The sequence below is a fragment of the Pseudomonas sp. GX19020 genome (assembly GCF_023371075.1).
Lineage (GTDB): Bacteria > Pseudomonadota > Alphaproteobacteria > Rhodobacterales > Rhodobacteraceae > Pseudogemmobacter.
This window is the reverse complement of record NZ_JAMCCR010000002.1, coordinates 1-57,339: the sequence shown is the minus strand read 5'-3', so window position 1 is coordinate 57,339 and position 57,339 is coordinate 1. Positions and strand designations below refer to the sequence as shown.

Annotated in this window: 52 protein-coding genes and 3 tRNA genes (1 of these 55 only partly in view); 16 read left to right on the top strand and 39 right to left on the bottom strand. The window is 63.1% G+C overall.

Annotated features, from left to right (window positions below):
- The 8 genes in view from M3484_RS04910 to M3484_RS04875 are tightly spaced (at most 54 nt apart) and all read right to left on the bottom strand, a layout consistent with a single transcriptional unit that may run on beyond the window.
- Window positions 1-61: the beginning of a hypothetical protein gene (locus M3484_RS04910; protein WP_249495983.1), read on the bottom strand. 383 nt of this gene lie to the left of the window's left edge; the window shows 61 of its 444 coding nt (coding positions 1-61); it begins with the start codon at window positions 59-61; its stop codon lies off the left edge, out of view.
- On the bottom strand, window positions 58-432 hold the full coding sequence (locus M3484_RS04905) for a hypothetical protein (protein WP_249495982.1): 375 nt from the start codon (window positions 430-432) through the stop codon (window positions 58-60). The genes M3484_RS04910 and M3484_RS04905 overlap by 4 nt, the downstream gene beginning before the upstream one ends.
- The gene (locus M3484_RS04900; protein WP_249495981.1) at window positions 429-1,010 is read right to left on the bottom strand and encodes a helix-turn-helix domain-containing protein; all 582 of its coding nucleotides are present in this window, start codon (window positions 1,008-1,010) and stop codon (window positions 429-431) included. The genes M3484_RS04905 and M3484_RS04900 overlap by 4 nt, the downstream gene beginning before the upstream one ends.
- 8 nt (window positions 1,011-1,018) lie before the next feature.
- The gene (locus tag M3484_RS04895) at window positions 1,019-1,777 is read right to left on the bottom strand and encodes an AAA family ATPase (protein WP_249495980.1); all 759 of its coding nucleotides are present in this window, start codon (window positions 1,775-1,777) and stop codon (window positions 1,019-1,021) included.
- 54 nt (window positions 1,778-1,831) lie between these two features.
- Window positions 1,832-3,964: a transposase domain-containing protein gene (locus tag M3484_RS04890; RefSeq protein ID WP_249495979.1), complete on the bottom strand. Its 2,133-nt coding sequence runs from the start codon at window positions 3,962-3,964 to the stop codon at window positions 1,832-1,834.
- A complete protein-coding gene (locus M3484_RS04885; RefSeq protein WP_249495978.1) occupies window positions 3,961-4,797 on the bottom strand; it encodes a ParB/RepB/Spo0J family partition protein in 837 nt (278 codons plus the stop codon). Before M3484_RS04885 ends, M3484_RS04890 begins: the two co-directional genes overlap by 4 nt.
- A 20-nt stretch (window positions 4,798-4,817) precedes the next feature.
- On the bottom strand, window positions 4,818-5,150 hold the full coding sequence (locus M3484_RS04880) for a hypothetical protein (RefSeq protein WP_249495977.1): 333 nt from the start codon (window positions 5,148-5,150) through the stop codon (window positions 4,818-4,820).
- Between the two features lies 1 nt (window position 5,151).
- A complete protein-coding gene (locus M3484_RS04875; protein WP_249495976.1) occupies window positions 5,152-5,424 on the bottom strand; it encodes a hypothetical protein in 273 nt (90 codons plus the stop codon).
- Window positions 5,425-6,004: 580 nt separating this feature from the next.
- Between M3484_RS04875 and M3484_RS04870 the strand changes: the two genes are divergently transcribed.
- The 3 genes from M3484_RS04870 to M3484_RS04860 all read left to right on the top strand — a co-directional run bounded on the left by M3484_RS04870 (window position 6,005) and on the right by M3484_RS04860 (window position 8,209).
- On the top strand, window positions 6,005-6,472 hold the full coding sequence (locus tag M3484_RS04870) for a S24 family peptidase (protein WP_249495975.1): 468 nt from the start codon (window positions 6,005-6,007) through the stop codon (window positions 6,470-6,472).
- A 181-nt stretch (window positions 6,473-6,653) separates the two neighbouring features.
- The gene (locus M3484_RS04865) at window positions 6,654-7,049 is read left to right on the top strand and encodes a YbjQ family protein (RefSeq protein WP_349306260.1); all 396 of its coding nucleotides are present in this window, start codon (window positions 6,654-6,656) and stop codon (window positions 7,047-7,049) included.
- Between the two features lie 1,070 nt (window positions 7,050-8,119).
- Window positions 8,120-8,209, top strand: a tRNA-Ser gene (locus M3484_RS04860).
- A gap of 211 nt (window positions 8,210-8,420) precedes the next feature.
- On the opposite strand, the gene M3484_RS04855 is transcribed toward M3484_RS04860, so the two are convergent.
- Window positions 8,421-8,576 (bottom strand): hypothetical protein, encoded by a 156-nt coding sequence (locus M3484_RS04855; RefSeq protein ID WP_249495974.1) that lies wholly within the window; start codon window positions 8,574-8,576, stop codon window positions 8,421-8,423.
- A gap of 122 nt (window positions 8,577-8,698) precedes the next feature.
- Here M3484_RS04855 and M3484_RS23940 point away from each other — a divergent pair, with 122 nt between their 5' ends.
- From M3484_RS23940 to M3484_RS04845, 3 genes are all read left to right on the top strand, one after another.
- A complete protein-coding gene (locus M3484_RS23940; RefSeq protein ID WP_502942433.1) occupies window positions 8,699-9,133 on the top strand; it encodes a DUF6538 domain-containing protein in 435 nt (144 codons plus the stop codon).
- Between the two features lie 772 nt (window positions 9,134-9,905).
- Window positions 9,906-10,379, top strand: coding sequence for an NUDIX hydrolase (locus M3484_RS04850; protein WP_249495973.1), 474 nt, complete (start codon window positions 9,906-9,908; stop codon window positions 10,377-10,379).
- 67 nt (window positions 10,380-10,446) lie between these two features.
- Entirely contained in the window at window positions 10,447-11,946 is a 1,500-nt protein-coding gene (locus M3484_RS04845; RefSeq protein ID WP_092900826.1) for an inorganic phosphate transporter, read from the top strand.
- Between the two features lie 15 nt (window positions 11,947-11,961).
- Here the strand turns inward: M3484_RS04845 and M3484_RS04840 are convergent, their stop codons facing one another.
- Entirely contained in the window at window positions 11,962-12,864 is a 903-nt protein-coding gene (locus tag M3484_RS04840) for a LysR family transcriptional regulator (RefSeq protein ID WP_249495972.1), read from the bottom strand.
- 95 nt (window positions 12,865-12,959) lie between these two features.
- Here M3484_RS04840 and M3484_RS04835 point away from each other — a divergent pair, with 95 nt between their 5' ends.
- Both M3484_RS04835 and M3484_RS04830 read left to right on the top strand, forming a co-directional pair.
- The gene (locus M3484_RS04835) at window positions 12,960-13,730 is read left to right on the top strand and encodes an SDR family oxidoreductase (protein WP_092900829.1); all 771 of its coding nucleotides are present in this window, start codon (window positions 12,960-12,962) and stop codon (window positions 13,728-13,730) included.
- Between the two features lie 62 nt (window positions 13,731-13,792).
- Window positions 13,793-14,344 (top strand): DUF924 family protein, encoded by a 552-nt coding sequence (locus M3484_RS04830; protein WP_249495971.1) that lies wholly within the window; start codon window positions 13,793-13,795, stop codon window positions 14,342-14,344.
- Between the two features lie 246 nt (window positions 14,345-14,590).
- Here M3484_RS04830 and M3484_RS04825 read toward each other — a convergent pair whose 3' ends face one another.
- The 18 genes from M3484_RS04825 to M3484_RS04740 form a co-directional block, all read right to left on the bottom strand.
- Window positions 14,591-15,685, bottom strand: coding sequence for a glycosyltransferase (locus tag M3484_RS04825; RefSeq protein WP_249495970.1), 1,095 nt, complete (start codon window positions 15,683-15,685; stop codon window positions 14,591-14,593).
- 61 nt (window positions 15,686-15,746) lie between these two features.
- Window positions 15,747-16,022, bottom strand: coding sequence for a hypothetical protein (locus M3484_RS04820; protein ID WP_171909586.1), 276 nt, complete (start codon window positions 16,020-16,022; stop codon window positions 15,747-15,749).
- Window positions 16,019-16,720: a hypothetical protein gene (locus M3484_RS04815; protein WP_249495969.1), complete on the bottom strand. Its 702-nt coding sequence runs from the start codon at window positions 16,718-16,720 to the stop codon at window positions 16,019-16,021. The genes M3484_RS04820 and M3484_RS04815 overlap by 4 nt, the downstream gene beginning before the upstream one ends.
- Window positions 16,710-18,104 carry an APC family permease gene (locus M3484_RS04810; RefSeq protein WP_092900843.1) on the bottom strand — a complete coding sequence of 465 codons (1,395 nt, stop codon included), beginning with the start codon at window positions 18,102-18,104 and terminating at the stop codon, window positions 16,710-16,712. The genes M3484_RS04815 and M3484_RS04810 overlap by 11 nt, the downstream gene beginning before the upstream one ends.
- A gap of 4 nt (window positions 18,105-18,108) precedes the next feature.
- Window positions 18,109-18,282, bottom strand: a complete 174-nt coding sequence (locus M3484_RS04805) for a hypothetical protein (protein WP_092900846.1) — start codon at window positions 18,280-18,282, stop codon at window positions 18,109-18,111.
- A gap of 9 nt (window positions 18,283-18,291) precedes the next feature.
- Window positions 18,292-18,669, bottom strand: coding sequence for a hypothetical protein (locus M3484_RS04800; RefSeq protein ID WP_092900849.1), 378 nt, complete (start codon window positions 18,667-18,669; stop codon window positions 18,292-18,294).
- Complete coding sequence (locus M3484_RS04795) at window positions 18,662-18,964, bottom strand: hypothetical protein (RefSeq protein WP_249495968.1); 303 nt, start codon at window positions 18,962-18,964, stop codon at window positions 18,662-18,664. Before M3484_RS04795 ends, M3484_RS04800 begins: the two co-directional genes overlap by 8 nt.
- A 646-nt stretch (window positions 18,965-19,610) precedes the next feature.
- Window positions 19,611-20,534 (bottom strand): diguanylate cyclase domain-containing protein, encoded by a 924-nt coding sequence (locus M3484_RS04790; RefSeq protein ID WP_249495967.1) that lies wholly within the window; start codon window positions 20,532-20,534, stop codon window positions 19,611-19,613.
- Window positions 20,531-24,676 carry a response regulator gene (locus tag M3484_RS04785; RefSeq protein ID WP_249495966.1) on the bottom strand — a complete coding sequence of 1,382 codons (4,146 nt, stop codon included), beginning with the start codon at window positions 24,674-24,676 and terminating at the stop codon, window positions 20,531-20,533. Before M3484_RS04785 ends, M3484_RS04790 begins: the two co-directional genes overlap by 4 nt.
- 195 nt (window positions 24,677-24,871) lie before the next feature.
- Window positions 24,872-25,831 carry an agmatinase gene (gene speB, locus M3484_RS04780; protein WP_249495965.1) on the bottom strand — a complete coding sequence of 320 codons (960 nt, stop codon included), beginning with the start codon at window positions 25,829-25,831 and terminating at the stop codon, window positions 24,872-24,874.
- A 12-nt stretch (window positions 25,832-25,843) separates the two neighbouring features.
- The gene (locus M3484_RS04775) at window positions 25,844-26,305 is read right to left on the bottom strand and encodes a GNAT family N-acetyltransferase (protein ID WP_092900860.1); all 462 of its coding nucleotides are present in this window, start codon (window positions 26,303-26,305) and stop codon (window positions 25,844-25,846) included.
- A gap of 149 nt (window positions 26,306-26,454) precedes the next feature.
- Window positions 26,455-30,993, bottom strand: a complete 4,539-nt coding sequence (gene gltB / locus M3484_RS04770) for a glutamate synthase large subunit (protein WP_249495964.1) — start codon at window positions 30,991-30,993, stop codon at window positions 26,455-26,457.
- An 11-nt stretch (window positions 30,994-31,004) separates the two neighbouring features.
- Entirely contained in the window at window positions 31,005-31,457 is a 453-nt protein-coding gene (locus M3484_RS04765; RefSeq protein ID WP_249495963.1) for a GFA family protein, read from the bottom strand.
- Window positions 31,447-32,190 (bottom strand): hypothetical protein, encoded by a 744-nt coding sequence (locus M3484_RS04760; protein ID WP_249495962.1) that lies wholly within the window; start codon window positions 32,188-32,190, stop codon window positions 31,447-31,449. Before M3484_RS04760 ends, M3484_RS04765 begins: the two co-directional genes overlap by 11 nt.
- Complete coding sequence (locus M3484_RS04755; RefSeq protein WP_249495961.1) at window positions 32,187-32,447, bottom strand: hypothetical protein; 261 nt, start codon at window positions 32,445-32,447, stop codon at window positions 32,187-32,189. The genes M3484_RS04760 and M3484_RS04755 overlap by 4 nt, the downstream gene beginning before the upstream one ends.
- 21 nt (window positions 32,448-32,468) lie before the next feature.
- Entirely contained in the window at window positions 32,469-33,902 is a 1,434-nt protein-coding gene (locus tag M3484_RS04750; protein WP_249495960.1) for an NAD(P)-dependent oxidoreductase, read from the bottom strand.
- A gap of 161 nt (window positions 33,903-34,063) precedes the next feature.
- Window positions 34,064-34,864 carry an undecaprenyl-diphosphate phosphatase gene (locus tag M3484_RS04745; protein ID WP_249495959.1) on the bottom strand — a complete coding sequence of 267 codons (801 nt, stop codon included), beginning with the start codon at window positions 34,862-34,864 and terminating at the stop codon, window positions 34,064-34,066.
- 4 nt (window positions 34,865-34,868) lie between these two features.
- Complete coding sequence (locus M3484_RS04740; protein ID WP_249495958.1) at window positions 34,869-35,855, bottom strand: complex I NDUFA9 subunit family protein; 987 nt, start codon at window positions 35,853-35,855, stop codon at window positions 34,869-34,871.
- A gap of 197 nt (window positions 35,856-36,052) precedes the next feature.
- Here M3484_RS04740 and M3484_RS04735 point away from each other — a divergent pair.
- Window positions 36,053-36,137, top strand: a tRNA-Leu gene (locus M3484_RS04735).
- Between the two features lie 520 nt (window positions 36,138-36,657).
- On the opposite strand, the gene wecB is transcribed toward M3484_RS04735, so the two are convergent.
- A complete protein-coding gene (gene wecB, locus M3484_RS04730; protein WP_249495957.1) occupies window positions 36,658-37,716 on the bottom strand; it encodes a non-hydrolyzing UDP-N-acetylglucosamine 2-epimerase in 1,059 nt (352 codons plus the stop codon).
- Window positions 37,713-39,701, bottom strand: a complete 1,989-nt coding sequence (locus M3484_RS04725) for a glycosyltransferase family protein (protein WP_249495956.1) — start codon at window positions 39,699-39,701, stop codon at window positions 37,713-37,715. Before M3484_RS04725 ends, wecB begins: the two co-directional genes overlap by 4 nt.
- 252 nt (window positions 39,702-39,953) lie before the next feature.
- On the opposite strand from M3484_RS04725, the gene M3484_RS04720 reads away from it, so the two are divergent.
- Together M3484_RS04720 and M3484_RS23935 are read left to right on the top strand one after the other, a co-directional pair.
- Entirely contained in the window at window positions 39,954-40,097 is a 144-nt protein-coding gene (locus M3484_RS04720; protein ID WP_249495955.1) for a hypothetical protein, read from the top strand.
- A 205-nt stretch (window positions 40,098-40,302) separates the two neighbouring features.
- Complete coding sequence (locus tag M3484_RS23935; protein ID WP_502942431.1) at window positions 40,303-40,395, top strand: hypothetical protein; 93 nt, start codon at window positions 40,303-40,305, stop codon at window positions 40,393-40,395.
- A gap of 171 nt (window positions 40,396-40,566) precedes the next feature.
- Here M3484_RS23935 and M3484_RS04715 read toward each other — a convergent pair.
- The 3 genes from M3484_RS04715 to M3484_RS04705 all read right to left on the bottom strand — a co-directional run bounded on the left by M3484_RS04715 (window position 40,567) and on the right by M3484_RS04705 (window position 44,113).
- Window positions 40,567-40,643: transfer RNA gene (locus M3484_RS04715), tRNA-Met, on the bottom strand.
- Window positions 40,644-40,704: 61 nt separating this feature from the next.
- Complete coding sequence (locus M3484_RS04710) at window positions 40,705-42,738, bottom strand: hydantoinase/oxoprolinase N-terminal domain-containing protein (protein ID WP_249495954.1); 2,034 nt, start codon at window positions 42,736-42,738, stop codon at window positions 40,705-40,707.
- A 37-nt stretch (window positions 42,739-42,775) separates the two neighbouring features.
- Window positions 42,776-44,113 (bottom strand): RNA polymerase factor sigma-54, encoded by a 1,338-nt coding sequence (locus tag M3484_RS04705; protein WP_249495953.1) that lies wholly within the window; start codon window positions 44,111-44,113, stop codon window positions 42,776-42,778.
- Window positions 44,114-44,250: 137 nt separating this feature from the next.
- On the opposite strand from M3484_RS04705, the gene M3484_RS04700 reads away from it, so the two are divergent.
- Together M3484_RS04700 and M3484_RS04695 are read left to right on the top strand one after the other, a co-directional pair.
- The gene (locus M3484_RS04700; protein WP_249495952.1) at window positions 44,251-44,958 is read left to right on the top strand and encodes a hypothetical protein; all 708 of its coding nucleotides are present in this window, start codon (window positions 44,251-44,253) and stop codon (window positions 44,956-44,958) included.
- A gap of 95 nt (window positions 44,959-45,053) precedes the next feature.
- Window positions 45,054-45,770 carry a hypothetical protein gene (locus tag M3484_RS04695; RefSeq protein ID WP_249495951.1) on the top strand — a complete coding sequence of 239 codons (717 nt, stop codon included), beginning with the start codon at window positions 45,054-45,056 and terminating at the stop codon, window positions 45,768-45,770.
- Between the two features lie 99 nt (window positions 45,771-45,869).
- On the opposite strand, the gene M3484_RS04690 is transcribed toward M3484_RS04695, so the two are convergent.
- The 5 genes from M3484_RS04690 to M3484_RS04670 all read right to left on the bottom strand — a co-directional run bounded on the left by M3484_RS04690 (window position 45,870) and on the right by M3484_RS04670 (window position 52,673).
- Window positions 45,870-46,964, bottom strand: coding sequence for a serine protease (locus M3484_RS04690; protein WP_249495950.1), 1,095 nt, complete (start codon window positions 46,962-46,964; stop codon window positions 45,870-45,872).
- A gap of 45 nt (window positions 46,965-47,009) precedes the next feature.
- Window positions 47,010-49,037, bottom strand: a complete 2,028-nt coding sequence (locus M3484_RS04685) for a caspase family protein (protein WP_249495949.1) — start codon at window positions 49,035-49,037, stop codon at window positions 47,010-47,012.
- Window positions 49,038-49,152: 115 nt separating this feature from the next.
- A complete protein-coding gene (locus tag M3484_RS23765; RefSeq protein WP_249495948.1) occupies window positions 49,153-50,547 on the bottom strand; it encodes a sensor histidine kinase in 1,395 nt (464 codons plus the stop codon).
- The gene (locus tag M3484_RS04675; protein ID WP_249495947.1) at window positions 50,537-51,247 is read right to left on the bottom strand and encodes a response regulator transcription factor; all 711 of its coding nucleotides are present in this window, start codon (window positions 51,245-51,247) and stop codon (window positions 50,537-50,539) included. The genes M3484_RS23765 and M3484_RS04675 overlap by 11 nt, the downstream gene beginning before the upstream one ends.
- A gap of 7 nt (window positions 51,248-51,254) precedes the next feature.
- Window positions 51,255-52,673 (bottom strand): trypsin-like peptidase domain-containing protein, encoded by a 1,419-nt coding sequence (locus M3484_RS04670; protein ID WP_249495946.1) that lies wholly within the window; start codon window positions 52,671-52,673, stop codon window positions 51,255-51,257.
- A 165-nt stretch (window positions 52,674-52,838) separates the two neighbouring features.
- Here M3484_RS04670 and M3484_RS04665 point away from each other — a divergent pair, with 165 nt between their 5' ends.
- Window positions 52,839-53,477: a hypothetical protein gene (locus M3484_RS04665; RefSeq protein WP_249495945.1), complete on the top strand. Its 639-nt coding sequence runs from the start codon at window positions 52,839-52,841 to the stop codon at window positions 53,475-53,477.
- A gap of 27 nt (window positions 53,478-53,504) precedes the next feature.
- Window positions 53,505-55,619, top strand: coding sequence for a caspase family protein (locus M3484_RS04660; RefSeq protein WP_249495944.1), 2,115 nt, complete (start codon window positions 53,505-53,507; stop codon window positions 55,617-55,619).
- Between the two features lie 15 nt (window positions 55,620-55,634).
- On the opposite strand, the gene M3484_RS04655 is transcribed toward M3484_RS04660, so the two are convergent.
- Entirely contained in the window at window positions 55,635-56,789 is a 1,155-nt protein-coding gene (locus M3484_RS04655) for an alkane 1-monooxygenase (RefSeq protein WP_249495943.1), read from the bottom strand.
- Between the two features lie 274 nt (window positions 56,790-57,063).
- Between M3484_RS04655 and M3484_RS04650 the strand changes: the two genes are divergently transcribed.
- Window positions 57,064-57,339: hypothetical protein (locus M3484_RS04650; protein WP_249495942.1), on the top strand; the 276-nt coding region annotated here is incomplete at its 3' end.

Here is a 57,339-nt window from a genome sequence, read left to right as displayed (position 1 = left end):
CCGGGATCGCAGCAATATCGGCATAGATCTGCATGAGGCGATGGAGGTTGGAGAGCATCATGCGGCTTCCTTCTTCGCGAGCGGGCAGTTGCGGCAGGCCTTGAACATCCTGACGCGCTCGCTGTTTTCGTTGGAAAAGCTCTTGCCCTTGGCGCGCCAGTCTCGGCAGGCGGCGGTGGAAATGCTGCCAAGTGCCGGGCAGGTCACAGAGCGCCCCATGAACACGCCGCGCACCACATCCTCGACCGCAGCCATGTCGCCAGTGTATTTGTTGCGCAGGACATTCGAGACGAGGGTGGCCGAGCGGTTCAGGCGCTTTGCCACCGCGCTCTGGGTGCTGCGGTCGCACTCCTGGGCCAGCACCTCGACATAGTCCGGCATGGTATCGCCCCAGCATGCACGGGCGGTTTCGACACGGCTGATATCAGTCACAGTGCGCCCTCCACCGGATATGCGGTGCGGGTGTTTGGGTCATAGACCTGACGGATACGCTGAACCTGAGGCGCAAGCGGGCCGGAGGGGCGGATCAGCCGATAACGTGCGATGCGCGCCAATGCCGGGTCGGCCTTCCGCAACACCCGCAGATAGCCCGCCGACAAGAGCCTCTTGCAGTAGTCCTTTGCGGTCGCCTCAGGGATTTCAATGGAGGCGTTCTGCATCAGATCGCGGAAATCGAAATCCTTAAGCCCGATCATCGCAGTCCAAAGCTGGCTGGTGATTTCGCCATTCGTCACCTTGCTGCCATCGGCGCGGACGCGGGGCGCATGATGCCCGGTGTCCTTTATCAGCTTCCAAGTGGCTGGCATGCCCGCTGGGGCCTCGTGATGCTCCAGGTGGCCCGCCTCGGTCAGCGCCTTGAGATAGCGGGTCACGGTCGAGCGATTGAGCCGAGTGGCTTTCACCAGCTCAGTGACAATGATCGTGTCCGGCGTCTTTTTCATGGCGAGCCACATGGCCTGCCGACCGTCAGAGGCCTGATCGGCGGGGCGGCGCCCGATAACGGGTTTCATGCGCGCGCTCATCCGAGCAGCCCTCGGGGCGAAGGCGCGGTACCGGCCATCCATCGGATGCTGGAGATGTCCTTCGCCTCGATGTCGGTCTTGCCTTCGTCACGGGCATAGTCCTTGACCTTTGCGAGGTTTGAAACGATGCGCCGCGCCACCGCCTGCGAAACCGTCAGGACGTGGTGCAATACTTCCTTCGAGAGGCTCAGTTCGGGACATTTCAGGCCCGCCAGTACCCCGACCTCACGAAGATCGGCAGGCTGAGCGGGAACCCAGTCCAGCATCCGGTTGTGAATCCGCTCCCATTTCGTGAGCATTTGCGGAAGTAGCTCCTCGCCGATCAGAATGATCGAGGCTCCGTGCGAGCTTTCGTAAATGTCATGGACCAGCTTCATCATGCTGTCGGTGCAGAGGATATGCGCCTCATCCAGCAGCAGTGGCTTGCCGGATTTCACCAGCTCTTCGCCGATGATCTCAACCGTTTCGGCAACATTGCGGCCCGAAGGAATACGCAGGCCGAGACAGATTTTCTCCACCAGCGTCTTGCGGGTCCAGCAGGACTTCACCTCGACCCAGCAGGCATTGGTGGCCTGGGTGTTGTAGAGCGCCGCCTGCGTCTTGCCGTAGCCGGAAAACCCGTGGAAGCAAGCCATTCCGGGCATGCCCTCATCGCGGCTGGCAACCGCGCGGATCAGTGCCCCCAGCAACATCACGTTGCGCAATGGCGCGACGTTTTTGACCAGGCTGATTTTCTCCGTTCCGTCCAACATCATAGTCTCCTCTGCTCGTTACGCCGCCGTGGGGCCCCACCGCCCCCGGCGGTATTTTCATCCGATGGCCTGAGCGCCGTAGCGGTCGTAAATTTCCCTCTGCGCCAGCCAGGTCGGGTGCATGTGCAAACGCCCCCAGAACTCGACATCTGCTGCCGGGATGTCCTCGCAAGCCTTCATGCGGGTCTCGATGTCCAGGAGCCGCCAGAAGCGGGTAACGTCTGGATTTTCGCGCTTCGGGTCTTGCCGGGCGGCGGCGAAGTCCACCTGCAAAACGGTCAGCTCATCGTCGCGCGAGGTGTCCGGTGCCGGCAAAGCGGGCTGGATCAGACCGCCACGCTTCTTCTGGCTTTCGAGCTGGCTGAGCCGGTCGAGCTGGACAACCACCGCTTCGGGCAGCGAGGCCTCCTGTTTCGGCAGGGCGTCGAGCTGAGCTGCGACCTGAGTACCCTTGACCGGCAGCAGCTCGGCCAGCCGCTTGCGGGCCTCTTTGAGGCGACGGCTGTTTTCGCGGGCCAGTGCCTTGGCCGAGGCGATATCGCGGAAGCCGGTCTTTTGGCGGCACTCGGCGAAACCGAGATACTGGCCGTCCATCGCGTAGATGTAGGCCCCTTCATGCAGATCCTCGGGATTGAAGCGCGCGGTGACGGTCTGGCCAGCCCGCTCGTTCATCCATTCCGACCAGTAGAAATTCTTGTAGAGCGTGATCTGGCCATTCTTTTTGTTGAGCGGACGCACATACATTGCCATCAGGCAAAGCCGGGTCTGCTCTTCGGTCGCCTTGCGGATCGGGGTGCGCTGATAGCTGTCGGCGAAGGTTTCATCGAAACTGCGACCGCGCGCGGTATGAGACCTGCGGCCCTCGCGGGCGTTATGCTCGTTGATCCGCTCCTCGGTCACCTCGATGAAGTATCCAAGGTCGATGGCCCGAGACATGTAGTTCTCTGGCTTCGCGTCAGGCCGGTTTCCGACATAGGCACCCGCGAAGCGGATATCTTTCGCCAGATCCTCGGCAAGGTCGCCGAAGCTGCGCTCAATAGGCTTTGCCTGACCGTGTCCTGGGGTGGCGAAGGTCATGCCGATCCCGAGCATGCCAAGAATCCCGACCGGCTCTTCCTCAGACAGCTTAAAGCGGAAACGGTGCTTCGCGCCGCCGGTCATATCCTTATTGGCGAACTCCATGCCGTTGTCGAAGAGGCAATGACCGGGAATGCCGTAGTCGCGCAGAACCTTCATAAAGGTCTGCATCGTCGCGACTTTGTTCGGGTTCAGGTCAATGGACCACGACAAGATCTTGCCGGAGTAGACGTCCTGAAACGCGATCAACTGGACGCGCACCGGCTTCTGGATGCCCGGCCACCAGACGAAAACATCGACCTTGTGGCAGTCGGCGGTGACCATTTCCATCGCGGTCATGGTGCTGCGGTCACGGATCTGCGGCGGAAACATGGAGCGCAGGCCAGCAACGCCCTGGCGCGCGAAAATATCATCCGTGCGCCGGACATTGGCCTGATACCACCGTAGGGCGGTGCGGTATTCCAGCCATTCCTCACCGATCTCGCGGCAAATCTTAACAGCGTCACGCCAGGCGGGCCGGAAATCCGGGCCTTCGACGCGCATGTAGAGAGCCTTGAGGGTGTCGCAAAACACACCAGTGGCGGCAGCTTTCGTGGTTTTTGCAGCCGTCGAACCGCGACGATCAGCGAGATAAGGAAGCCGATCATCGTGGCGAACGCCCTCAACGCGCTCAAACCAGCCAAAGATGGTGCGGTCGCTGATTTTGCGTTGGGTGCCGATCATGCCTACGGCCAGATACTTGCCGACCGCCGGGGCCAGCGCCTCGACCTCCTGCAGAATACGAAGGCAGGCCTTGGCTTTTTCCTTCACATGCTCGGGGCGGCTATCAAACCAAGACCACGCCTCGTCCCGATCCGGGCGCGACTTCGGTTCCTCAGGCGCATTGGCCTGCATGATGAGCTTGCGCTGCGCCGAGGACGGAAACAGGCGCCAGCTATACTCCCAGCCACCGCCGCGCCCCTCGCGCTTGCGGGCATGGGCGGGATGGCCTCGCCAGCCATCGCGCTTAACCTCGGCCTCGACACCTTGCTGCGTGTTCGGCAGGTCTGGAAGGCCTGCCTCCGCAATTTCACGAGCCGACCACCATTCCTTTACAGGTAGCTGAAGCGTCATTCCGCATCACCCTCCAAGCCGAGGACTTCCGTGCGGAAGCGGCGGCGGGCGACTGCGCCCGCGCGCTTCCATGCGCCAGCAAGAGCGCGGAATTCATCTTCGCTTTTCTTCTTCGGATCGACGGTCGGGGCGCGGCCCTCTTCCGCCTCGATCTGCTTGCGGGCGTCTGCGGCGTTCTTCGCTTTGCCGCCCGTCAGCTTCATCACAACCATCGACCGCTCATGATCCTCGGAAATCCGGGAGATTTCCGTCAGATCCTTCAGCGTTACCGGAGCCTTAGCCGCGCGCAGATCGCGAACTTCATCCCGGCTCAGTGAAGAGCCAGCCGCGACAATCTTACGGATCTGCCGGTCTGAAAGGCCGAACTTCTCTGCGGTGGCGGTCACGAATGCAACGGAACCGGGTTCCGTTGCATCCCACCGCGCAGCCGCACCAGCCACGCCCGCGCGAGTTTCCGGGTGCAGCTTCTCGTAAAGCCGCTTGCGCTCAGCCAGAAAAATTGCCGTGTCGAGCGCGTTCATCTCGGCACCGGCAAGGTTGTCATCAACCTCCATCAGCCGCGCCCAGTCGTCGGTCACGTCGGTCCAGATCTTCGCCTCGATCTCTTCCCATCCAAGGCGACTGGCTGCCTCCAGCCTGTGACCGCCCGCGATCAGGACCAGTTTGCCATCCTTCTTTTTGCGGATGTGGATGGCGTCCTTCATGACGCCGGTCTCTTTGATCGAGGCGATCAGGCTTTCAACGCCGGCTTCCGATACCGGGCGCAACCGATCCCCGACGATGATGTCAGCGATCTGAGCGCGGCTCTGTTGCATGAGGGTCGGTTGTGTCACTTCTTGTCCCTGCGCTTCCGTCATGCCCTTGCGGCGCGACGGACCTTTCCGGTGGAATTTGCTGCAATCGCCATGGAGCCTCCGTCACCGCGGTGACGGCAGATCCCGCAAAGGCGGTTGCCGATATGCTGGCTTTCAAATGTCGCCCCACAGCACATGCAGGGTCGATCAACAGGCTGCTGATCTTTTGGCAGGCGTGCGATTTCCGCCCGCATCCATTTCTCAGCCTCGGGCCGGTTGCGGAACAAGGGCGAGAGCTTGGAGAGGCCGAGAACCTCGTAGCTGCCGCCTTTCCTGCCATTGATCACCCGAGGGCCGTCATGCCGGTGGTAAGCGCCATATCCATTCTTCATGTCAGCGCCCTCCGATGCAGAGGATCAGGACAAGCAAGATGAACAGCACGGCCATGCCGAAGAAATCGCCCTCAGGGCTTTCCTCGAACCGCTTCAGCGATGCCGAGATCCGCTGCCACATCGACAGCCTTGGCGCCGGGTGAATAAGCAGTTGCTCCGGGGCGCGCATCTTGCGCGCCTCAGCCAGCGTTGCCTTGAGGCGCGACTCGGCGCTCAACTCCGGGCAGACGAACAGCGCCACACTGCGGCGCAGGCGGTACAGCAGCGGCATCATGCAGCCTCCGGTTTCTGGGGGGATGGGCGGGGAATGTCCTGAGGCCAGGCTAGGTCCGCAGGCCAGTTTTCGTCAAACCAACTGAAGACCTGCTTGTAGGCGCTGAGACGGCACTCCCCGTCTTCAGCCAGTCTTGTGAAAAATCGTCCGTGTACGCCGACCCTGCCAGCGACCGTGTGCAGGCCCCGCTCAATATGAGCGGCATAGGTTTGCGCGAGGGTGAGTAGGTGTTGCGTATCCATAACGCACTCTATGCAAAGTTACAGAGGCGTTGCAAGGTAAATATGCAGAGATTTGGAAACAGTCCGTTGTAAATTTACCCGGCTTGTGCGGGCTGACGCATTTTGTGTATTTTTGCATAATGATCGAAACGAGCGCACTATTTGCACTTCTGGATGCCCGACGGGCAGAACTAGGCCTCTCTCAGGCCGAGGTTGGTCGGCGTGCATTTGGGCAGGCAGACGGGTCGGCGTTGCAGAACATACGCAGAGGATCGTCGCCTACCTTCGAGAAGCTACAGCGGCTCTGTGAGGTGCTAGGGCTAGAGATCACCCTGGATGGACCAAGCGGCGCTCCAGCGATGCGAAAAACGGAAGCCTTGCACGATGACTTTGCTCATGTTCCGCTACACGCCGTAAGCCTGTCGGCGGGAGGAGGGTTTGCAAATTCGTCAGAGCAACTCGTCGACTACTTGGCATTCCGCAAAGATTGGCTGAGGAAAATAGGAGTTCCCCCTTCTTCGGCCATTCTGGCCAGGGCAGAAGGAGACAGCATGCAACCGTGCATATGGTCCGGCGATCTTGTTCTGATCGACCAAAGCAAAAGCTCGCTTCCAGTGCGAAAAATGGATGGAAAGAGCCAGCGCGGTTCGATCTTTGCGTTCATCGAAGATGGCCATGCGCGTGTAAAGCGTATCGATAGGGCGTCAGATACTGAGCTGCTGCTTATATCCGACAACCCAGATTACGGGCCACAGTTTGCGAAAATTGAAACCATCAGCATCATAGGCAAAGTGATGTGGTGGGGACATACCAATAGGGAATTTTGAGATGGGAACCGTTACATGCGCCCGTTGCGGGAGCTTCGTGCAGTCTGTAAAAATGCAGGGCGATACCTGCATTTCTTGTATCCGCGCTGCCGAGGATCAGGCCTCTAGGGACCAAGCCGCAGCGCAGGCCGCGCAACGAGAGCTTGAGCTGGCAGCCGCTGCCCAATCTCACGCAGACGCAATGGCACGCATTATCCTGACGACCGAGACCGCTCACAATCTCCCAGTTGATCAGCGCCTGGAGATTGTGACCGCCGAGGTAGTCATCGGTATGCACCTGTTCAAAGACATCGCATCCGCATTTCGGGACACCTTCGGGGGGCGAAGCGGGACGATGCAGAAAGGCCTTCGGGATGCACGAAAGACAGCGCTTGAGGAACTGAAGCTTGAAGCGCATGCGCTGGGAGCAGACGCTGTTGTCGGGATCGACTTGGACTACTCAGAGATCAGCGGCGGTGGAAAAAGCATGCTCTTCCTGGTTGCCAGTGGCACTGCAGTGACCCTCAGCAAGGCGGCTAGTGGGCAAGAATCCGTTGTAGGTTCGCCGTCAACGCATCCCGACAGCTACAAAATGTAAGTGACTGAATTCTAAGTACTTTGAGGAACATACAACAGGCGCGGCTAACTTACGGGGAAATTTGTAGGTTCCGCTCCTGTCGATCTCGGTCTATCGCGCGCCAGAAGCGTCGTATCTACCTGATTCTGCGCTATATTGAGCCGCAACTCAGTCGGACCCCACCTGCCGGCCTTCCGGCTTTCAAGGCCCCTTAAACGGCCATTTTGGGCGTTCCTGCATGACAGGTGCCCTCGGCGTCATTTCCGCCTGTCAGCCGATCCAAACCCCTGATTTCGTTGGCCTGTCCGGGTTCTTCCGGTTTCATCCGGTCTGTTCCGGGTTCCTGAAAGAATAGGTGTCACACGTCACTGACAACGAAGTTTGCGAGGCGCGACACGCAAACCCGCAGCGGACCAGTTCGGCGGAAAAAAGGCGCTGCCTTTGCTCTTTATGGCCGACGTATCGGTCTGCAGCGGCTTCGCACTGATCGGAGATGTCGGCGGGGCTCACGAAGAAGAATTTCCATTTCGCGACAAGTGGCTTCAGGTGACGCAGCACTTCGCAAGTGAAGCACTACTCCCAGCCGCGCGACCTGTCTGTTGCTATACGCTGGATGACAGGCGGATATCCGGCAAGAAACTCGAAGGGAACCATTTCCATCTCGTAACGGAGGCATTCACTCAGGTGTTCAGTCCCGGCCTCTGGTGGCTCGGGTTCCTGACCCGCTGTAGCCGGGTATGGCCCCCAGAGCGAACAACGGCCCGTTCACCAGTCCTGGGTTGAAAGGCTTCTCAATGCTATTGCCTTTCCAGGTCTGGCGCCCCTGATTTAGCATCCTCGGAGCTATCGTGCCCCAGATGACATTGTTCGCGGTGCCCCCAACCGGCTCACTGCGATCTTCCGTGGCCTTGCGTGAACAGGCGCAGGGTATCACCAGAAATTGTGCTTTTCGCAGGTGTGGCCGCGACATATTGGCGATCCCCTCGCTGAACAGCCGGAAAATTCTTGCCGTACAGAGGTGATGCCCGCATGACTTTGGCCCGGTGAAAAAGCCCTTGTTTATCCGGCCTTCGCTCAATATACGAGGCGGTGGAGATGTGGCCGAGTGGTCGAAGGCACACCCCTGCTAAGGGTGCAGGCCCGGAAGGGTCTCGAGGGTTCGAATCCCTTCGTCTCCGCCACTTGGCCTTCAAAGCATTGAACGCCAACGTTATTTTCAAGGAAAATCTGGTCGAACTTGTTCCTGCTACAGCACACTGCTACAGCGGGGGCCAAGGATGGGCACCACATCACGACTCGTCAGACGCGGAGCGGTCTTCTACTTCCGCTGATAGCTGACAACGAAGTTTGCAGGGCGTGACACGCAAAGTTGCAGCAGCAGCAGGCCCGGCCTTAATGCCCCTTCGGAGGCACCGAACCGACCGCTATTGCGTCGAGGTCTTCCTGGGTTGGGGTCAGCCCCGAAACCTGAAAAGCCCAGAGCGATGACAGAATGGCCCGGATGTTGACGAAGCGCGGGCCGAACTCTTTCAGGTAACGCGCTTCCATCTCTGCGTTGGTTGCGGCGTTGACGCCTGTCCGGGTCCAGACGAGGAAGCGTCACACGTCACACGTCACACGTCACACGTCACACGTCACACGTCACACGTCACACGTCACACGTCATCCGCATGAGCGTTCCGCGCCGCCTCATTGCCCGAGTTGGGCGCAGCGAACTCTCCTTGTCGTTGCGGACTGGCTGCCGTTACGCTGCGACCCAGAAATGCCGGGCGCTCTCGATCACGCTCGACAGGTACTTTCTGGGGCTGGAGCGGATGACGAAGACCACGATTGAGCAGATCAACGATCATCTCCGGCGCTATTTTCAGACTTGCCTGAACCGCAATGAGGAAATTGCGACGATCTACCCCGGCGACCCGGTCTTCGATATCTATGCCGAGGCTGTGGGCCTGTCAGAGCGTGTTAAAGGATACCGGGAACAGCTCCGCAGCCATTCAGGACGAGGCCAGAGAGCTGCTGGAGGACATCCCAGTCAGCGCCTCAACGTCCCGGCTGGATGCACTGCACCACGCCTGCAGGGGCGTCCTGCGCGCCAGAATAGATAGCGCGCAGCATCTTGTGGCCGAACTGACGGGAGAGCCGCAAGCGCCTCGTGATGCTATGTTCGTCGGGATCACAGCGGATGATCTGCCTTTGCCGCCGGGAGAAGTGGCGGACCCCAAGCAACCTGCACCTGTCGCAGGCCTCTCGCACGGATTGCGCTTGGCGACCGCATAGTCGCGATCACCGGGACGGGTTTTGCGCCGAACGACTCCGTCCTGGGCCAAGACTTTCGACCAGAAGACCGGCAATGCGAGACATGTGTTGTTGCTCGCCTGTCGCCGCCGCTTCCAAAATTTGTCCCGATGTCAGTTAATTCATTGTAAAAGTTAAATATATTATAGAAATGTCCGCATTTTCCTTCCCTGTGCCCCGGTCCTGAATACGTTATACGAGGGCACAATGGACCTGCTCCTCTGCGCTCAAGGAGGAGTTGAATGTCCCAGTACGACCAATTGGAACGCTTTAGAGAAGCGCTTGCCCATACCACTGCGAACGGGGGTATACCCCCCCGTCCAACCCCCATTAGCTGCAGGGGAAGGGGCGGTTTATGGCAGCTATTCTTTACTTTGATCTGTAGTCGGGGCTGGTTTGCAAAGATGAATTTACAGATCCCGCAGGGCCCGGCCTGCCTTTCCTGGCGTGGGCAGCCGCGAAAAAGACTGTCCTGCCACGAATGTATGAACTTTGTAACGAAATTATGACGTTTACTGTCGATCATCGGATGCGGGCCTGTTAGGGGGCTGCCTGGGACAGGCCCGAACCCGGGGGGTGCGTATGTTTAGGAAAATCTGGACCGATTTCGGGGCGCTGATCCTGCGCCGGCCTTCGCATTACCAGGTGGCGGCGCTCTGCTGGCATGAGACGGATGTCGGTGGGATCGAGATTTTGCTGATTTCCTCGCTGACCACCGGTCGCTGGATCCTGCCGAAGGGCTGGCCGCAAATGGGCCGCGACGGCGCCGGGACCGCGCTGGAAGAGGCCTGGGAAGAGGCCGGGATCCGTATCGAAGACCCGCAGCCGCAGCTTATTGGCCGCTACAGATACCAGAAGCGGCTCGCGGGCGATGTGCCTGCGCGCACGATGGTCGATGTCTGGGCGATCCGCGTCGACCGGCTGCTTGACAAATACCCCGAGGCGGGGCGGCGCAAACGCGAATGGTTCGCGCCGGAAAAAGCCGCGAGCCTCGTGGATGAGCCGGAGCTGGCCCGCCTGCTGCGCGCCGCGCCGCAGCTGATCACACCCGCCTGATCGCATCCCGGCGGACCCTCCGCTGCCCGTTCCCGATTTCCCGCCACCTTCCACGCCGTGAGACCCTATGAGCGACAGAACCGACCCGCAGCTGCGCGATCAGCCCGAGCCCGGCTGGCAAGTGCTGGACCGCGACCTGAGCCGGATCTCCCGGCTGGAACTTGCGACCTCTTATGTGGCGCAGCCACTGGTCGCGGTGGGTCTGGGGCTGGTCTTCGTGGCGCTTGCCGCGCTCTGGGCGGCACTGGTGTCCGGGGGCGGCTCGGGCGGGCTGGTGATTGTGGTGGCCGCAGCTTTCGCGGCCTATCTGGCGCTGAATATCGGTGCCAATGATGTGGCGAATAATATGGGCCCGGCAGTGGGCGCCAATGCACTGACCATGGCCGGCGCTTTGGCCATCGCCGCGATCTGCGAGACCGCCGGTGCGCTGATTGCCGGGGGCGAGGTGGTCGATACCATCGCCAAGGGGATCATTGCGCCGTCGAGCCTCGGGGATGAAGCGTCTTTCGTGGTTGCGATGATGGCAGCGCTGCTGTCATCGGCGCTCTGGCTGAACCTTGCGACCTGGGTGGGGGCCCCGGTTTCGACCACCCATGCCATTGTCGGCGGCGTGGTCGGAGCAGGCGTGGCCGCCGCCGGCTTTGGTGCGGTGGACTGGGGCGGCATGTCCCGCATCGCCGCCAGCTGGATCATCTCGCCGGCAATGGGCGGGGCGCTGGCGGCAGCGGCACTATGGGTCGTGCACAAGCTGGTGATCGACCGCGACGACAAGATCGCTGCGGCGCGGGTCTGGGTGCCGGTGCTGATCGCAGTGATGGCCGGGGCCTTCGCCACTTATCTTTCGCTCAAGGGGCTGAAACATCTGATCGATCTCAGCTTTGGCCATGCGCTGCTGATCGGGCTGATCGCCTGCGGGCTCAGCTGGGCGGCGGCAAAGCCCTATATCCTGCGCCGCTCCAGGGGGCTGGAAAACCGCAATAAATCGCTGAAAGTGCTGTTCCAGATACCACTGGTGCTTTCTGCGGCGCTGATGAGCTTTGCGCATGGTGCCAATGATGTTTCGAACGCCATCGGGCCGCTGGCGGCCATCGTCTCGCTGCTGCATGGCGGTGTGGCCACGGCGGCGGTGCCGCTTTGGGTCATGCTGATCGGGGCGCTCGGGATCTCGGTCGGGCTTTTGCTGTTCGGGCCCCGGCTGATCCGCATGGTGGGTGGCCAGATCACCCGGCTGAACGCGATGCGCGCTTATTGCGTGGCGCTCTCGGCGGCGGTGACGGTCATCGCGGCCAGCTGGTTCGGTCTGCCGGTCAGCTCGACCCATATCGCGATCGGTGGCATTTTCGGCGTCGGCTTTTTCCGCGAGGCGGTGGAGGCGCGGCGGATGCGGCAGATGACCGGGGCGGTGGAACTGCCGGAAATGGCCAGCGAAGAGCGCCGCCGTCGCAAGCTGGTGCGCCGGTCGCATTTCATGACCATCATTCTGGCCTGGGTGATCACGGTGCCCGCAACGGCGCTGGCTTCGGGTCTGATGTATCTTGCGCTGAAAGCCCTCGGCGCGGTTTCCTGAAAAGAGGCGAGGGCTTCAGCCGGTGATCTCTGCGCGGATCACGGTTTCCAGCCAGTCGGAAACGGCGGTGATCCGACGCAGCCCGCGCGGGCGACCGGGAAACAGCAGATGCATAGGCATGGCGGGCGGACGATAGGCGGTCATAATCTCGACCAGCTCGCCCGACGCAATATGGGCGGCGACATCATAGGCGGGGATCTGGATCAGCCCGAGCCCCGCCAGCGCCGCTGCAATATAGCCCTCGGCACTATTGGCCGAGACCCGCCAGGGCACAGCGCAGCTTTTGTCTTGCGCGCCTGCCTGCCAGTCCCACTCCGCCACCCGCCCGGTCGAAGGCGAGGCATAGGCGACCTGCCAGTGTCGGCCCAGGTCGCCCGGGTTCTGCGGTGTGCCATACTGCGCAAGATAGGCCGGGCTTGCGACATTGATCTGGGCGATTTCGCCCAGGCGCCGCGCCCTGAGCCCGGAATCCGCGAGGGGCCCGACCCGCAGCGCCAGATCTATGCCTTCCCCGACCAGATCCACCGCCCGGTCGGTCATGCCCAGTTCGACCTGCAGACCCGGCCAGCGCGCCATGAGCCCGGGCAGCCGAGGCGCCACGATCAGCCGCCCGATCCGCGCCGGAAGATCAATCCGCACCCGCCCCTCAACCTGCCGCGCACCACTGCGAAACAGGCTGTCGAGTTCTTCGCTTTCGGCCAGAAAGGCGAGGCATCTCTCATGAAATTCCTCGCCCTCTGCGGTGGGGGCGACAACGCGGGTAGTTCGGTTCAGCAGCCGTATCCCAAGCCTCGCCTCCAGTTCCGCGATCGCGGTCGAGACGCTGGAGCGCGGCATCTGCAATATATCCGCAGCCCTGGTAAAGCTGCGGGTGGCCACCACACGGGTGAAGATCTGAAAGAGGGTCAACTGGTCCATTGTTCGAATCCTGCGACATATGAAGCCAGAATTTGTGAGTTTATTTAACTCATTCAGAACATAAATTCCACTCCGTAACCAGTAGGAGTGCGACGATGACACGGAGTATCACGGGCAAGACGATCTTCATCGCAGGCGGGGCCAAGAACCTTGGCGGGTTGCTGGCGCGCGACTTCGCCGCTGCCGGAGCAAAGGCGATTGCGGTCCATTACAACAGTGCGGCCAGCGCGGCCGAGGCCGAGGCGACTGTCGCGGCGGTGCGGGGCGCAGGGGCGAAGGCGATTGCGATCCAGGCCGATCTGACCACGGCGGCGGCGGTCACCCGGTTTTTCACCGAGGCCGAAGCCGCGCTTGGCCGCCCGGATATTGCGATCAATACGGTTGGCAAAGTGCTGAAAAAGCCGATCTCAGAGATCAGCGAAGCCGAATATGACGAGATGAGCGACGTCAATGCCAAAGCGGCCTTCTTCTTCCTGAAAGAAGCTGGGCGCGCGGTGCAGGACAATGGTGCGATCTGCACATTGGTGACCTCGCTTCTGGGCGCCTATACGCCGTTTTATGCGAGCTATGCCGGCACCAAGGCGCCGGTCGAGCATTTCACCCGGGCCGCCTCGAAAGAATTCGGTGCGCGCGGGATCTCGGTGACCGCAATCGGCCCGGGTCCGATGGATACGCCGTTCTTCTATGGTCAGGAAGCGCCTGACGCACAGGCCTATCACAAATCGGCCGCAGCGCTTTCGGGCTTTTCAAAGACCGGGCTGACCGACATCGAAGATATCGCGCCCTGGATCCGGTTTCTCGTCACCGAAGGCTGGTGGATGACCGGCCAGACGATCCTCGTGAATGGCGGTTACACCACGAAGTAACCACCACTCCTGGCCCGGTCGTCCCCAGCGGCCGGGCCGCCCTTTATCGGTTGGAGCCCTGTATGCTGCCCTTCGCACTCAAAGCAGAGGATGTCGTCACCTTCTGGCAGGAGGCTGGCCGGCGCGGTGACTGGTTCGCGCAGCGCCCGGCGTTTGACCGCATTTTTCACGACCGCTTTCTGGCGCTGCATGAACATGTGGCAGCGGGGGATCCCGAGGGCTGGATCCGTACGCCCGAAGGGGCGCTGGCGCTGGTGATCCTGCTTGACCAGTTTCCGCGCAACGCCTTTCGCGGCACGGCACGGATGTATGCGACCGACAGTCAGGCCCGTGCTTTCGCACGCGAGGCGGAGGCGCGCGGTTATGCCGCCGATGTTGACCCCGAACTGCAGCTCTTCTTCGCGCTGCCCTTTTCGCATTCCGAGGATCTGGCCGATCAGGAGGTCGCGCTGCGGCTCAACCGCCGGCTTGGCCAGCCCTGGCTGTCCCATGCTGAGGGCCATCATGAAATTATCCGACGATTCGGCCGCTTTCCGCACAGGAACCGGATCCTGAAACGTGAAACCCACCCCGATGAGGCGCGTTTTCTGAAAAATGGCGGCTTTCGCGGCTGAGGCACAGCTGTTGCGGCCCGTGCTGAAACCACACCCCGCCCCCCCAGGGGCCATAAGGCAGGAAAGCATGCCGGCATCGACCGTCACCGCCCGGGCGCGATAATCTGATGGCTGTGATCAGCGCGGCGATATAGCGGGCAGCCTGCGTGCAGAAACCGCCAGCCGCCCGCTGCCCGCAATCGCGCATGAGATCATGGGGAGCGCTGATATGCCAGCGCCTGGCAAGTTGGGCCAGCCTGCGCCCGGTCAACCGGTGATCAGCGCGAAGAGATGCGCCGGCGCATGGGCTGCCCGCATCCGCGCCAGTGCTTCTTTGCCCTCGGCCAGCCGGTTCAGCGCTTTGAGGCACATGAGATATTCGAAATCCATCCAGAAGGCATAGATGTCGAACCAGAGAAACAGCCGCGTCCGCGCCGGCAGCGGGATCTTCAGCCCTTCGCGCGCGAGGATCAGTGCCATTTCCGGTCGCCCTTCGGCCCGGAGCAGTTGCACCAGATGGAACAGGCATTCGGCGCGGTCGGAACAGACTTCATGTCCCTGCATAAAGGCCTGGATCGCACCTTCTGTGTCGCCGGTCTTACGCAGTTCGATCCCGAGCCCCATCCAGGACAGGCAGAGCTCATCCTTCCAGCCGCCAAGGTCGATGCGGCGGCGATACCAGTGGATCGCCTCATGCGAGGCGCCGGCATCGCGCCAGGAATTGGCGCAGTAAAACGCGTAGCGTGGCAGCAGGTCGCGGTCGGCGTCAGGCAGCGTCGCGACCGCTTTCGCCAGCATCGACGCATCGCGCAGAAAGGTCACGGGATCACGCGAGCGCGCGCCCGCGGACCGGCTGATCACCGCGTAATCGCCGGGCACATGCACGACTTTTTCTGCGCCACCTAAGGGAGCGCGGTCAGGTGCGCCCTGGAAATACAGCCCCTCATGCACCACGCCGCGCCAGCGATAACGGCCATCATTGCGCAAGATCAGCTTGGTCGGATAGGTGATCGCCCCGCGCTTCATGTTCAGCGTCAGCGAGTCACAATCCTGCGGCATCTCGGGCAGGGTGCCTTCGAACCCGTCATCGGCGTCGAAAATCAGCGCAAATTCGGCGCGGCCCTCGGCATCCTTCAGCGCATATTGGCGGTTGGCGCCGAAATTCTCCCAGTCGCGGAAGGCCAGCAGCCCGGGAATGCCGCGCGTCTCGAAGAAGTCGCGGATGATCTGCGGCGTCGCATCGCGCGAGCCGGTATCATGGATCACCCAGGTCGAGATTTCGATATGGTCGAGGATATTTGCCAGCGTTTCCGCAATGATCGGCGCCTCGTCGCGCACGATCATATTGAGACAGAGATCCATCCTCACCCCCCACAACACCTGCGCTTTCAATAGCGCGGAACGGTTGCGGGGCGAAGGGGGCTCAGGTGGCGCGACCCTTATGGGCGGTGATCTCGGTGCGGATGCGGGCGCGCTTATAGGCATCGAAGATCGCCATGGCCCAGACGAAGAAGCCGCCGGCATAGCGGCCGACAAAGGAGATGTCCGGCCCGGCGGTGACCATGGTGAAACCGCCCAGCAGGAAGATGAAGAACAGGAAGATCAGCCCGCGCAGCGGCTCGCCGTTCCAGACCTGGCCGGAACCCGGAAGCACAATGGCAGACGCCAGCACGAGATAGGGGTTCGGGGGCGTTTTCATGCGGATTTCCTTGCGTCTTTGTCAGAGGCCCCGGCGAGGATATCGGCGCGCAGATCCGCCAGCGCCCCGAGAAGGGGCGCGAGAGTTTCGGGCTCCAGCGGGTCGCGGCCCATCTCGGCCTCGCGGAAAATAAGGTAGCGGCCGCGTTCGGCCTGATCGGCGAAAAAGGTCAGGCGCAGCCCCTCGGGGGCGATGATCAGCTCTTTGATGCGGGGGTCCTGCAGCAGATGCTGATGGCGTTGAAGCAGTGCGGCCTCGCCTGGTGAAAGCGGGGTCTCGCTGCGCAGGCAGGCGTCAAAGGGAAAATCCTGCGGCAGGATGGTCTGATGCGGCAGGGTGTCAAAGGTCGAGAAAGGCTCGATCCCGCGCGGGCGCACCATGAGGTCGATGCGCTGCGATACCGGCAGCGCGCCGGGCTGCGTGACCAGAAGCCAGAGCGTCGGCAGTTTCCGCCAGGTCAGCGTGTCGGGGATCAGTTGCAGATCGGTCAGCTGGCCGCCGATCAGGCCCGAGATGCGGGCAAAGCCCGTGGGCATTACCGCGCGTCTGAGGCCGGTCATATGCGGAGCGATCAGGTCGAAATATCCTTCGCGCGCGATGCGGCGGGCGCGGGTCGCACGCGAGAGACGGAGGGCCAGAATGACCAGCCCCCCGCCGAGAATAAGGGCGAGAATGCCCGCTTCCATTTCAGTAGCCACGCGGTTTCGGCCAGGGCATGGTGAATTGCGCCCCCCGGTTGACGAAGCGGTAGCGCCAGAAGTGGAACCACAGCGAGACGACGATATAGAAGGCGATCATCGCCACAAGCTGGGTGCCATAGCCGAGGAACACCGCGAAGAATGTGGTGCCACACAGCGCAAGCAGCACGAAAGCCGGCACCGGATGGAACGGATGCTCATAGCCGCGCTTGATCGAATCGAGCGGCCATTTGCGGCGGAACAGGATGATGTTCAGGGGCATGAAAGTATAGCCGAGCAATCCTGAAAGGATCGAGAAGGTGATCACCTGGTCGATCGGCGCACCAAGTGCGAAGATCAGCGCGATCGGCACCAGAAAGATGATCGCGCGATACGGGGTGCGATAGCGCGGATGCACCGCCCCGAACCAGCCGGGCAGATAGCGGTCGCGCCCCATCGCGAACCAGGCGCGGCTCGCGTCATTGATACAGCCATTGGCCGAGGCCAGCGTCGCGAACAGCGTGCCGATGCCCAACAGCACCATCAGGAAGGTCGATCCCGACAGCCGCGCGGCGTCAAACAGCGGCACCCCGGCCTGGCCAAGATATTCCCAGGGCATCAGGCCGGAGCAGACATACCAGGTCAGCGTGGCCGCAATCGCCAGCGTCATCACCCCTGCAAGCGTGCCGAAGGGCAGCGACCGCGCCGGTGAACGCACTTCTTCAGCGGCCTGGGTGGTGCCCTCGATCCCGAGGTAATACCAAAGCCCGAAATGCATCGCCGCCAGGATGCCAAGCCAGCCATAGGGCAGGGAGGCGGGGCCGCTCATCAGTTCCGCATGTTGCAACGGGCTGGTGGTAAAGATGCCCGAAGTCGCGAGGAACAGGATGATCACTGCCGAGAAGGCAATGGCGGTGATGACGAGGTTGAAGGTCAGCGTTGCCAGCACGCCACGATAGTTCAGCCAGGCGAGGAACATGATCGCCAGAATGATGAACGGCCGCTGATCCAGCACACCGGTATGGCCCGACATCGTGGCCACCGTATCGACGAGGAAGCCCACCGTGATCGCATTCGCCGCCTCAAGCATCGTATAGGCGAAGACGAGATAAAGCCCCACATTGAAGGCCATCAGCGGGCCCACGATATGCTTGGCCTGAGTATATTGGCCGCCGGCAGCTGCGACCGTCGAGGTGACCTCGGAGTCGATCATCGCAACGCAGCTGTAAAGGATGCCCGCGAACCAGCAGGCGATCAGCGCCGCATAGGCACCGCCCTTTCCGACCGCGAAGTTCCAGCCCATATATTCGCCCACCAGCACGATGCCGACCCCGAGCGCCCAGACATGGGCGGGGCCAAGAACGCGGGCAAGGCCGACATGTTCGGTTTGTTGTTCCTGTGCCATTCCCTCACCCCCGATGATGCTGTTCTTCGGTGAGCGCTTCCAGCTCGCCTTCGCGCGACGAGGTCAGAAACTCTTCACTGTATTGGCTGTCGGTCTTGATCCAGTCGATCACGATGAACACGCCAAACAGCGCCGATGCGGCCCAGGCCGCATATTCAAGATAATTCCAGAGATCCATGTGCTGCCCTTACTCGCCGAATTTTTCAGCGATAACATCGCAGTATTCTTTTTCAGAAAACCGCAGCAGAATTGCGTAATAGCCCACGATGACCACGATCATCACGATCAGCGACGAGATCGAGAAGGAATAGTCGAAGCGCGCGGTGATCAGCTCGGCGGCGGCGGCCGGGTCGCTGAAGCCAAGCTTCTCCCATTGGCCGACCATGGCCGGGTTCTGGCCAAGCGCGTCCCAGGTGGGGTTCTCGACGGCGACGGGTTCCTTTGAAGAGCCGGCCATGCCCATCCACAACGGAATATAGAGCGCGCCGATGGCCATGATCAGAAGGACGATCACGTCAATGATCTGGCCGATCTTGCTTTGCACGGGGGCGGTATATTTAGCCATGTTTCCGCCTCCGCTTCGCGTCGCGGGCCTCATCAAGGAACTGGATATCCAGCCCATACATGAAGTCGCGGTCTTCGCGGTAATGGCGCAGCATCGCGAGAATTGCTGCGGAGTTAAACAGGAGCACAACGGCGCCGCCGATCAGCAGCACCGCGCGCGTCGCACCCGAAGGCGCGAGCGACCATGTGCCGATGGCGACAAAGATGATCGCAAACCACAAGCCCAGAACGAAGGCCCATGCCACGGCGACGTCGCGCCGGTGCATGGTCTCGATCCGTTTCGTCAGATCTGACACTTTGCATCCCTCCCTGAGGCCCTGATGATGGATATTTCCGCGCCGGGCCCTGGCGTTTGTTTTCTGTGTTTGAAAACTTTTTCCCCACAGTGAGCGCGTGCTGCGACATTCTGTCAAGTTTCTTGTGCAGGAAATTCAGGCTTTCTGCGCAGAAAACGGGCAGAATAAAAACGCTGAAAACGACGTCTGAAACGGTGGGATATCGCCGGAGAAGAGCGTGATAATTTCGAATATCCCTGTTGTTTCCGGCCGATACTCTTTCGCCGCATCGCAGCATGGCATTGCCCGGAAACCCCCGGTTCCCGCGCAATGCGAGACGGGCCCCGTGGGTGACGATGACGGGCTCGCTGCTCTGTTCCGGCCCCAGATCCGGCGCATGATCAGATTTCGGGCCCGGCTCATTCCCGACCTCGCGCGTTCCGGCAGGAGATGAGACCTGATATCCCCGCCGCAGGATCTGCGACATGCGACCTCTCCGGCGGGATCAGCCTTGCGCGGGGGCTCTCAGACCATCAGGCAAAGCCGATCAGTCACAGAACAGGTGACCGCGTTAGGCGCGCCTGGCGCGCCTTATTGCGGGTGCAGCCGGGAAGGGCCGGCAACCCCCGAATGAGGGCGGGTAATGGTCCCGGCAAGACGGCAATGATCAGGCCCGTTCCACCAGAACCCGGTTCCGGCCGCCGGCTTTGGCGCGGTAAAGCAACTGATCCGCCAGGGCCAGCGCATCGCCCGATTGCGCCAGTGCTGTCGCAGGTACCACAACCCCGCCCCCGCTGACCGTCAGCCAGTCTGAGGTCGCCGAGCGTTCATGGGGGATCCGGGCATCTTCAACGTTCTGACGGAAGCTGTTCATCACCTCCTCCAGCTCAGAGCAGCCCGGGAGGAGCAAGACAAATTCTTCGCCACCGTATCGGGCCGCCAGCTCGCCGGCGCGCCGCGCGAACCTGGTCAGAGTGACTGCCACAGTGCGCAATGCCTGATCCCCAGCGCCATGGCCGTAGTGATCATTATACTGCTTGAAATGGTCGACATCGAACAGGGCGATGCCCATAACATCATTGCTTCGCGTGGTCTGGCGGGCCACGCGATCCATGGTTGCGTCAAAGCAACGCCGATTGGCGATGCCGGTCAGGCCATCCAGCGAGGCGAGCGCCTCCATCTCGTTGCGCTGACGGGCCAGTCGCAGATGCGTCATGACCCTGGCGCGAACAATGGCCGGACGAATGGGCTTATGCACGAAATCGGCGGCGCCCAGCAGCAGCCCGCGTTCTTCATCTGCGGCATCTGACATGCCGGTGATGAAGATCACCGGAAGATTGCTGGTATGTTCCGCTGCGCGAATGGCGCGCAACACAGCATAGCCGTCCATCCCGGGCATAGAGACATCCAGCAAGACGAGGCTCACCGCCTCGCGCGCCAGGATCTCGAGCCCGGATGGACCATCCCTGGCCATCAGTACCCGGAAATCGGGCTGCAACAGCTCTGCCAGCGCAACGCGGTTCAGCCGGTCGTCATCGACAACCAGAATTGTCGCGAGCTGAGAGCCTGCCTGAAGGGCCGCTGCTTTCATGCATCTGTCCTTCGCATCATGGTGGCGAGCGCGTCGCTGACTTCGCGCAGCGTGACGATCGCCGGTCCCAGCTCCAGATCCTCGAATTGTTCCAGCCCGAACCTTACCTGCCTGCGCAGATGCGTATCTGTCAGCCCCTCGGCCAGAGCATGCAGATTGGCACGTGCCGCAAAGTCACCGGCCGCGACCAGCGGCAGGGTGACTTCCAGCTGTTCCCAGGCCTCCTGGGCCGACAGACCTGCCGCACCCGCTTGCGTCGGCTCAGCCTGCATCTCGCTGGCCAGCTGACGCAGCCCGGCCACGCATTCCGCCATCAACTGCCGGAACTGTTCCGAAACGGCCTCTATGCCGGCGATATCGCCCTGACGTGCGGCCGTCTCGACCGTGCCAGACATAGCGAAGAGGCTCTCTGCCTCGACATAGCCGACCACCCCCTTCACCCGATGGGAGAATTCCGCGACCGTGGTGATATCCGTCTCGATATTCATCTCTGCGAACCGTTCAGCCATGTCGCCAAAGTCACGCAGAAAGCCGTTGATAAATCGCAAAAGCCGGTCACGCGAGCCGCCGAAACGACGCAGAAGTTTAGGCAAATCGGCGTGATATTCGGGTATTGCGGGCGCAGCGGAGGGCAGCGAGGCCGGCGGGGGATCCGTTTCTGCTGTCTCATCCTTTCTGGTGATCAGGTCGCAAAGCAGGTTGAACAGGGCCTGTTCATCAAGCGGTTTGGTGAGATGCGCGCTCATCCCGGCTGCGATGCTTTCACGCTCGTCCTCGACCCTGGCCTGGGCCGTCAATGCGACAACCGGAAGGTCTGACCATTCCGGGTGGCGACGGATCTCGCGGATCGCTTCAAGCCCGTTCATCACCGGCATATGCACATCCATCAGCACGACGTCAAAGTGGCGTTCTTTCATCCGTGCAATGGCGTCGAGACCGTTCTCCGCCATCGTGACCTTTACCCCGACGAGATCGAGAAATTCGCCGACGACCTCGCGGTTCAGGGCATTGTCATCGACGACGAGGATCTCACGGCCGCCGAGAATCCGTTTCAGATCAGTGTTTTCCGTTATCTTTGGCTCCGGGGCACGGTTGAAGCCATCGACAGGTGCGACCGACAGCACCTCCATAAACGTGTTGAGGATCATCGAACGGGTCACCGGCTTGAGCAGCACGCCCTGCAATCCGATCCGAGTGGCCTCTGCGATCACGAGCTGGTGGCCATAGGCCGTCACCATCAGCACGGCGGGCATGTTCACCAGATGCGCATCGCTGCGGATGGCGCGGGCAAGTTCCAGCCCGTCCATCCCCGGCATCCGCCAGTCTGACAGCACGATATCAAAAGGCTCGTCTCCGGTCTGAGTGCGGTGCAGCAGACGCAATGCCGCCTCACCACTGTCGACCGCGACCGAGGACATGCCAAAACTGTCAACGATCTCAGAAAGCGCCTCCCGCGCGGTTTCGTTGTCATCGACGATCAGAACGCGCCTTGTGCCGAGGCCTGCGGAAAGCTGCATCAGTGACCCGGGGACAATCTCGGGTGCGGCGGGTTCGAGTTCGACCGTAAAGCAGAAGGTGCTGCCCTGGCCTGGCCGGCTTTCCACCCAGATCGTGCCACCCATCAGTTCGACGATGCGCCTGCAGATCGCAAGACCAGGCCCGGTGCCCCCGAATTTGCGGGCGGTATCGCTGTCCCCCTGGGAGAAGGGGCGAAAGAGCCCGTCGATCTGATCCTGACTGAGGCCGATCCCGGTATCCCGGACCGTGAAGAACAACTGATGCACCCCCGCAGGCGCCTCGGGAAGCGTGCAGATCGAGACGACCACATCGCCTTCAGTGGTGAATTTCACCGCATTGCTGACGAGGTTGGTCAGAACCTGGGCCAGCCGTAGCGAGTCGCCGCGCCAGTGTTGCGCCGTGCCGGGGGCCACCACGAAAGTGAGCTCAAGCGCCTTTTCCTCGGCCTTGATTGCGGTGACAGATGCGACTGATTCCAGCACGGATTCCAGCCGGAACACCGATTTTTCCAGCACCATGCCACCCGCCTCGATCTTGGAGAAGTCGAGAATATCATTGATTATTCCCATCAGGACATTGGCGGAATCATTGATCTTGCCAAGATAGGCGCGCTGTTTGGGGTCAAGCTGCGTCTGCAACGCGAGCCGGGTCATCCCGATCACCGAATTCATCGGCGTGCGGATCTCATGGCTCATCGTGGCGAGGAAATCGCTCTTGGCATGTTCCGCAGCCTCGGCGTCTTCCTTGGCCCGACGCAGTGCTTCTGCGGCCTCATGGGCCGGGGTGACGTCGAGGATGATCCCGTCCCAGATTCGCCCCGCCTCGGAAGCGCGCGGCGCCGAGCGGACCTGGATCCAGATGATCTCGCCATCAGGGCGGATCAGCCGGAATTCGCATTCGAAATTCGTGCCCGAAGCGGTCGCGAGACGCGAGGTTTCAAGATAGCGGTCGCGGTCCTCGGGATGGACAGCTTCAATAAAGAGCGAGGGATCCCGGATCAGCGCGTCGTGACTGATGCCGATCAGCGCATCGATGCCGGCGCTGACATAGGAGAAGCGCATCTCCTGGCGCGTTACCGTCTCTCCGGTCAGGCCAAGCTCGGGGGTCAGGAAATCGAGCCGGTAGATTGCCCCATTGGGCAGGCTGTCGGCGATGGCGGCCATCTGGGCGCGGGACGCCTCGCGCTCGCTGACATCCTGGACGGTGCCGCTGAGGCCACAGATGGCACCGGCCTCGTCGCGCAGCACGCTGCCGCGGATCTCGGCCGCGAAAGTGCCGCCACCGGGTGTGTAATGCTGCACATCAACGGTATAGGCTTCGCCGGTTTCGAGGCAGCGGGCAATGGCATCGCCAACCCGTTTGAAATCCGCCTCGGGCATCATCCGTTTCAGATCTTCCACCGTGACCGGGTCTTTGGTGGACCGGCCGTTCATTTCGGCCATCATTTCCGAAAAGTGGAATCTGCCGCTGGCAAGATCCAGCGTCCAGGAGCCGATCCTTGCAAGTCGCTCCGCCCGCTGCATCGCGTCGAGATTGGTGCGAGAGTCCGCCTCTGCGGCGCGGCTTTCTGCAAGGCGCCCGCGCATTTTACGGTCGGCCAGTTCCAGGCTGCGCCGCAATGTTTCGAATTCACGGATGCGGGCTGGTGGGATGCCGACGGAGGCCTCATCCGAGGCACCGCCGACGCGCGCGATCTTGTCGGATCGCTGCGCAATATCGTGAATCGGCTGCAGCAGGCCACGCACCAGCACCAATGCCAGCAGCAGCGCCACTGCGATCGTTCCCACTGACATAAGGATCATCGAGCGGATCGGGTGCTCCCAGCGGGCATCGAATGTGACCAGCGGCTCGCCGACCACGGCAACCCATCCCGGCGTATTCGGGATCTTCTGGAACGAGAACATGATGGCGCGACCCTCCATCGTGGTCGCCCGGAAGCTGCCACTGTCAGTTCCCATCGCCGTCAGCTGTTCCCAGTCGGGTACCTTGCGCCCCAGCATACGGTCGCCATCGACCGAGCGCGCCAGCAGCCGCCCTGTGCCATCGGTGATCGCCAGCACGGCGTTGCTCTCTCCCATGCTGTCATCAGTGAGCGAGTGGAGCAGGCTGGACGGGTGGTCGGTGACCGCGACAACATGTATCAGCTGCCCGCCATCCGCCATAGCGCCTTCGGGAGCGGCTTCAGGATAAGCGATTGCCACCCGGGGCCTGTCGTCGTCAAACCGTGGAGGCAGCAGGTTCGAGATCTGCATCCTGCCGCTCTCGGCGGCCTGCAATACCAGTCGGGCGACCTCGGCCTCACTGAACTCAGGCGCGATGATCTTACCCGAGGCATCACGCCGCAGGGTGAAAAGCTTATAGGTGCCCTCTTCTTCGCGGTTGGACAGGATCAGGACGCCCGGCGATACCTCGTTGCTGTCGCGGCTTTGTCCGCTGCGGACCGCATGCAGCAGCCGCCCGGTGACGCTGATCTCGCTTTCGGTCGTGCGCGCGAGAATATGCGCGGTTTCCAGCAGCCTTTGCTCTGACAGTGTCCGGAAGGATTGCCCGACATTCAGCAAGGCCATTGCAACGACGCCCAGGGTCGGCAGGAGCACGACCAACAGGATTGCGATGATCGACATTCTGAGTGTCGGGTGGGTTATCCAGCCTGGCAGACGAACTCTCATGTTATCGGGATCCGGTAACCAAAGTAGGTGACTGTATCTTCTTTATGATACAACCCTTTCTGATAAGTGAAGCATTTAATACAACCAGAGATGGGTGTTCAGCCCGTTTTCGCGGGGGCAGGGGCGGTGTTTCCGTGCGATCGCTACGGGTCAGCGCTTCAGGCCGGCCGAAATCACGCAGAGAAGTTCGAAGAGAATTGTTGCTCCGGTCAGAGCTGTCAGCCCGCCGATATCGAAAGGCGGAGAGACCTCGACCACATCCGCGCCCCGGATGTTCAGGCCGGCAAGGCCGCGCACCATGGTCTGGGCCTCGCGGGTGGTGAAGCCGCCGATCTCGGGTGTGCCGGTGCCGGGCGCCATTGAGGGGTCGATCCCGTCGATGTCGAAGGTGACATAGCAGGGGGTGTCGCCCAGAATGCGATGCACTTCATCCACCACACCTTGTGGGCCAAGCCTGTCGGCCTCCTCGATATAGATGATGCGGATGCCCTGATCTTTCGCCCACTGATGTTCATCAGCGGCATAGACCGAGCCACGAATGCCGATCTGCACGATCTTCTGCGGGTCGAGGATCCCCTCTTCGATGGCACGACGAAAAGGGGTGCCATGGGTGTAGAGATTGTCGCCGAAATAGCGGTCATTGGTGTCGGAATGGGCGTCGAACTGCACAAGACCCAGCGGCCCTTCCCCCCGCGCCTTATGGATCGCACGCAGAACCGGCAACGTCGTCAGATGGTCACCCCCGACCGACAAGGGCAGCGCCCCCGCCGCGCAGATCGCGGCGATCCCCGCCTCGATCTGGGCCAGCGCCGCCATCAGGTCGATGGGCTGCACCTCGATATCGCCCACATCCGCCACTGCGACCAGCTCATAGGGGATCACGCCCGAGACATGATGGCCGCGCCGCATCAGGCTTGACTGGTTGCGGACCTCGCGCGGGCCATGGCGGGCGCCGGCGCGGTTGGTGGTGCCCCCATCCCAGGGGATGCCGACCAGCGCGATATCAAGGCCCTCGGGCGTGTCCGGGGTGGGCAGCCGCATAAAGCTCGGCCGGCCGGCGAAACGCGGCACCCGGGACGCATCGACGGGTTCGTGGAGGATGCGGGTCATGTGATGGGCTCCTTACAGCGCGCGCGTCATATAAAGCGAATTCGGGTCATGGCTGTAATCGCCAAAGGCCTCGCATTCGGTGAACCCGGCCTTTTCATAAAGCCGCTTTGCCGGGGTGAAGATCTCTTCGCGCCCGGTTTCCAGCGAAAGCTGCCCGTAACCATCCCCCTGCGCCGCCGCGATCAGATGCGCGAGCATCTTCGACGACAGCCCACGCCCGCGTGCCTCAGAGAGCACATGCATGGATTTGATCTCGGCATGATCCGGCGTGATCCGTTTCAGCGCGCCCATAGCCAGGGGCGTCCCGGCCTCGCGCAGCACGAAAAACCGCGCATCTGCCGCCGCCAGCGCAGATTTATCCATCATATAGATGCTCTCGGGCGGGGTCTGGGCGTGCATATCAGCGGTATGGCGGTCAAACAGCAGCGCCAGATCGGGCGTAAGCGGGTGTTCTTCGGAAATGATTGCGGTCATGGCGGATACCCCTTTGCACCGGGATATGACTATCCAGGTCCAGGCGCGGGTCAAGAGCGCAAGGACAGGGACGGGCAGAATGGAAAAGGCCCCCCGATCAGTCGGAGGGCCTTTGTCGTTTCAGGCAGCGTCTGGTGCAGCCGGACCGCTTATTCGGCAGGCACTTTATCCGCCAGCGAGGTCAGCGGATGCGCCAGATGCGGCAGCATCTCTTTCGGGCAGACCTGAAGGAAATTGCCGCGCTCGCTCTCCCATTCGGCAAGAATCCTTTCGGCTTTGCGCGAGCCGGTCTCGGCGCGGTGGCGTTCCACCAGGTCTTTCAGCTGCGTCTCCCAATGCGGGTGGCCAAGGCCGTTCGTGAGCAGCCCTTCGGGGTTGACCAGATCCGCAGCCCGGCCTTCGGGGTCGTAAATATAGGCCATGCCCCCGGTCATGCCTGCGCCGAAATTCGCGCCGACCTCACCAAGGATCACTGCCACGCCGCCGGTCATATATTCGCAGCCATTCGAGCCGCAGCCCTCGATCACCACGCTCGCGCCCGAATTCCGGACCGCAAACCGCTCGCCCGCCTTGCCGGCAGCAAAGAGGAAACCATCGGTCGCGCCGTAAAGCACGGTATTGCCGATGATGGTGTTGTCTTCGGCTTTCAGCGGCGAGGCCATCATCGGCCGCACCACGATCACGCCACCCGACAGCCCCTTGCCGACATAGTCATTCGCATCGCCCTGGACCTCGATCTTGATCCCGTTGACCGCGAAAGCGCCAAGGCTCTGCCCGGCATTGCCGGTCAGTTTCACCGTCAGATGGTCATGCTGCAGGCTGTTCTTCATTCCGAACTTGCGCACGATATGCGACGAGGCCCGGGTACCGATGGTCCTGGACGTGTTTCTGACCGCATAGGACAGCTGCATCTTCTCGCCATCCTCAAAGAAGCGGTGGCCATCCTTGATGATCTCGGCATCCAGCGTATCGGGCACTGCATTGCGCGGCTTCGAGCGGTCATAGGTGATTTTCTGCGTGCCATCGACCGTGATCAGAAGCGGGTTCAGGTCAAGATCGTCAAGGCTGGCAGCCCCACGCGAGACCTGGACCAGAAGATCCGGCCGTCCGATGATCTCATCCATCGACCGCGCCCCGATGGAGGCGAGGATTTCCCGCACTTCCTGCGCGTAGAAGGTGATCAGGTTGACGACCTTATCAGCATTGCCGGTGAACTTGTCGCGCAATGCCTTGTCCTGCGTGCAGACGCCGACCGGGCAGGTGTTCGACTGGCACTGACGCACCATGATACAGCCCATCGCGATCAGCGCAGCGGTGCCGATGCCGAACTCTTCCGCGCCCATCATCGCCGCCATGACCACATCGCGCCCGGTCCGCAGGCCACCATCGGTGCGAAGCGTCACCCGCTCGCGCAGGTTGTTCATGGAAAGCACCTGATGTGCCTCGGTCAGACCCATTTCCCAGGGCAGACCGGCATATTTGATCGAGGTGCCGGGCGAGGCCCCGGTGCCGCCATTATGGCCGGACACGAGGATCACATCGGCTTTTGCCTTGGCGACACCCGCCGCAATCGTGCCGACGCCGGAGGCCGAGACCAGCTTTACCGTCACCTTGCAGCGCGGGTTGATCTGTTTCAGGTCATAGATCAGCTGCGCCAGATCTTCGATCGAATAGATGTCGTGATGCGGCGGCGGGCTGATCAGCGTGACGCCTTTCGTCGAATGCCGCAGTCGCGCGATCAGATCGGTGACCTTCATGCCCGGAAGCTGGCCGCCCTCGCCGGGCTTCGCGCCCTGGGCGACCTTGATCTCCAGTTCCTCACAGGCGTTCAGATATTCCGCCGTGACGCCAAAGCGCCCGGAAGCCACCTGTTTGATCTTGGCACAGGGGTTGTCGCCGTTGGGGAACGGGTACTGATGCGCCGGATCCTCGCCGCCCTCTCCGCTGTCCGACTTCGCGCCGATGCGGTTCATTGCGATGTTGAGCGTCATATGCGCTTCGGGCGACAGCGCGCCCAAAGACATGCCCGGAGTCACGAACCGTTTGCGGATCGAGGTGATGCTTTCCACCTCTTCAATCGGCACGGGTTTCCCCAGCGTCTTGATGTCGAGCAGGTCACGCAGATGGATCGGCGGGTTCGACCGCATCGCGGCGGAATAGGTCTTCCACAGATCATAGCTGGCGCGGTCGCAGGCCGCTTGCAGCATATGCATGGTCTGGGCTTCCCAGCCATGCTTTTCACCCGAGCGCCGTGCCTTGTAAAAGCCGCCGATCGGCAGCACATCCGAGCCGCCGAGCCAGCCACGCGCATGGACCTCTTCGATCTTCTGCTCGATCCCGTGCAGACCGATGCCCGAGATGCGGCTGTGCATTCCGGGGAAATATTCCGCCACCATGGCGCGCGACAGGCCCACGGCTTCGAAGTTCAGACCACCGCGGTAAGACGAGATCACCGAGATCCCCATCTTCGCCATGATCTTCAGAAGCCCGGCGTCAATCGCATCGCGGTAACGGCGCATCGCCTCGACAAGGCTGCCTTCCAGGAGGCCCCGGTCGATGCGGTCAGCGATGCTGTCCTGCGCGAGGTAAGGGTTCACGGTGGTGGCGCCGCAGCCGATCAGCACCGCGAAATAATGCGGGTCGATACATTCCGCCGAGCGCACATTGATTGAACAGAAGGTCCTCAGCCCCTTGCGCGTCAGCCAGCTGTGCACGGCACTTGTCGCGAGGATCATCGGCATGCCGACCTTGCCCTCGTCCTGATGCTCATCCGTCAGAATAAGCTGGCCCGCGCCAGACCGCACGGCATCCTCGGCCTCGGCCCGGATCCGTTCCAGCGCATTTTGCAGGTCGTTCAGCGTCGGGCCGACCGGGAAGGTGCAGTCGATGAAAGCGACATGTTCGCCGAACTGCTTCACCATCGCGTCAAATTCGGCATTGGCGACGAAGGGGCTTTCCAGCACCAGGATCTCGGTCTGGCTGGAGTTTTCATCCAGCACGTTGCGCAGATTGCCGAAACGCGTTTTCAGCGACATCACCCGGCCTTCGCGCAAGGAGTCGATGGGCGGGTTCGTCACCTGGCTGAAATTCTGCCGGAAGTAATGCGACAGCGGCCGGTAGATTTTCGACAGCACCGCCGGCGGCGTGTCATCGCCCATTGAGGCGATCATTTCCTTGCCGTCTTCCGCCATCGGGGCCAGAACCTGCTCCAGATCCTCGACCGAATAGCCGGCCGCAATCTGGCGTTTGCGCAATTCGCCCGCCCGGAACATCGCATGTTCCGGCAGCGCGTCGAGATCGGGCGAGAGATGGGTGATCTTGCCGACCCATTCGCCGTAAGGCTGGGCAGAAGCAAGTTTGTCCTTCATTTCGGTGTCATGGTAGAGCTTGCCATCCACCATATCGACCGCGATCATCTGGCCCGGCCCAAGCGCGCCCTTTTCGCGGATGGTCAGTTCATCGACCGGCACCATGCCGGCTTCGGACCCCGCGATCAGCAGCCCGTCGCCGGTGATGACATAGCGCATGGGCCGCAGCCCGTTGCGGTCAAGCCCGCCGCAGACCCAGCGGCCATCGGTCATCGCCAAAGCTGCCGGGCCATCCCAGGGCTCGATCACCGAGTTGCAATAGGAATACATATCCGCCCAGGCCTGGGGCATGGTGTCGGTCTGTTTCGACCAGGCTTCGGGCACCAGCATGGTCTTGGCCATCGGCGCCGAACGGCCCGAACGCACCATGACCTCAAACACCGCATCCAGCGCGCCACTGTCTGACGTGCCGCCCGGGATGATCGGCTTGATGTCTTCCGCCATCTCGCCGAAAGCGCTCGATGCCATACGGATCTCGTGCGATTTCATCCAGTTGACATTGCCCTTCAGCGTGTTGATTTCGCCGTTATGCGCGAGCATCCGGAAGGGCTGTGCCAGCCACCATTGCGGGAAGGTATTCGTGGAATAGCGCTGGTGGTAGATCGCGAAAGCCGAGACGAAACGCTCGTCCTGGAGGTCGGGGTAGAAGACCGAAACCTGTTCCGCCAGCATCATCCCCTTGTAGATCACCGAGCGGCAGGACAGCGAACAGAGGTAGCATCCATAGATCCCCGACGCGGTGACCGCCTTCTCGATCCGGCGGCGGATGATGTAGAGTTCACGCTCGAACTGCTCGCGGTCGATTTCCTTTTCGCAGCGGATCAGGATCTGTTCGATCTCGGGGCGGGTCGCGTTGGCTTTCTCGCCCAGAACCGAGATATCGACCGGAACGTGGCGCCAGCCATAGATATAATGGCCCATGCGCAGAACCTCGGTTTCCACGATGGTCCGGCAACGCTCCTGGGCTGCGAAATCGGTGCGCGGCAGGAAGACCTGGCCGACTGCGATCCATTTCTGCGGATCTGGCTCATGCCCGGTGCGGCGCACCACGTCATAGAAGAAATCGACCGGGATCTGCACATGGATGCCGGCGCCGTCGCCGGTTTTGCCGTCAGCATCGACCGCGCCCCGGTGCCAGATCGCTTTCAGCGCGTCGATCCCCGCCTGCACCACCTTGCGCGAGGGCTTGCCCGAGACCGCCACGACGAGACCCACGCCGCAGGAGGAATGTTCGTCCTCATCGCGGTAAAGGCTGTTTTCAGCCATGAAAGCGCGCTTGGCTTCTTCCGCTTTCACCCAGGCTTCATCATAGATCGTCATGGCTCACTCCTTCAGGTGCTGGCGGGGTCGGAATCGGCAGAGATGCCCATCGAGGCAAGCAGCTCGGCTTCGGTCATTTTCTCGGTCGGGCCGGCAAAGGCCCAGGCATCGGGCTTGGCGTCGATATAGATCTCGCGGGTCAGCCTGGTGTCGGTCAGGTCATCCAGCAGCCCGGCCGCGATGTAATAATCGTCATGGCCCGGCGCATCTTTCAGCCGATACCAGAGCGTGGTGCCGCAGGTGCCGCAAAAGCTGCGCGAGGCCCAGTCTGACGAGGCATAGGCGCGCACATGACCGGCCCCTTCGATATGAAGATTATGCGGCGCCACATCGATTGTGACAAAGGCCGACCCGGTCCAGCGTCGGCACATGCCGCAATGGCAGACACTCAGCTCTGACGGCGGGCTGGAAATGGTCAGCCGCACCGCACCGCACAGGCATTGGCCGGTTTTTTCAGTCGCCATAACGCGCCCTCCACAGCCGCTCCAGCGCCGGATCGGCAGGAGCTTCGGTCATCAGCGGATCGCAGTCATAAAGCGGGCGGGGGGAGGCAAAGCCGGGCTCTCCGGGGAAGATGAAGTCGATCGGGCTGCCGTCGATCGGCAGCCATTGGCCATCGCCCAGATCGCTCTGGCCGGGGCCGGAAAAGAACAGCCGCATCTCACGCGAGATATATTCATTGCCGCGCGAGCGCCGGACCTGGGCGCCATCGGCATCGGTCTCGGTCGCCTCGAATTCGGTTTCCTCCAGCACGACACCGTCAATCGTCACGCTGCGGCCGGTCAGCCGGTCAAAACCGGTCACCGTGGTGTCGAAGCCGGTATTGCGGGTCAGCGAGAATTCAAACGTGTCGATCCCGGTCTCAATCAGTTCCGAGAACGAGGCCGGATCGGCGGGGGCCGGCGCCAGGATCTGCACCGTACCTGCGCCTTCGCCTTCGCTGATGCTCTCGACCCATTCGGTTTCGGAATTGATCCGCGACCGGAAGAAAAGCCCTTCCTGGTCGAAATCGGCGCGCCACTGATCACCTTTCGGATCGGTGGTGCAGGTATAGTAATTCGACACCCGGCAGCCCTTGGCCTGCACGGTCATGAAGATCTCGCAGCTTTCCGGGGCAGACCAGGTGCGCGCCTCTGCCAGACCCGCCAGCATGGGCAGCAGCGCAGAAGACAGGGTGACGGTGAAAAAACGGTTCATATCGGCGAGACCTCGTAAGCAGGGAGCACTGCCCCCGACTGTACCTTGCTTCTGATGGTATCGGTATTCACTTCAAAGCCATCTTCGCCCGAGAGGATCAGGGCGAAGGGGCGCAGATGACGGACCTGTTTCGCGCCTTCACAGCCCTCGCCGCACGCCCCGCCCGGGATCGCGGGGGAGGTCGTGTCAAAGGGTCTGGCTGCGGCCAGGGCGGGCGAGACCACCACGGCGCAGAGCAGAGCAAGGCAACGGATCATGGCGCTTCTCCCGGGAAAGGGTCACTCGGCCGCGACAGCGGCATGACCAAAGGAGTCGATGATCGCATCTGCCGCCTCGCGGCCGTCACGGATCGCCCAGACGACAAGGCTTGCCCCGCGCACGATGTCACCCACGGCATAGACGCCCGGAATTGAGGTCGCATGGCTGCGGAAATCGGCCTTGATCGTGCCCCAGCGGGTGACGGTCAGCTCGTCGACGCCCCAGAGTTTCGGCAAGGCTTCGGGTTCGAAACCGAGCGCCTGCACGACGAGATCGGCGGGTTCGACATAATCGGCGCCCTCGATCACCTCGGGCGACTGACGGCCCGAGGCATCCGGCGCGCCAAGGCGCATCTTCTGTACCATCACGCCCTCGACCTCTGTGCCGCCCGAAAAGCCTTTCGGCGCCGCGAGCCAGACGAAGTCTACGCCTTCCTCTTCGGCATTCTGCACCTCGCGCTGCGAGCCGGGCATATTGGCTCGGTCGCGGCGATAAAGGCATTTCACCGAAGTCGCGCCCTGGCGGATCGCGGTGCGCACGCAGTCCATCGCGGTATCGCCGCCGCCGATGACGACGACGCGCTTGCCGCTCGCGTTCAGGCTGCCATCTTCATATTCCGGCACGCTGTCGCCGAAAGAGAGCCGGTTCGACACGGTCAGATAGTCAAGCGCCCTGACAATTCCGCGCGCGCCCGAACCGGGGGCCTCGATCTCGCGGATCTTGTAGACGCCGGTGGCGATCAGCACGGCGGTGTGGCGCGCGCGGATTTCCTCGAACGAGAGATCAACGCCGACGGTGCAATTCAGGACAAAGGTGACGCCCGAGGCCTCCAGCTGTTCCACCCGGCGCATGACAACCGGCTTTTCCAGTTTAAACCCCGGGATGCCATAGGTCAGCAGCCCCCCGGCGCGGTCATAACGATCATAGACCGTGACCTGGACACCCGCGCGGCGGAGCCGTTCAGCAGCGGCAAGCCCGCCCGGGCCCGCGCCGATGATGCCGACCGATTCCATGCGTTCGACATGCGGGACAACCGGCTGCACCCAGCCTTCTTCCCAGGCGGTATCGGTGATGTATTTCTCGACCGAGCCGATGGTGACCGTGCCATGGCCGGATTGTTCGATGACGCAATTGCCTTCGCAAAGCCGGTCCTGCGGGCAGATACGGCCGCAGATCTCGGGGAAGGAATTGGTGGCCTGGCTGATCTCCCAGGCCTCTTTCAGCCGGCCCTCGGCGGTAAGGCGGAGCCAGTCGGGGATATTGTTGTGCAGCGGGCAATGCGACTGGCAATAAGGCACGCCGCATTGGGAACAGCGGCTCGCCTGCTCGGCCGCCTTTTCTGCCGCAAATTCGCGATAGATCTCGTCGAAATCCTGGTTGCGGTCAGAGGCTTTGCGTTTCTCGGGCATCTCTTTGCCCAGGGAAACAAATTTCAGCATCTTTTGCGTGGCCATGGCTGCGCTTCCCTCAAAGCAGGTTCCGGGTGCGCCTTCCTACATCTGAGGGGTTTTGAATAAAAGTCAGCAATTCTGACCTATATATCGTTTTCGAGGGCTTTCGATTAAAAATCCTCAGCTGTATGTGAAAAATAGGTCAGTATCGGTTCCTGACCTGCCTATTTGCCAGCCAAAAGCGCGATCAGCGCTGCCGTTCCCACGATGATTCGCCACCAGCCAAAGATCGCATAGCCATGGCGGCTGACATATGAGAGCACCCATTTCACCACGAGAACCGCTGCAAGGAAGGCCACGGCAAAGCCGACGGCGATATCCCAGACCGCGCTGAAATCGAGATCATTGCGGCTTTTGAACAGATCATAGGAGACTGCGGCGATCATGGTCGGCAGGCTCAGCAGGAAGGAAAACTCGGCTGCGGCGCGTTTTTCGACCCCCATCATCAGGGCGCCGACAATCGTGGCGCCAGAGCGCGAGACGCCGGGGATCATCGCAAGACACTGGCAAAAACCGATGGCGAGCGACTTGCCCAGCGGCAGTTCCAGCGCGTCGAAATGCTGCGGTTTCGGCGCGATACGGTCCACCACCAGCAGAATGACGCCGCCGATGATCAGCATGATCGAAATCAGCTTCGGCGATTCAAACAACACGCTTTTGATATAGCCATGTGCCAGCAGCCCGATCACCACGGCGGGCAGAAAGGCCAGTGCCACTGACACAATGGCACGCCGCGCCGCCATATCATGGCGCGCATCCATGAAAAGCCGCCCGACCTTGACCGCAAATACCGAGGTCAGCGCCAGGATCGCCCCAAGCTGGATCACCACCTCGAAGGTCCGGCTTTCCGAGGTGAAGCCAAGGAAATGCCCCGCCAGCAGCAGATGTCCTGTCGATGAGACCGGAATAAACTCAGTGAGCCCTTCCAGGAGACCCAGAAAGGCGGCAATCAGCGTGTTGTCCACAATCTCAGACCTTCTTCAGGTTTTTTGCCGAGTTCTTGATGGCGGCATATTGCCCCGAAGGACGGAAGCGCCACAGGTAATCCGGAATCACCGCTTCAAAAGCGGAGGCAGTCACGCCCAGATCGGCGAAGCCGCGCGCGCCCTCAGTCACCACATTATCGGCCTTCAGCATTTTCAGCTGATCGCGGGTGAGGATCTTGTTGACGATCAGGCCACCGGTCAGCACTTCGGCCATGTCAAAGCCGAAGGCCGGCAGCGACATCAGCCCGCCTGGCAGGTTGAGGATCAGACGGCGACGCTGGATCACCGGCAGCATGCGCTGCAAAAGATCCTGGAGCGGCATCGCCTCGGGTCCGCCCAGCTCGTAAATGCCGGCAGCGGCGTCAGCGGTAACGGCATTGACGGCAGCCAGGGCCACGTCATCGACCCAGACCGGCTGGAAGCGGGTCTGACCGCCGGCAATCGGCAAGATCGGTGCGAATTGCGCCATGCCGGCGAATTTGTTGAAGAAACTGTCTTCGGTGCCGAAAATCACCGAGGGGCGCAGGATGACCGCACCGGGGAATTCCGCCGCGATTGCGGCCTCGCCGGCTGCTTTGCTGCGGCCGTAAAGCGAGGCGCTGCCGGCATCGGCCCCGAGCGCCGAGATATGGATCAGCTTTGCGACACCGGCCTCGCGCGCGGCGCGGGCGATGATCGTGGCGCCGTCGACATGGACGGCCTGAAAGTTGTTCCGGCCGCCGCGGCGGAACGTGCCGACGCAATTGACCACAGCATCCGCGCCAAGGGCTGCGCGTTTCACGCTGGCTTCATTGCGGATGTTGCACAGGATCGGTTCGACCTGGCCCGGGGCGCCATAGGGTTTGACGAAGATCGCCTCGTTCGGGCGGCGTACCGCGACGCGGACCCGCCAGCCAAGGCCGGCGAAGCGCCTGGCGATATAGCGGCCGACAAAGCCCGACCCGCCGTAAATGGTGACCAGCTTGCTCATGCGGAAATCTCCCCTGCGGGCGTCGCGTCCATTCCCCGTTCCATAGCCCCCGGATGCCGGGCCAGCAAGCCCAAAGCCCCATGAGAGGACCGCGCCAGCGAGCCTTTCGCACGAGTGTCAAAAAATCTTGCGATTTCCGCGCGAGCCCGTGTTGACAACCCTTTGCCCCAGGGCTACATCGCCCTCACTGAAAGCGTGCCCAGATGGCGGAATTGGTAGACGCACTGGTTTCAGGTACCAGCGCTGCAAGGCGTGGAGGTTCGAGTCCTCTTCTGGGCACCAAATCTATACCAAGCAATTGTTTTTGCTGGATAGCCCCCGATCAGGGGGCTTTTCCATTTCTGATACCCGCAAAAACAAGAGCGACCAGTCGCCACCAATGACAGCCAGTATTGCGGCAGAGTCTCCCCCAGCCGAAGCCGGGGGCGGAAGTCGTGATATCAGCCCGGAACACTCCGGACGCGGCTGGGGCTGCGGTTGAGATATCAGCCGATCTGCCGGAGGCTTGCACCGCCATTTCGGACCCTGACTATCTTTCGGCGCTAATGCGTAACTCCCGCCTGAGGCAGGATTCGCCCTTTCGCCGCTGTCATTGCTCCACGCAGAGGATCTCTGCCGTTCCGGGGGCCAAGAAACGGATGTTCGGTGCGATACGGATCTGGATTTCGGCAGGCTGGCGGGCGGGTAGTGGATTGCTCATGCGGACCATCTGACCGCCTGGATTCACAACTTGAATCCTTTGCGGCCAGAGGCATGCAACAAAGCCCGGCGCGAGGCAAAAGCCACACACGGAGAGGTCTGGTCAGCGCCTCTGATAGAGGAAGTCAGAAAGGATGCGGGTGATGGCACCAGCGCTGTCGCCTGTACCGTAATCGGGTATCGACCGGCGCTCGGTCTGGCCTTCCTGGGTCCAGAGCCGGTTCCAGCCGGCTTCGATCGTCTCTACCCATTCGGTTTCGTCACGCAGCGTGACGCAGGGGACGGAATGGAAATAGGCTTCCTTCTGCACCCCGCCGGAGTCGGTCAGCATCAGCCGGGCATCACCAAGCAGTCGGTGGAAGTCGAAATAACCCTGCGGCTCAATCACCATGATCCCATCCAGATCCAGGTTCGCGGCCACTTGCCGGGTCCGCGGATGCAGGGGAAGCACCAATGGAACACCCTCAGCCGCCGCGGCCTCGCGCAGATAGGCGATAACCCGTGCCAGCTTTTCGGGTGAGGAGGTGTTCTCTGCCCGGTGGATGGTGGCAAGGCAATAGCCCTTCGGCGTCAGGCCGAGGTCCCTGAGGATATCGGAGCGGTCGGCCGACAGGCTGCGGGCGTGCAGCGTAGCGTCGAACATGACATCGCCCACCTCATGCACCTGCGGTCCGGTGATTCCCTCGGCGGCCAGGTTGCGCACAGAGAGGCCAGTCGGGCAGAATAACAGGGCGCTGAGGTGGTCGGTCAGGACGCGGTTGATCTCCTCGGGCATGGCACGGTTGAAGGAGCGTAGCCCCGCCTCGACATGGGCGATGGGAATGCCCAGCTTTGCCGCCGCAAGCGCACCCGCCAGGGTGGAATTGGTATCCCCATAGACAAGCACAAGATCCGGGCGGTTCTCGACCATGACCGTTTCCAGTGCTGCCAGCATCCGGCCTGTCATCTCGCCATGCTGGCCACCATGAATGTCCAGACTCCAGCGCGGGGCGGGAATGTCCATTTCGGTGAAGAAAATGTCGGACATATTGGCGTCGTGGTGCTGGCCCGTATGAACGATCCACTCGGTTAGTTCCGGGTGGGCGCGCAGTGCCCGGCTGACCGCGCCCGCTTTTACGAATTGCGGCCTGGCGCCGACAACAGTCAGGACGGATTTCGTCATGCTTCCATTCCCGTCTTCTTCTGGGTGAAGGAATGCCCGGTCAGCCGGCCGATCTGCTCAAGCAGTTCGAGGGTGCCGCCGCGGCGGGTGAACCTGTCATTATATGCCGCGTCGCGCCGAGTTGCCGCGGGCGTGTAATCAGCGATGAAAGAGGCAAGTCCCTCAGGCGTATTCTGTGCCCAATAGATTCCCTCAAGCCCTTTTAGCACCTCGGCAACCGCGCCGCCATATAGTGGGCCATGGGTGACGATCAGGATATCCAGACCATAGGCCAGGTAGTCGTAAAGCTTGGTTGGCGTTTCGAATCCGGTTTCCGAGACGAAGACGATGCCACAATCGGCCTGCGAGATCAGGCCCAGCACTTCGGGATAGGGCAGCGTGCCATGCAGCTCCACCTGGGGAGCCTCCTGATCGGCGGGATCGATTCCTGCGAGGTTACCGATGTGATGCAACCGGTGGCGTGTGGGATCCAGCGCTCCGATCAGCGCTGTGGGCGAGCGATCATGGAAGATCGTCCCGGCATGGACGAAGTGGATGGACGAATCCGCCTCCCGCCAGCGTGTCCGCGCTTGTACCAGGGTGCGCTCGTCAAAGCCGTTCGGGATGACTTTGACCGGCACATCTTCCAGCGCCTCTACTTTGGCGATGCAGTCGTCGTTGACGACGGTCACCAGGTCGGCCTGGAGGTTATAGCCCTGTTCGAGGTAACGGACAGCTTCCCGCGCCTGCGGCGTGAAGGCCATGCGTGGATTGTTGGCAAAGGGGTCGCGGTAATCGAGGATCACCCGCGCATACCAGCGGCGTTTGGCCCAGGTGGCGAAGTCGAAGACCGCAAAGGGATTGCCTGACAGAATCACCACGTCGTATTGATCGTCTGCGGCTTCGAAATGCCGCTCCAGTGCGATGCGCCAGTAATAGGAAAGCGTCGAGGCGCTCTTGGCGTTCAGCTTCTCGCTGTCGAGGAAGGGAACTGCCCAGCTTTCAGGCTTGCCGTCGGGCCTGATCAGCACGGCAGGGCCCCAGTCGGGGATGATCCGTACATTTTGGGGAGGATTCGGCCATGGTGTCGCCGTGGCGAGGGTGATCTCCACCTCTCCCTGCGACAGGGCTTCCATCTGAGCGTGCCAGTAATTGATCCGCTGCACTCCGACAGTTCTGGATGGGCCGGAGAAATAGGCGATCAGCAATACCTTCAGCTTCCCCGAGCCGGACTTCCCGGATGGTTGGAAGCTGACCGGGGTGACGCGCACGGACTCCAGCGCGCGGGCGATGGCCTGTGGACCATCGGAAGCCAGGACACCGGTGTAATGGGGAACATAGGCGCGGCGGAACTGTTCCTCTATGTCGGCATCGGCAAAGATGCACAGCGAAGCTGACCCGATCAGGGCATAGTCCCCGACGAAAACGCGCTGAAGCGCCTGCGCGAAGGTCAGGCCATAGGAAAACAGCCCCTGGGCCGAGCCCAGCAGTGCCAGGTCGCGCAGAGGATTGGCATGCGAGATGATCAACGCGCGGTCCGGACCCAGGCGGTCTGAGATCCAGCGAGCGACTGCAATCCATTCGTCGAGCTTCCCGGCGGTGATTGCCGCAGCCACATCCAGTCGCGCAGCGGGAAGGGCGATGCGGTGGCCCTCGAAACTCAGCTCGCCCGGGACGTGGCGGATGCGGGGAAGATCGTCGAGGCCAGGCAGGGCGGCATCGCCAAGCGCAAGCGCAGACGTGAGGACCGGGGCGTTCATCGTCTCAGGTTCCTTCTGCTCCAGCTGTGGCGGCCAGCGCGGGGTGTGCGGCTGGCGGGGCGGATACCTTGCGAACCCGAATATACGATCCCCCGCAACAGGGATAGTCTTGTCAGTTTTTCGTGCCGGGTTGTTTCGGGGCAAGGAGCGGGTTGATCGAGCGAACAGGAAGGACGAGAGCCCGCGTGGCAGATATCGGGATGGCATTGCTGAAGGGCCGCCCAGGGCATCCCGGGCTTTGCTCACCACCGCCCGGTCTTCCGGCGAGGCCGCCAGTACCGCCGGATGATCGGCCCGTGCTGCCCGCGATCCGTCACAGAGCGCGTCACCGCTGGCTGGCGTCCCGTTCAGGCAGCCCGGCCAGCACGCCCTCGAGCTGCTCAAGAACGAACGCCTCGGTGAGGGCGATGCCAAGGTCGGCCTTCTGGTCATTGCGCGAGAGCTGAGTGATGAAATCTGCGGGAACCCCGACAGCGTCAATTTGCCGAAGGGGCGGGCATGAGCGACGACACTTCCAAACTCACCGCAATCAGGACGGGCACGCCATGTGAAAACCTCATGGCGGCATTCGGCATCTTGCAGCAGGCGGTCCTCGCGACCGATCACACCCGCCCTGCTGATGCCGTTTCTCGCAATAGTTGATGATGCCCGGTGGGAGGCCTGATCCGTGACCTGGTCTGACAAGGACCGGGCCGAGGTCGCTGCCCGCAATTGCGCCCTGGTACACTGTCCCGTGCCAATCATCCCGCCCAAGGTGATTGCGGCTGACACCGACCCCTGGGCAACTGACTGGGATGTCCGAGGTGGACGGCTTCTCACCGCGAAAGCGTGCTAAAATAGGGCCGAGTTGCGGAACAGCGGCGCGAGCTTCCGGGAGATCGGGCGGCATCTCAACCGTAGCTACAGTCACGTCCATAGCGTTCCTGGCGGATTCGCGTGATGGCCGAATTACCCCTCGGTTACGACGGAGGGGTGATTTGTCGCGCCGACTTAATGCCGCCACTGGTTAGGATCGGTCGCCATGCGTCGTTTTGCTATAGGCGGGCAGATAAGCGGAAAGATCGGGTCAATCCCAAATTTTCCGTTTAAAACCAACCATTATGATTGAAAGTGGTGGCGAGGGAGGGACTCGAACCCTCGACCTTGCGATTATGAGTCGCACGCTCTAACCAGCTGAGCTACCTAGCCACTGGGCGCGGGGATATGCGGGCCGGTCAGAAGCGTCAAGGGGGTATACGCGCTTTTTGCCTCAGTTTGCGGACTCATCTGCGCCAGGGCCATGGGCGATGCGGGGTCTGCCGGTGGCGGTAACGGTTACCGTGGCTTCGATAAACAGGATCTGCCCCTCGATCCCGGCCTCGGAAATCTCGCGGCTGGCGTTCAGGTGAAGGTCGACTGCCCCGGCCTGGCGGGCGCGGGCGGCGGCCTCAGCGCGCAGCGCGGTTTCCATTGCCTCCAGCGCCTCGTCGCGGTCGCCATAGGCCTTGGGGCCAGAGGTGAAATGCGCGACAAACCGTCCCTGGGCCGGTGATGTCACAAGGCCCGAGACGCGCTGGCTGACCTGACCCGCCACGGCCCCGATCGCATTCGCGACACCGGCATGTTCCGGCAGGATCATCTCGCAGCCCAGTCGCGCCCCCACCGCGCCATAATAGGACGGCGCCGAGGCGCCAAGGCCGATCACCGGCAAAGCCAGTTGTGCTGACAGCGCCATGACGCCCCGGTGCTGGTCAAGCCCCGCCACCAGCAGCGGATGCCGCGCCAGCGCGGCTGCATCTTCGTCGCTGAACCGGGGGTCTTCGGCAAAGGCGGCCTCCAGCAGGCAGCCGGCGGTCTGGGCGGTGACCTGATCAATGATCCGCCGCGCCATTTCGTCAGGGCCGGGCGCGAACCGCTCGCCCGCGCCATTGCGGCGCAATGCCAGCAGACGCAGCGCTTTTTCGGCAGCCTCCCGGTCCCAGTCGCTCAGGCGACCCGCAACATGGCTCGCATCCGAGGGGGTCACGCCGGAAAGCATCACCAGCCCGCGCGCGACAAGGCGGTCCAGCGCTGCCGCTTCGAGCCGCGAGCTCAGCGCCTTCGCGACCGGCATCGGCGCGGTGATCCGCTCCAGCAGGGCGCGGTCACGCGGGCCAAGGCCACCGGCCTGTTCGACCCCCTTCATCGGCACGACAAAGCGGCCATCATATTCGCCCGGCGCCGGGCCCGAGAGCCAGCGCTCCAGCGCTTCATGCACCATATCGCGCGCCGTCATTGCCAGCAGCGAGACCGGCAGCAGGCGGCGCGGCCCGAGGCGCAGCCGCCCCGAGAGGCCCTCATTGATCAGATGCACTTCCGAATCGCCGCCAAGGCCGGTGGTGCGCATCGCCACAGCCTCGACCATGGTGCGGAATCCCCCGACACGGGCGCCTTCGGGGTCGATCTCGGGCAGGCCACCGCGCAGGATCGCCACATCCGTTGTGGTGCCCCCGATATCCGAGACCAGTGCGTCCTGCGCACCGGTCAGCCAGCGCGCGCCGACAATCGAGGCGGCGGGGCCGGAGAGGATCGTCTCGATGGGGCGCTCGCGCACCATCGCGGCCGAGATCAGCGCACCATCGCCGCGCACCACCATCAGGGGGGCCTCGATGCCGATCCGGGCCAGATGCCGTTCGCAGGCGGCGACAAGACGGTCGATCATCCCGATCAGCCGCGCGTTCAGCACTGCAGTCAGCGCGCGTTTCGGGCCATTCAGCCGCGCGGACAGCTCATGCGAACAGGTGACCGGGCGGCCTGTCACCTGGCGGATCAGGTCGCGCGCCGCAAGCTCATGCGCGGGGTTACGGGTGGCGAAACGGGCGGCGACGGCAAAGCCCATCACCTCGGGGCCAAGCGCGGTCACCTCGGCCCTGAGCCGTGCGAGATCAGGGGGGGACGCCTCTATTCCGGCATGGCTGTGGCCGCCGGCAATGCGGATCACCGGATCGCCCTTCAGCGCATCAGAAAGCCCCGCGCGCGCGAGGTCATCTTCATCGAACCCCATGGTGATCAGCGCGACACGGCCGCCCTGGCCCTCGACCAGCGCATTGGTGGCCAGCGTCGTGGACAGCGAGACCAGCGCGATCTGCTGCGCCGATACGCCCGATTGCGCCAGCGCGCGATCGACGGCACCGCCGATGCCTTCGGCCAGATCATGCCGCGTCGTCAATGACTTGGCTGTTCCCAGAATGCGGTTCTCCGCCTCGTCCAGAATGACCGCATCGGTATAGGTGCCACCGGTATCGACCCCGAGGAAAAAGGCCATGACCCGTCCTTCACTGCTGTTCGTCGCGCGCCTCTTGCTACTGCGGCGGGCAAGGCGGGTCATCCCCGGAAACGACGTTTTCCGCTCGCTTTCGCGTCGCGGATGACAGTTTCGCCGCCTGTTTGCGCCGGGAGGCAGGGGGGATGCCCAGCTGCTCGCGGTATTTGGCGATGGTGCGCCGGGCCAGGGGCGCGCCGGCACCGGCCAGGGCTTCGGCCAGCGCGGCATCGGTCAGGGGCGCGACCGGGTCTTCCGCCGTGATCATCTGCGTCAGCGCATCGCGCATCGCCGCCCCTGCCGGCCCCCCCTTGCGCACGGCGGGGGAAAACATCGCGCGCAGCCAATAGACCCCGCTGCCGGTATCGACCGTGGTGCCCTGGACAAGCCGGCTTACCGTGCTCTGATGCAGGCCAAGGCTTGCCGCCACCTCGCTCATGGTCATGGGGGAAAGCGCGCGCAGCCCCTGTTTCGCCACCAGCGGCTGGCGGCGCAGGATCTCGGTCCCGATGCGCAACAGCGAATTGTTGCGGCTTTCCACAAGGCGGATCACCTCGCGCGCGGCAGCGCGGTCGCCCGCTCCTGTTGTGGGCTGCAGCCGGATCGAAGGCAGCGCCGAATGGTTCAGGCTGAGTTCCGGCCCCGAAGATCCCTCGCGCAGCACGAGGTCCGGTTCGGCCACCGGTGCGGAGCCGGGCTGAAACCGCGCGCCGGGCTTCGGGTCATAGCTGCGCAACATGCGGATGCGGCGCGCGATTTCCTCGGTCGTTGCGCCGGTCTTTACCGCCAGCGCCTCCAGATTGCCGGCCGCGACCAGCGTCAGATTGGCCAGCACCGCCTGCATGACCGGGTCGAGCTCCCCTGTGTCGTGGGCCTGGAGGCTCAGGCATTCCGCAAGGTTGCGCGCAAAAAGCCCGGCGGGTTCCATCGCCTGGAGCTTAAGCAGCACCGCTTCAAGCGCCGCCGGTGTACTGCCGGTATCGCGGGCGATGCGGCTCAGCGGCGGCCCGAGCCAGCCGCTAGGTTCCAGCGCCGAACACAGCGCCAGCGCCAGCGGCATTTCGGCAGGCGCCAGCCGCATCAGTGCCACGCCCGCCGCGACATGGGCCTGCAACCCCGGCGCGGGGGCGGCCAGCGCCTCTGTCCCGCCACCCGCCCGCGATTGCCGCGACAGCGCATCATGCCAGCGCGGCGCCCAGATCACGGGCAGCGCCGGCGGAGGAACCAGCTGCAATTGCGGGTTTTGCGCGGCCATATCCTCGAGCCAGTCGCCAAGCGAGCCCGCATCCGATTTCAGCATCGAGATCGCGCTGACCAGGGACAGGTTCAGCGACAGGCGCTGTTTCTGGGCGATGGTGATGCGGTTGCGCTGTTTCATGGCGCGACTTTGCCGGGGTGCGGGCGGCACTTCAATCGGCAAAGAGGGCCAGGTGCCGGTGATCGCTTTGCGGCTTCTCTCTCGCCGCGCTTTGCGCCAGGATTGACCGGGCAATGCCCCTTTGCCTGCTGTGTCCCATGTTCCGCGCGTCTCTGGCCCTGATCCTTTTCTGTTCCGCCCCCGCGCATGCTGAAGGCGAGGCAAAGGCTCCGGGCCCGGTGGCCACGCTTGCGCTGGCGCTCAGGCTTTATGATCAGGCCGAGGGGCAGGGCGATGCTTTGGGCATGGCGGTCGCGGCGCGACTTGCGACGACGATCCGCCAGCGCGGGGCGCGCCATTGGGAAAAGCAAAGTGGTAAATATTCCGGGCCGGTACTGCAGGACGCAGGCAAGGCGCGCCTGCGGGCGACGCCCGATCTGCTGACCTCCGGCGCGGCATGGTCGGGCGCATTGCTGATGGCCGAAGAAGACGAGGCGCTCAGCGATCTGCTTTATGAATTATCGCCGCCGGTGCTGCGTGGTGGGGTCAGCCAGGTGGCGGCAGAGCTGAAACCCGGGCACGAGGATCGCTGGATGCTGCCCTTTGCCGGGCAAAGCCTCGCCGAGATCGCTGTCTTCGCCACGGGCACAGACAGCGATGCGTCCCAGAGCGATCCGGGTGCGGCAGGCACATTGCTCTGGGCGGTCGAGGATGGCGCGGGCGGCATCCTTTGCCCGATGCGGCCCGTTGCCGCCGGTGTCTGTAGCTTTACCCCGGCCGAGAATGGCTTTTATGAGGTGGTGATCGCCAATCCTGCGGGTGGCTCGACGGCGCGGGCCGGGGCCTATCTGCTGGTCGCCAACTGACGGGCGCGGATAAGCGCATTTGTCACCGCTGCCTGGCTTCCCAAACCCCTGCCTGGCTGCGACACTGCCTGAACGACCCCTGACGAGGAGCCGCCATGTCTTTCCCTGCCTGTTCCGCACCCCGTCGCCTTGCTGCGGGGCTGTTTGTTGCGGTGCTCATCGCCGGTCAGGCAGCCGGTCCGCTGGCCGCCGAAGAGGCGAAGGGGCCGAATATCACCCAGGGGGCAAATGGCGCGACGGGCGCCGTGGCGACGCTCGCGCTGGCGCATGAGCTTTTTGTACTTGGCCGGGCGCATGGGGATGCGCTGACCGTGCTGGCGGGTGCCCGTCTGGCCGCCTCGGCAGAGGTTGCGCCCGGCAGGGATTTCAGACGCAGCATCAGCGGTGAGGGCGCGGCCGGTGCAGAGCCTGTTGACGCACCTGTCGATGCGGCGGCGATGTTCGACCTCGCGCTGATACTGGCGGGGCAGGATGAATTCCTGACTGACGTGATCCTGGATGCACAGAGCGCGACCGGCAGGGGCCGCATCGGGGGCGCCTTTTCGCAACGCGTCAGCCTTCTGGCGGGGCGGACCGACAGCTGGGAGATCCCCTTTGACGGCGGCGCCACTGCCGAACTGGCGGTGCTGGGCAGCGGAACATCCGATCTCGACATCGTGGTCACCGATGAGAATGGCAATGTCATCTGCTATGAAGGCGGCCAGGAAGACAGGCTTTATTGCGATTTCGTGCCCGCCTGGGATGGGTTCTTCTTTGTTGCGGTCGAAAACAAAGGCACGGCTGCGGCGGCTTATGACCTTGTGACCAACTGAGCCGCGCGCCTGCGCCGAAACCAGAAACCCCCGGACGCCATTCCGGATCCGGGGGTTTTGGTGGTGCGGTGCGGGCGATTGCGGCCGGGCGGATCCCGGTCAGGGATTGGCGGTGATGACCTCATTCAGCCAGGGCACAAAGCGCGATACATCGGTATAGGCCGAAAACTGTGCCATTTCCGGGCAGCCATGGCCGGACGCATCGCTGAGACCCCAGCTGACAATCCCGGCCTGGATGTATTTTCCATTGTCCAGTGGCACCACCAGCGGCCCGCCGCTGTCGCCATTGCACGAGCTTTTGCCGCCCTCAAAGGTGCCCGAACAGATCATATTCTCGCTCATCGGCATCGGGGCGGCAGCCATGATCTCATCCCAGAGCGCATAGGCTTTCTCTTCCGGCACATCCATCAGGTTGACGGCAAAGGCAAAGCCCTCGACAGCCTCTTCGGCGCGACCCTCCAGCAGAACCTGGTTGCACAATTCGCGGTCCAGCATCTGGATCTGCGCCTGCATCAGCTGTGACGAGGGCACTGCGCCCGCCTGAAGCCCCCAGCCGGTGACGACCGTGGTGATCCCCGGCTCGCGCAGGATATCGCCATAAGTGGCATCCGGCACCTCGACCGTCTTATACGGGCCCTGCGGTTTGCGTGCGAGTTTGACCAGCGCGATGTCATAATCGAAATCATTCACCGAATAGGACGGGTAGGTGAAAACCGCCTCGACCGGCACCCGGTCGCCGCTGCCATCCAGCAGATTGGTGCCGACAAGAATGTCGAAATCGCCGGGCTTCAGATCGGCGCCATTGCCGGCATCATCGGCCATATGGACGCAATGGGCGGCGGTCAGCACCCAGCGATCCATCACCATGGATCCGCCGCAGAACTGGCTGTCAGTGCTGATCGGCTGGCCGCCGAGCAGGAAAGCGACCTGCCAGGGCCAGGCGCCGTCGGCTGCGGGCTGGCCGCCGACCACTTTCGCCCCCGAGGGCTCTGCTTTCGCGGCTTTCTCGCCGCGCTCGGCCTTGGCGCCCGAGGCGGCAAAGCTGTAGGGCGAGCTGTCGGCGGCGCTGGTCTTTGCGCCGAAGCCCGGGGTGACGGCGGGGCTTTCCGCCAGGGCCATGCCGGTGACACTGCACAAAAGCACCAGGGCGGAAAGCGGCCTGACAACGGTGGCAGGCATGAAGCGGGAGGTCATCTCTTTGATCCTTCTGCGGAACTGGGCTGGGGCCGTGATGGCCATCTATTCGGAATTGGTCGGGTTCAGCCGCACGATCTGGCGGATCATCGTCAGATCGGCGGGTTTGGTGGAAAAGCCGCGCATCGAGGTCTCGTCTTTCGGTGCGATCTGGCTTTCCAGCCAGAGCGCGGCGTCGCTGCCGCCCTCAGCCGTACCGCGCAGCGTTGCGCTGGCAAGTGGTGTCAGATCGGTGCGCAGCGCATGGCTCTCGTTCATCGGGACGGCCAGGATCCAGATCTCCTCGACCCCGGCATGGCTCACCGGATCGATCTGCAGCCCGACCCGCGCGGCCTCGCCCGGGGCGATGCGGTTCACGATGTTCTGTGAAGGCCAGATCGGCAGCACCTCCATATCGGAGGCGAGGTAAAGCACCGTGACATCCTGCGCCTTTCCCGAACGGTTGGTCAGCGTGAGCCAGAGCTGGTCGCAGCCATTCACCCCCTGTGCCGGGTCATGCGCCACACCTGCCCCCGCCTTGCCGCTGCAGGAGGCACCTTGCACCGGGTCGGTGATTTCGGTGCCGGGGCGGCGCTCGATCGCGACGGAGATCACCTCGGTCTTTGTAAAGCCGCGCCCGGCGGCCTGGGCCAGCACGTCGCGCAACCGTGTCGCATGGGCCATGGTTGAAAGCACGCGCTCCAGGGCATCCGCCTCGGTTTCGCCCCCGGTGACCACAACGCGCGGTGACGTGCCGGGCCCGCGTGCGTCAAGCACCGCATCGGGGCCGGCAAGAGCCAGCAGCCCGTCCGTCAGGACCGGCACCAGATCCGGCGCTGCACCCGGCACCGGTCTTGGCGCGGCGGCGACAGCCGCATCCCAGGGGCCATAATCCAGCCCGTCTTCGGGATCCGCGCGCACGAGGTCCGCCAGAGTCAGCGGCACAGGATCGGGAAGCCTGCCGGGCGCGGCCCAGAGTGTCGCGCCTTTCGCGACCTGCGGCAGCGGGTCGCTGATCTTCGCCTCGCGCGCGCCGACCTTGCCGAGCGTCACGGAGCCGATGCTCTCGCCCCCGGCGCCGGATGCGAAAAGCACGATCTCGCCCCCCTCGGCAAAGCCCTGCAGAAGGCCCGCCTGCAACACGGATCCGGTGATGCGGTAGCGCGCGGTGCCGGCGCCTTCGCCAAAGACCCGTTCCTGCAAAAGCGAGCCCTCGGCATCGGGGAGTTGCCGCGCCACGCCCTGGATCATCGCATCCGAGGTGGCGGCCAGCACCTGCTGCCAGGTCGCATCCTCGGCGCTGGCCAGAACCTGCGCGAGGCGCAGGGTGAACTCGCCATGCCAGATCCCGGTATCGCCCAGCGGATATTCAAATGATCTTTCATCCGATTGCGAGGAGTAGAGAAAGACGAAATCGCCGGACAGCTCTGCCGCGCCGGTGAACGGTACCGGCGGCAGGTCATCGGGAATGCCAAGCGCATCGGGGGGCAACGAACGCGCAACGCCTGCTGCCGGATCGGGATCGATAGCGCGAAAGCCGGTGGCCGAATGGCAGGCGTCGATAATGCCGACCAGCTTTACATCGCGTGCAAGCAGGGCCCGGGCCCAGAGGTTCAGCTCGTCATCAATGATGGCGTTTTCCACCATGCCGATCTCTCCCTGCCAGTTCTTTGCATCCGTCGGCAGGAAGATCTCATCATAGCCGCCGCCCTCGTCGCCGTTCAGATCGGGCGCCTGGGAGCCGTGACCGGAAAAATAGAAGACCAGCGTATCGCCTGGCGCGGCATCGGTCGCGGCCTTGTCGAGCGCGGCGAATATCCCCGCACGGGTTGGTGCGGCGATGGTGGCGCCCGCGGGAAGATTGGCCGGATCGGTGGTCAGGATGGACATGGCCTCCGGCGCGATGCCGCGGCCGCTCAGCACTTCGGCCATCAGCCGCACGTCATTGGGCGGCCCTTTCAGATCGGCATCCAGATACTCATAATCGCCAACCCCGATCAGCACGGCCCGGGTGTCCGCGTGGAGCGTTGTGCTCCAGAACAGGAGGCTGGCGGTCAGGGCATATGTGAGCTGCGGTTTCATGCGCGAAAACATGCCTGGACTTCCGGCACCGGGCAAGAGGCCAGCGCGGGATGACGGCATTTGTCACCTCTGGTCTGTGGTGCAGGCCGGGGGGCACAGCCCTGCCGCCGGCCGGAGGCATCCGGCCTCAGCCGGGGGCGAGGGGCTGCCATTCGAGGCGAAGCGTCAGGCCTTTGCCGGTTGCAGGCAAAGAGAGTTTTGCGCCGTGGCGCATGGCGATCGCGCGAACCAGGGCAAGGCCCAGGCCATGGCCCCTGATCCCGCGGTCACGATCGGCACGGGTAAAGCGTTCGAAGACGTCCTCGCCCATACCGTCGGGCAGGCCGGGGCCGCTGTCGGCGATCTCGAGCAGATGCAGAGGGCCGGGGGTGAGGGTCAGGCTCAGCCGGTCGCCCGGGGCGCAATATTTGATCGCGTTATCCAGCAGATTGGCCAGCATCTGCGAGATCAGCGTGCGATCCCCCAGCACCATCAGGTCAGCGGCGATATCCGCCGCCGGGATCAGGCCCTTTTCTTCGGCGGCCGCTTCGTACAGTTCCCAGACCCCTTCCGCGAGGGAAGAGAGATTAACCGGCAGCAGGCCACCGCCGGAGCCCTGATCCGCCTCGGCGCGCGAGATGTCGAGAAGCGCGTCGAAGATCCGGATCGCGCCCCGCATTTCTTCGCGCAGCTGGCTGACAGTATCTTCCTGGCCCTCGATGGCCGAGAGCCTGGCCGCCATTCGGTTCAGCGGCGTGCGCATCTCATGCGCAATGGTGTCCGAGAGGCGATGCGTCGCGCGGTTCAGGCTTTCGATCCGGTCCAGCATCAGATGCATATGGGTTTCCAGAAGACCGAACTCATCCGCCATGCGCGGGCCGGGCAGGCGGGCTTCGAGATCCCCGGCCGCGACCTGATCCGCGAGTCGGTTCAGCCGTCCGATCCGCCCCATCACCTGGCGCGCCGCGATCCAGCCCACCAGCGCCGCCGCGATCAGCAGCGCGAGGGCCAGCCCGATCATCCCCTGCCGCAGCGACGCCAGCGTCGCGTCGACCGGGGCCAGCGGGCGTCCGGCCAGAAGGCCGAAACCGCCGGGCAATTCACGCGCCACCACCAGCCAGCGGCCCGTGCCCCGGGTGATCTCCTGCGGGGTGGAAAGGTCAAAACCCGCACCTTGCGGTGCCACATCGGCGGGCCAGCGGTCTTCGGTTCCGGCGAGGATCCGGCCATGACGGTCCGTCAGCAGCAGGAGTTCCTGCCCGCCCGAGGCGGCGCGATAGTCGATCGCCTGGCGCAGCGCGATGATGCGGCGCTGGTCATAAAGCGCGCCAAGACCGCTGAGATCGGCGGAGAGGAGTTCTTTTTGCGCCTCGGTCAGCCTGGTCGCCACCAGCCGGTATTGCAGCGCCATCGCACCCAGCGACAGCACCGCGACCGCAGCCGCCATCAGGCCGGCCAGTCGCAGCGTGGCACGGGCCCTGAACACCGGACGCCTGAACATCGGACGCCAGAATACCGGGTGCGGCCCCGGATCAGCCGCCACCGGTATCTCCGGCCACGGGCTGCGCAAACAGATAGCCTTCGCCCCGGACCGAGCGGATTACATGGGCACCGGCCTCTTCCAGTTTGCGCCGCAGCCGCCCGACATGCACGTCAACGACATTGGTGCCAGGGTCGAAATGCAGGTTCCAGACGGTCTCCAGCAGCTGCATCCGGGTGACGACATGGCCGGCATTCTGCGCGAAAAAGGTGAGCAGCGCGAATTCGCGCGGCGAGACCGGCACATGGCTACGCCGCACATGTACGGTGCGCGCCTTCAGCCGGATTTCCAGATCGCCAAAGGCCATAAGGTCATTATCCGCGACCTGGATCGTGCCGCGCCTGAGCAGCGCGCGCAGCCGGGCGCGGAGCTCCTCGGGCTCATAGGGTTTCGGCAGATAGTCATCGGCGCCCATTTCAAGCCCCTCGACCCGCTCTGCCGCGCGGCCAAGCGCCGAAAGCACCAGGATCATCGCGCGCGACCCTCCGGCGCGGATCTGCGCCATGGCGTCAACCCCGTCGCCGCCAGGCAGCATCCGGTCGAGCACGATCACCCGGTAGTCTCCGCTGGTGGCCTCGGCGAGGCCGCCCGCGAGGGTATCACGATGGCTGGGCTCGCAGCCAAGCGCGCGCACCTCTGTGGCCACAGCGGCGGCGATTTCGGGGTCGTCCTCGATGATCAGAATGCGGTCGGTCATGGTCATTGCAGATTCAGAACACCACAACCGCCGGGTCAAGCACATTCGCGCCGCCGATGGCACGCGGCCCTGCCGCAGTGCCCCAGGGATCAAGCCAGAGATGCCGCGTGACCCCGTCCGGCGCCTCGACCAGCAAGAGCGTGGCGGCGGTGATTTCCAGCGCGTCCAGCCCGGCCCCGTCCATTGCGGCACCATTCACGGCCCGGATGCGGTCGCCCTTGGCGAGGCCCGCGAGCGCGGCGGGGGAGTTGATTGTCAGATCCGAGACCCGGCCGTCTTCGCCCTGCACCACACCAAGCGCCGCGAGACGATAGCTGCGGATGCGCTCGGGGGCCGGGGACGCGTCTTCGGGCCCGCGCAAGGTGAGGCCGATCAGGCCGGGCTCGGGCGCGGCGGCGCTGAAATCCAGCACCAGGGTCAGGTTTTCGCCCGCGCGGGACAGGGTGATGCCGGCAGAGCCCCCCGCCAGCACCGCATCAAGCAGGAAGGCGAAATCGCCGGGATTTTGCAGCTTCGTGCCATTGACCGACAGAATGATGTCACCGGCAAGGATGCCTGCGCTTGCGGCCAGCCCGCCAGGGCTTACAGCATCGACCAGCAGCCCTTCGGCTGGTACCCCCAGCGTATCGGCAAGCCTGCGCTCCATCGGCCGCGCATTCAGGCCGAGCTTGGGGAAGGGCAGCAGGCTTTCGTCGATCAGCCCGTCGACGATGCGGCGCAGATCGCTGCCGGAAATCGCATAGGCGATGCCGACAAACATGCGGCTGCCATCGGCGATGCGGCTGTTCATACCCATAAGCCGCCCCGCTGCATCGACCAGCGGACCGCCCGATGATCCTGGATTCACCGCCGCATCATGTTGGAGGAACATCAGGGGCACCGCGAGGTCGATCTGGCGTGCCATGGCCGAGACCATGCCCCGCGTCAGGGTGAATTCCGCTCCGAGCGGCGCGCCAAGCGCATAGACCTCAAGCCCTGGCAGGGGGGGCGCGTCTGAGATCCCGATGCCGGTCAGCGCGGCACCATCCGGGCCGGAAAGCCCCGGCTCCAGCTGCAGGATGGCGACATCGCGGGTGCTGTCGCGGCCGATCACCGTGGCGATCACCACATTGCCCTGCCGGTCGGTGACGCGCACCTCTTCCGCCGTGCCCACCACATGGGCATTGGTTACGGCGATATCCGCGACGCCTGCCCAGATAAAGGCCGAGCCGAGAAAGCCATCCTCGCGATCCGCGCTGCGCACCACCAGAACCTGATCCATCGCCAGATCGGTTGCGGCGCGGGAAGGCGCTGAGGCGAGCGGAACGGTCTCGGCCTGCGCTGCGGTGGAAACCCCGACCATTTGCACGGTCTGAACAGCGAGGATGGCGGCAAGCAGCGGGGCCGCAAATCCGGGCCAGGCCCTGTTCCGGACCCTTTTATCGAAGCGCATTCTTATAGTCTCCGGCTCATTCTCAACGGTACCGGCAGGTTAGCCCGCCGGGCCGCCCGGGGTCACATGACAAAGCCCGTCATCCGGAGATTGTGCGTTTACAGCCCGCATCCATCACCCCATCCTGCCGCAATCCGAAACAGCCCCGTGACCAGAGCAAAGAACATGACCCTTTCCGCCCGTATCGCCGCCCGGCTGGCCAGTTCTGTCATGATCGCCCTGCTGGCCTCTGAGGCAAAGGCCGAAGGCCCGGGCCCCCTGCGCCAGGCGGCGCTGTCGGCCGAGCTTTACGCCAGGGGGGTGGCGGACCAGGATCCGCTCCTGATCCTTGCGGCCGCGCAATTGCGCAAATCGGTCGATATGCAACCGCTGGAACCGGCGCCCGAGGGGGCAGCGCCCGCCTTCGCCCCGCTCGGATGGGAGGCGATGATCGCAAAGGCGGTCACGCTGACCGATGCCGGCGACCCGCTCAGGGATCTGGCCGAGGATATCACCGCACAAAGCTGGAAGGGCGTCATCCATGGCCCGGTCTACCGGATCGGCGCGCTGGAGGGAGGCGCGGAAACCCGGTTGCCGGATCTGTTGTTCCGGGGTGGCGAATATGCCGAAGTCTATGCCGAGGCCGAACCGGGCCTTGATCTCAACATCACCATTCTCGATTCCGAGGGCCGCGAGGTCTGTGCCGACACGGATCCCACCCATGTGGCCTATTGTGGCTGGACCCCGGCGGCGGATGGCAGCTTCACTCTGGTCATCGTGAATTCCGGCACGCGTGATACCGGGTTCGCGCTGATGACCAACTGACTGAATATACGCCAGAAAGGGCAGGACATGATCCGCAGGTTTCTTCTGACCACGGCGCTCGGGCTGATCGCCTTTCCGGCGCTGGCGCGCGAGAATTATGCGCTCCTGATCGGGGCGAGCGATTATCAGAATATCGAAAAACGCTGGTCCCTGAAGGGGCCGAAAAACGATATGGAGCTGGTGGCGAATTACCTTCTGACCGAGGCGCCGGTGCCGTTTGAGGCGGAAAATGTCACGGTTCTGACCGATAAAGAGGGCGCCGATCCGGCGACTTTGGGCAATATCCGCGCGGCTTTTGCCGATCTGACCGCAAAGGCGCAGCCGGGTGATTTCATCTATCTCCACCTTTCGGGTCACGGCACCCGCGCCCCGGCGCTGGATCCGGAATCTGAGCCAGATGGCCTCGACGAGCTGTTCTTGCCGGTCGATATCGGCAGCTGGAACAACACGGTCGGCACGGTCGAAAATGCGCTGGTCGATGATGAGATCGGCCAGCTGCTCGACGGGTTGCGCGCGAAGGGGGCCGATGTGTGGATCGTGCTCGACAGCTGTCATTCCGGCACCGCCACCCGCGCCATCGAGACCGAAGACGATGTGGTGATGCGCCAGCTTGAGCCCGCCGCGCTGGGGATCACGGATGAGATGATCGACGCGGCGGTCGACCGGGCGTCAGCTATGGCAGAGGTTGCGAACCGTGGTGTCGGCAGCGGGGCTGCGGCCAATGGCACCGGGGGCGGGGTTTCCTTCCAGCCGAAGGAGGCAACTGTGGCGGCTGAAGGCGTGGAGCCTGGCGGTCTGGTGGCCTTTTACGCCGCGCAAAGCACCGAGATGACGCCCGAGATGCGGCTGCCGCGCGGCGCCCCGGACCGCAAGTCACAGGGCGTTTTCACCTTCACCCTGTTCGAGACGCTCGCGGAATATCCCGGTGCCACTTACGGTCAGGTCGCGCAGGAAGTTCTGCGCAAATATGCGCTGCGTGGCACCGCGAAATCGACGCCCTTGTTCGAAGGCGATCTGGACCGTGTGGTCTTTGGCGGCGAGGCGCGGCCGCGGGTCTCGCAATGGCCGGCTGTGGCGACGGATGCAGGTTTCACGCTGAATGCCGGTACGCTGCATGGGCTCGCCGTCGGGACCGAGCTGGCCGTTATGGCATCCGCTGCCGATGGCAGCGACAAAGCGCTCGGGCTGGTTCAGGTGACTTCTGCAGATACGTTCAGTGCGACGACCGGGGCCTTCGCGGGCGAGCTGCCTGAGGGGGTCTGGTTGCGGCGCAAAGAGACAGCGCTGGATTTTTCGCTGACCGTGGCGCTGCCGCCCGAGGGTTCGGCCCCGGCGCTGGCCCTGGCTGCCGCAATGGAAGATCTGCGCGAGATCGCGGGCCCGCGCCTGAACTTTGTGAAGGCGGGATCCGAGGCCGATCTGGCACTGGCGGTGCTCCCGGACAGCGCGACGCCGGATGCGCTCTGGATTCTGCCCGGCACCGGGCTTGCCGAAAGCGGGATCCAGGCGCCGAAGGTGGAAACCGCCGGTGTGACGCAGGGTGACCTTGCCGGCAATCTGCAGGAAAAACTGACCGCAATCGCCAAGGCGGTGAACCTGATGAAGCTTGGCGCGGCACTTGGGCCGGCGAACGGGCCGGGGGCACTTGATGTTCAGGTCGAGCTTCTGACCCGCAATGCCGATCACCCGACCCTGCGCGGTTTGCCCCTGGTGCCGGTGCCGGAACTGGTGACCAATGACGAGGTCCATGTTCTGGCCAGGAACAATATGGACCAGCCGGTCGATGTGAATGTGCTCTATATCGGCGCCGATTACTCGATCACGCACTTTTATGCCGGGCGGCTGCATCCTGGCGAAGAGCTCAAAAAGGGGCTTTTCGCGATCGGAGGAGAGAGTATGGGGCAAGAGCGGATGATCGTGGTGATGACGCCGGCGGCAACCCATAGCAAGGTCGAGGATCTGAGCTGGCTCGCCCAGGATGCCGTGCGCAGCACCAGCCTGGGTGGCGGCTTTGCCGGCTCGCTTTATGAGGCGGGGTTCGGTCAGGGCACACGGGGTGCGATTGCGCTGAGCGATGACAGCGCGGTGTCCGGCCCGGCGCCGGCGATCCTTCAGGTCGAACTGCGCACCAGAGCGGATTAATCGGGGGCCGCGTGATCAGGTCCTGGGCGGCGCGCCTTTCGGCATCGGGTTCTTTGCCTTGTTATAGGGCTTCCAGTCGCTGATATCGGGGTAGAACTGTTTACGCCAGGCACGCACCCGCGGGTTCATCGCGCGTTTCCACAAGGGCGGGATCATCGCGAGGCTGGTCATCACCGGATAGCCGTAGGGCAGCTGCGGCGCCTCGTCTTCCTCGTAATTCTGCAACAGCGGGAAGCGCCGGTCGGGTTTATAGTGGTGATCCGAATGGCGCTGAAGGTTGATCAGGAGCCAGTTCGTGGCCCTGTGCGCCGCATTCCAGGAATGGCGCGGGAGGGCATGTTCATAGCGCCCCTCGCCCAGATGACGTCGGGTCAGGCCGTAATGTTCGACATAATTCACCAGTTCCAGCTGCCATTGTGCGATCAGGGCCTGGGCCACGAAGATCACGAGACCTTCCCGGCCGCCAAGCGCCAGCGCGAGCGCGAGGAAAGCGGCCTGAAATGCCCAATAGCGCCAGAACGGGTTCGTCCGGTGCCACCAGGGCAGGTTCTTGCGCGCCAGCATCGCCGTTTCCGAGGCAAAGGCCGAACGGCGCTGGCCGATCAGCACCCGGGGGAAGAAACGGTGGAAGCCTTCGTTATAGCGGGCGGTGACGGTGTCGCGCGGCGTGCCGACATAGAGGTGATGCACGCGCATATGTTCAGAGCGGAAATGCGAATGCAGCACCGAGGCAAGGAGGAGATCTGCGGCAAGGCGCTCGGTATTCGGTTTCTGGTGGAGGAGTTCATGTGCGTAATTCAGCCCGATGGTGCCGGCCATGACACCCATGCCAAAGATCATGCCGGCTTTCTCCCAGCCGGTCATGGCGCTGCGCGGCAGATACCAGAGGGTGACGCAGAGGGTTGCAAGCTGGATCGGTACCCAGATCAGTGTCAGCAGCGTATAGACCTTAAGCTGGTCATCCTGGGTGTCGGGGTCCGCATTGTCCTTGTTCAGGCCCAGAGCGGCGTCGAGGGCGGGGAACAGGATCCAGCAATAAGCGGGGAGGGCCAGCACCCAGAGCCCGCCCCAGGTGAGGCCGGCGACCGCGACGGGCAGGGTGCCGAGAGAAAGCCAGAAGGGCAGCGCTTGCGCGGGGCTGGCCAGGGTTTCGGGTGAGAGCTGCGCCATGATCGTCCTCCGGTCGCGGCGGATGGTAACGCCGGAGTGGTCGCGGATCAACGCGACGAAATGGACTGATATGGCTGTGCGGAGCCCTCGCTCAGAGTGAAGGCCATTTTGCGGAAGCCGGAGGAGGCGCGGCAGATGTTCGTTGTGACCTGCAGGTCAGAGGCCGCGCCCTTCACTTTTCCGTTCCGGATTTTGCGGCAGAAGATGCCACCCGTTCCGGGGTGAAAAGCGAGCAGCCTGCGGTGATCGGCATCACGGCGGCGGAGGCCTCGCCATGCGGCGTCTGACCCCGTCATCAGTCACTTCCGGCCAGTCCGGCGGCGCCGAGGTCGAAAGCCTTGCGAAAGACGGTTGGCAGACTGTCGGGGTTGAAGTCATGCGCGGCAAAGAACTCGCCTTTGTGGGGATTGATGTCGGAACGGGCGATCATGACGCGCAGGATGAGATGGAAATGGGTGAAGGTATGGCGGATTTCGCCAGCCATCTGCCAGTCGGCATCGGCGGGCGCTGTGGTCGGGCAGGATGTCCCCGGGGGGGCAGGGGGGGGGGG

Coding starts and splice junctions, on each gene's coding strand:
- M3484_RS04900 (WP_249495981.1), bottom strand. CDS start 1,010: ATGAAACCCGTTATCGGGCGCCGCCCCGCCGATCAGGCCTCTGACGGT.
- M3484_RS04895 (WP_249495980.1), bottom strand. CDS start 1,777: ATGATGTTGGACGGAACGGAGAAAATCAGCCTGGTCAAAAACGTCGCG.
- M3484_RS04890 (WP_249495979.1), bottom strand. CDS start 3,964: ATGACGCTTCAGCTACCTGTAAAGGAATGGTGGTCGGCTCGTGAAATT.
- M3484_RS04880 (WP_249495977.1), bottom strand. CDS start 5,150: ATGAAGAATGGATATGGCGCTTACCACCGGCATGACGGCCCTCGGGTG.
- M3484_RS04875 (WP_249495976.1), bottom strand. CDS start 5,424: ATGATGCCGCTGCTGTACCGCCTGCGCCGCAGTGTGGCGCTGTTCGTC.
- M3484_RS04870 (WP_249495975.1), top strand. CDS start 6,005: ATGCGAAAAACGGAAGCCTTGCACGATGACTTTGCTCATGTTCCGCTA.
- M3484_RS04865 (WP_349306260.1), top strand. CDS start 6,654: ATGGCACGCATTATCCTGACGACCGAGACCGCTCACAATCTCCCAGTT.
- M3484_RS04855 (WP_249495974.1), bottom strand. CDS start 8,576: ATGGAAGCGCGTTACCTGAAAGAGTTCGGCCCGCGCTTCGTCAACATC.
- M3484_RS23940 (WP_502942433.1), top strand. CDS start 8,699: ATGAGCGTTCCGCGCCGCCTCATTGCCCGAGTTGGGCGCAGCGAACTC.
- M3484_RS04850 (WP_249495973.1), top strand. CDS start 9,906: ATGTTTAGGAAAATCTGGACCGATTTCGGGGCGCTGATCCTGCGCCGG.
- M3484_RS04845 (WP_092900826.1), top strand. CDS start 10,447: ATGAGCGACAGAACCGACCCGCAGCTGCGCGATCAGCCCGAGCCCGGC.
- M3484_RS04840 (WP_249495972.1), bottom strand. CDS start 12,864: ATGGACCAGTTGACCCTCTTTCAGATCTTCACCCGTGTGGTGGCCACC.
- M3484_RS04835 (WP_092900829.1), top strand. CDS start 12,960: ATGACACGGAGTATCACGGGCAAGACGATCTTCATCGCAGGCGGGGCC.
- M3484_RS04830 (WP_249495971.1), top strand. CDS start 13,793: ATGCTGCCCTTCGCACTCAAAGCAGAGGATGTCGTCACCTTCTGGCAG.
- M3484_RS04825 (WP_249495970.1), bottom strand. CDS start 15,685: ATGGATCTCTGTCTCAATATGATCGTGCGCGACGAGGCGCCGATCATT.
- M3484_RS04820 (WP_171909586.1), bottom strand. CDS start 16,022: ATGAAAACGCCCCCGAACCCCTATCTCGTGCTGGCGTCTGCCATTGTG.
- M3484_RS04810 (WP_092900843.1), bottom strand. CDS start 18,104: ATGGCACAGGAACAACAAACCGAACATGTCGGCCTTGCCCGCGTTCTT.
- M3484_RS04805 (WP_092900846.1), bottom strand. CDS start 18,282: ATGGATCTCTGGAATTATCTTGAATATGCGGCCTGGGCCGCATCGGCG.
- M3484_RS04800 (WP_092900849.1), bottom strand. CDS start 18,669: ATGGCTAAATATACCGCCCCCGTGCAAAGCAAGATCGGCCAGATCATT.
- M3484_RS04790 (WP_249495967.1), bottom strand. CDS start 20,534: ATGAAAGCAGCGGCCCTTCAGGCAGGCTCTCAGCTCGCGACAATTCTG.
- M3484_RS04785 (WP_249495966.1), bottom strand. CDS start 24,676: ATGTCGATCATCGCAATCCTGTTGGTCGTGCTCCTGCCGACCCTGGGC.
- speB (WP_249495965.1), bottom strand. CDS start 25,831: ATGACCCGCATCCTCCACGAACCCGTCGATGCGTCCCGGGTGCCGCGT.
- M3484_RS04775 (WP_092900860.1), bottom strand. CDS start 26,305: ATGACCGCAATCATTTCCGAAGAACACCCGCTTACGCCCGATCTGGCG.
- gltB (WP_249495964.1), bottom strand. CDS start 30,993: ATGACGATCTATGATGAAGCCTGGGTGAAAGCGGAAGAAGCCAAGCGC.
- M3484_RS04765 (WP_249495963.1), bottom strand. CDS start 31,457: ATGGCGACTGAAAAAACCGGCCAATGCCTGTGCGGTGCGGTGCGGCTG.
- M3484_RS04760 (WP_249495962.1), bottom strand. CDS start 32,190: ATGAACCGTTTTTTCACCGTCACCCTGTCTTCTGCGCTGCTGCCCATG.
- M3484_RS04755 (WP_249495961.1), bottom strand. CDS start 32,447: ATGATCCGTTGCCTTGCTCTGCTCTGCGCCGTGGTGGTCTCGCCCGCC.
- M3484_RS04750 (WP_249495960.1), bottom strand. CDS start 33,902: ATGGCCACGCAAAAGATGCTGAAATTTGTTTCCCTGGGCAAAGAGATG.
- M3484_RS04740 (WP_249495958.1), bottom strand. CDS start 35,855: ATGAGCAAGCTGGTCACCATTTACGGCGGGTCGGGCTTTGTCGGCCGC.
- wecB (WP_249495957.1), bottom strand. CDS start 37,716: ATGACGAAATCCGTCCTGACTGTTGTCGGCGCCAGGCCGCAATTCGTA.
- M3484_RS04720 (WP_249495955.1), top strand. CDS start 39,954: ATGAGCGACGACACTTCCAAACTCACCGCAATCAGGACGGGCACGCCA.
- M3484_RS04710 (WP_249495954.1), bottom strand. CDS start 42,738: ATGGCCTTTTTCCTCGGGGTCGATACCGGTGGCACCTATACCGATGCG.
- M3484_RS04705 (WP_249495953.1), bottom strand. CDS start 44,113: ATGAAACAGCGCAACCGCATCACCATCGCCCAGAAACAGCGCCTGTCG.
- M3484_RS04700 (WP_249495952.1), top strand. CDS start 44,251: ATGTTCCGCGCGTCTCTGGCCCTGATCCTTTTCTGTTCCGCCCCCGCG.
- M3484_RS04695 (WP_249495951.1), top strand. CDS start 45,054: ATGTCTTTCCCTGCCTGTTCCGCACCCCGTCGCCTTGCTGCGGGGCTG.
- M3484_RS04690 (WP_249495950.1), bottom strand. CDS start 46,964: ATGACCTCCCGCTTCATGCCTGCCACCGTTGTCAGGCCGCTTTCCGCC.
- M3484_RS04685 (WP_249495949.1), bottom strand. CDS start 49,037: ATGTTTTCGCGCATGAAACCGCAGCTCACATATGCCCTGACCGCCAGC.
- M3484_RS04675 (WP_249495947.1), bottom strand. CDS start 51,247: ATGACCATGACCGACCGCATTCTGATCATCGAGGACGACCCCGAAATC.
- M3484_RS04670 (WP_249495946.1), bottom strand. CDS start 52,673: ATGCGCTTCGATAAAAGGGTCCGGAACAGGGCCTGGCCCGGATTTGCG.
- M3484_RS04665 (WP_249495945.1), top strand. CDS start 52,839: ATGACCCTTTCCGCCCGTATCGCCGCCCGGCTGGCCAGTTCTGTCATG.
- M3484_RS04660 (WP_249495944.1), top strand. CDS start 53,505: ATGATCCGCAGGTTTCTTCTGACCACGGCGCTCGGGCTGATCGCCTTT.
- M3484_RS04655 (WP_249495943.1), bottom strand. CDS start 56,789: ATGGCGCAGCTCTCACCCGAAACCCTGGCCAGCCCCGCGCAAGCGCTG.